Below are 56289 nucleotides of genomic sequence, written 5' to 3'. Positions count from 1 at the left end.
CCAATATCGGTGCCGGCACCATCACCTGCAACTACGACGGCGCCAACAAGTACCAGACGACGATTGGTGAGGACGTGTTCATCGGCTCCAATAACTCGCTGATTGCCCCCGTCACCATCGCTGATGGTTCGAACACCGCGGCGGGCTCAACCATCAACCAGAATGTGGATAAGTCCCAACTGGCGGTAGCTCGTGCTCGCCAGCGCAACATCGACGGTTGGAAGCGCCCGGTAAAAATCAAGAAAAGCTGAGTTATCTACAATCTCATCAGCGCTGAATAACCGATGTGAGAGCGGGCTTGCTCGCGATGGCGGTGTGTCAGTCACCTTGTGCGTGTCTGATACACCGCCATCGCGAGCAAGCCCGCTCTTACATTTGGTTGGTGGTGGCTGGAAAATTCAGCACGCTGTGCTTGACGATTCTGCTCCAATAGGTTTTGATTGCCTCCGTTATCTTTCGAAACGAAACTTATCATCAGCATGTCGAAACGAAACACTCCCCAACGACGCCACAATATTCTGACCATGCTCAACGAGCAGGGCGAAGTGAGCGTGGACGAATTGGCCAAGCGTTTCGAAACCTCGGAAGTGACAATTCGCAAGGATCTGGCTGCCCTTGAAAGCAATGGTTTGCTGTTGCGGCGCTACGGCGGCGCAATCACCATGCCCCAGGAACTGGTGGGTGATCCCGCCCAACCGATTTCGGCCCACAAGCGAGCCATCGCCCGTGCGGCAGTCAAGCGCCTGCGCGAGCATGCGCGGATCATCATCGATAGTGGCAGCACCACCGCCGCCATGATCCCTGAGCTAGGTCATCAGCCTGGCCTGGTAGTAATGACGAACTCCTTGCATGTGGCCAGCGCCTTGAGCGAACTGGAACATGAACCGGTGTTGCTGATGACCGGCGGCACCTGGGACCCGCACTCTGACTCTTTCCAGGGCCAAGTGGCCGAGCAAGTGCTGCGTTCCTACGATTTTGATCAACTGTTCATCGGCGCCGATGGCATCGATTTGCAGCGCGGTACCACCACCTTCAATGAATTGCTGGGCCTGAGCCGAGTCATGGCCGAGGTCGCCCGCGAAGTGGTGGTCATGGTCGAGTCCGACAAGATTGGCCGCAAGATCCCCAACCTGGAACTGCCCTGGAGCAGCGTCCATACCCTTATTACCGATGATCGCCTGCCGCTTGAGGCCCGCGACCAGATTCAAGCCCGCGGCATCACGCTGATTTGCGCGGCAGTCATCTAGGAGAGAAACCATGTGTGGAATTGTAGGCGCAGTCGCTGAACGGAACATCACTGCCATCTTGCTCGAGGGCCTCAAGCGCCTTGAATACCGTGGCTACGACAGCGCCGGTGTGGCGGTCTTCACCAACGCTGGCAAGCTTGAGCGCATGCGCCGCCCGGGCAAGGTCAGCGAATTGGAACAGGCGCTGGCCGGTGAGCCTTTGGCCGGTCGCCTGGGTATCGCCCATACCCGCTGGGCGACCCACGGCGCTCCTTGCGAACGCAATGCCCACCCACATTTCTCCGGCGACCTGGCCGTGGTTCACAACGGCATCATCGAAAACCACGAAGTGCTGCGCGAACAACTCAAGGGCCTGGGCTACGTCTTTACTTCGGACACCGATACCGAAGTCATCGCCCACCTGCTGAACCACAAGCTCAAGGATCACAGCGACCTGACCACCGCTCTCAAGGCCACCGTCAAGCAATTGCATGGTGCCTATGGGCTGGCAGTCGTCAGCGCCACTCAGCCGGATCGCGTCGTCGCGGCCCGCAGTGGCAGTCCGTTGGTGATCGGCCTGGGCCTGGGCGAGAACTTCCTGGCTTCCGACCAACTGGCCCTGCGCCAGGTCACTGATCGCTTCATGTACCTGGAAGAAGGCGACATCGCTGACATTCGTCGTGAAAGTGTGGCGATCTGGGACGTCAACGGCCAGTCGGTCGAGCGCGAAATCGTGCAATACCGTGATGGCGCTGAAGCGGCTGACAAAGGTGAGTTCCGCCACTTCATGCTCAAGGAAATCCATGAGCAACCGTCGGTGGTGCAACGCACCCTTGAAGGTCGTTTGAGCCAGAATCAGGTACTGGTCAACGCCTTCGGCCCGCAAGCCGCCGAATTGTTCGCCAAAGTGCGCAATGTACAGATCGTGGCCTGTGGTACCAGCTACCACGCCGGCATGGTTGCGCGTTACTGGCTGGAAGAACTAGCTGGCATTCCATGCCAGGTCGAAGTTGCCAGCGAGTTCCGCTACCGCAAGGTGGTGGTGCAGCCCGATACCCTGTTCGTCACCATCTCGCAGTCCGGCGAAACGGCCGACACCCTGGCCGCCCTGCGCAATGCCAAAGAGCTGGGCTACCTGGCCAGCCTGGCGATCTGCAACGTCAGCATCAGCTCGCTGGTGCGTGAATCCGACCTGACCCTGCTGACCCAGGCCGGCCGCGAAATCGGTGTTGCCTCCACCAAAGCCTTCACCACCCAATTGGTTGGCCTGCTGTTGTTGACCCTGTCCCTGGGCCAGGTACGCGGCACGTTGGCTGAAGGCATCGAAGCGACGCTGGTAGAAGAGTTGCGCCGCCTGCCGACTCGCCTGGGCGAAGCGCTGGCTATGGACAGCACCGTGGAAAAAGTCGCCGAGCTGTTCGCCGACAAGAATCACACACTGTTCCTAGGCCGTGGCGCGCAGTACCCGGTGGCGATGGAAGGCTCCCTGAAGCTCAAGGAGATTTCCTACATACATGCCGAAGCCTATCCGGCCGGAGAGCTGAAACACGGCCCGTTGGCCCTGGTAGACGATGACATGCCGGTGGTCACCGTCGCGCCGAACAACGAGTTGCTGGAGAAGCTCAAATCCAACCTGCAGGAAGTGCGCGCCCGTGGCGGCCAACTGATCGTATTTGCTGATGAAAAGGCGGGCATGACCAACGGTGAAGGCACCCATGTCATCAACATGCCGCATATCCACGACATCCTGTCGCCGATCCTCTACACCATCCCGCTGCAACTGCTGTCGTACTACGTGGCTGTGCTCAAGGGCACTGACGTTGACCAGCCGCGTAACCTGGCCAAGTCGGTGACGGTTGAGTAACGCTTAGCCAAAGCGAAAAGGGCAGCCCCCACAAGAGTTTTGCTTAACTGACCGGCATTAGTCCGGGTGGCTGCCCTTTTGCACTTCAGGTCCACCAATAGCGCACCAGATGAAAGAAAATAGGTGCGGCAAAACATACCGAATCCAGCCGATCGAGCATCCCGCCATGCCCTTCGATCATATGCCCCCAGTCCTTCACGCCCCGATCACGCTTGATCGCCGACATCACAATCCCGCCAGCAAAGCCCAACAGGTTGATCAATAGCGCAATCAAGAACGACTGCCAGGGATTGAACGGTGTTATCCACCACAACGCTGCCCCGATCAGTGATGACAGCACAATCCCACCGACAAAGCCTTCGACGGTTTTTGAGGGTGACAGGTTGGGAGCGATCTTGTGTTTGCCGAACAGCTTGCCGCACACGTACTGCAACACGTCCGAGAGTTGCACCACGATCACCAGATAAGCGATCAGCAGCAGGTTGCGTCCCTCATAACCGACGATATCCAGGGTCAACAATGCCGGGACAAAGGACACGCAAAACACGGCGATCATCAAGCCCCATTGCACTTTGGAGGCTCGCTCCAGAAAGTGCGTGCTGTCGCCGCCCAGCGACGCCAGGATCGGCAGCAGCAGAAACACGTACACCGGGATAAAGATCGAGAACAGCCCATACCAATCGAAGTAGATCAGCACGTATTGCAGCGGCAGAGCCAGGTAAAACGCAGCCACCAGCGCTGGATAATCACTGCGCCGGGTGGGTGTGAGGGTGAGGAATTCGCGTAGCGCGTAGAACGACACCGCATAGAACAGCAAGATCACCGCCCCGGTACCCAGCCAGAAAGCGATGCCGATGACGACCACCATCACCCACCATGCATTGATGCGGGCGTTGAGATTGTCGATGACCGTGTTGGAGGTACCACGGGTACGCAGCTTGAGAACCAGGCCGATCAGTGAGGCAAGAACCAGGATCATGCCGATCCCGCCGAATAACATCAGGGTTTGGCTATCCATCTCAGATGTGCTCCGGGGCAAGGGCGAGCAGGGCGTCGCGGCTGCGGGCAAGGAACAACGCTTTGTCTTCGTTTTCTTCTAATTGCAGCGGTGCGCCGAAACTGGTGGTGCATAACAACGGTAGTGGCAGCACTCGGCCCTTGGGCATGACCCGGTTGAGGTTGGCTATCCACACGGGGATCAACTGAGCCTGTGGGTAACTTTTTGCCAAGTGGTAGAGACCACTTTTGAAGGGCAGCAAGCCATCCTCCAGATTGCGCGTGCCTTCGGGAAAAATGATCAGTGAGTCGCCGTTTTCCAGAGCTTCAAGCATCGGTTGCAACGGGTTATCCACAGGGTCCTTGCGCTCGCGATCGATCAGCACACCGTTGAACACGCGGTTAATGATGTAGCGACGCAGCGCGCTTTTGTTCCAGTAGTCGGTGCCGGCCACCGGGCGCGTGGTTTTACGCAGGTTCGGCGGCAGCGATGCCCATAACAAAACAAAGTCGCCGTGGCTGCTGTGATTGGCGAAATAGATGCGTTGCACCGGCTCTGGCGCGCAGCCGAGCCACAAGCTGCGGGCCCCGGTGACGGTGCGGGCCATGGAGGTAATCAGGGTCGCGACCACTGGTTCAAACATAGGAATTCCTTATCCGGCGAAAGGCAACCAAGGGCTGGCCAGGATTACGGCCAATGTCAGTAATACTTGTGCGCCCAGCAGATAGGCTTGTTTGCGCAACAGTTTCAGTGCGCCGCGCCGACGCTCGGTCCAGGGGCGGCTGGCGCGGTTGGGTGATTGCAGGCCCAGGGTCTGTAGCGTCTGGTCAAGTTCGCTGGTGCGCTCCATCTGATGGGCCATCAGGGTGAACAGATCGGCGTCGAACCCGACCCGCAGTGCCCAATACTTCTGCAACAGCCCGAGGATAATCATCCACAGGCTGAGTAGCAGGCAGATCAGCGTGATGCTGCTTATCAACAGCTGCAGCAGGCCAAATAGCACTCCGAGCAGGGTCAGGCCTGTGGATAACTGGTCCAGCGAACGGCCTCGGCGCAGCAGGCTGGCGACGATTTGGAGTTCCATGTCAGCGGGCATAGGGCAAATCTCCCAAGGCTTCACGGTGGGCGGGGTGCAGGACTACAGTCGGTCGTGCTGTACGAATAATAGCTACAGCCTCATCGACCGTGGCGGCACGCCCGGTATTAAGCAGCCATGCCGCCACGGCGGTGGCACTGCGCGAATAACCAAGGGCGCAACACACCAGCACTGGCCCGTGTTCGTGCAAGCGTTCGATGGCGTTGGCCGCTTCCAGGCACTGCGCTGGGGTCGGGGCGATGAGATCCAGTACTGGCACGCAGCGGTAGGCGCGACCCTGCGGGTCCACGGACAATTCGGCGCACAGGTCCACCACGGCCTTGAACGATCCCAGTTCGCTGCCCGTGGGTATACGGCCCAGCCAAACGTTATCCACAACCCGTACTGGCTGTGGATGATTACGTGTCCACAGGCGTGAGTTGAGCCAGGCCGCTCCCAGATAAGGGGCATACAACCAGCGTGAAGCCGGGTTGAGGCGGCCATCTTCACGTTTTTGAAAACCTGCGATACCCAGCAGCCAGTAGTTGATCGCCACCAGCAGAACGGCAACAGCGGGCCACGACAGCCACAGCCAAGCGCCTCCGAGAAGCAGTGCCATGGTCGCCAGGGCCAGGGCGCCCAGGGCATAGCGCAACCCCAGCCCCCGGCGCTTCGGGTCTTGTGTCCAATGTGCGTTGAACAGCGGGTTCGGATGATTCAATGGCCACAACCACACGCACAGCCAACCCGCCAAGGCACCTGTGGGTACGTCGATAAAGTGATGTTGATAAGTGGTCAGCACCGAAACACCGATCAAGGCGAACCAGCCATGCACCAGCCAACGCCACAGACCTTGGGTATGCCGCTGGTACATGATCCACAGCACCACCAGCAGGGCGATGTGCAGCGAGGGTGCCTGGTTGAACGGCTTGTCGAAGCCGGCCAGCACCGCAAACATCCAGCCGAATACACCGTCCATTTCCGGCCGTTCAAAGGTGAACCGCAATGGCCAGATCAGGAAGCAACTGACTGCGACTATTTGAGCGGTGAGCAGGCGCAGGGCATGTTGTTTCAGTTCGTGGCGGCTGTTGGGCAGCAACAGTGAAAAGCCGTACAGCAGGTCAATCGACCAGTAGGGCACGATGGTCCAGGCCCAGAACGGGATATGGCTTTCCCAGCCGAACACCAGTGTGCCGACGTCGTCGCGCTGGCTGGTTACCCAAGTGGCAAAGCCATAGGTGCTGAAAAACAACGGTGCCAGTAGCAACAGCCACAGCACCGCCGGTTTCAAAAGACCGGGTTCGCGCATGGTCAGATCTTCTGCGCCAGGGACACACTGAAAATCCCCCATTCATCCACACGCTGGGTGATTTTGCGAAAGCCCGCTGCCTCTACCAATTGATCCATTTCCGCCTGGCTGCGCCGACGCATTACCCAGGCCTGGCCCTGGCGATGACTGGTGAGTGCGCGTGCGATCAGCTCCAGTTGCGGGTGCCACGGCTGACCGGTGTAGACCAGATAGCCGCCGGGCTCCACGGCTTCGGCCAGGCCCGCCAGCGAACCGCCGACCATGGCGTTGTCGGCAAACAGCTCATACAAACCGGAGACTACGGCCAACGTCGGCTTGGGCTCCAGCGCCGCCAGATCAGCTTGATCGAAGGCATCACCTTTGACGAACCGGGCAATATCGCCCAGGCCTTTTTCACGAATCAGCGCGCCACCGTCGCGCACGTTGATGTCGCTGTAGTCACGCAGCAGGATTGACTCCGGCAAGGGTGAAACGTCCTGCAAGGCTTCGAGAATGTACCGACCATGCCCGGCGGCGATGTCGACGATGCGCACTTCGCGGCCAGCGTCGCGCAGCTTGGCCATGGTCAGGCGCAGAAGCTCTTCGACATGTACCTTGCGCTGGCGGATGCCGCGCCAACCGATGGAATTGAGGTAGTTGCTGTCGATCATCCGCCCCAGTGCGCCCTTGCCGGTGGGTTTATTGCGGTAGACGTAATCCAGGGTGCTGCCGGAATCGAAGCCGGTGTCAAAACCCAGCTTCACGCCCTCTGAGAGTTGGCTGCCCAAGCCCATGCTTGCGCGGGTCATGCGCCAGTACAGGTCACGCAGGGAATTGCGCGGCAGGGGCGCGGCGAGGGATTCGGATTCGGCGCAGGTCAGGCCGATTTTGTCAGCGTCCAGCAGATTGGCACGGTCCAGTGGATACGCGAAGTTCTGCAGGATAAAACGTCGTGCGCTGCTCAAGGCCACGGCGCGGTCACGTTCACCGAGGGTGTCGTGAAAAAAGCCGGGAAGTATGTGCAGCTCCTTTTTCAGGCTGCCGAGGCGCTCGAAGAACTGTTGCTGGGGCTTGCGGTGTACCACGAAGTCCGAGCCCGAAATCAGCAGTTGCGTCGGCACCTGAATTGCCTGGGCGTCGGCGACCACGCGGTCGGCTGCTTCATACAGGCCCAGCAGTACGTTCACCGAGATCGCCTTGGTGATCAGCGGGTCTCTGTCGTAGGACGCCACGCGCTCGGGGTCATGGCTGAGGAACTTGGCCTTGACGTAGCTGTTGACGAAAAAGTTGCCGCGAAACTTGCGCAGCAGCGCCAGGCCAGCCCGTGCGAAGGGCACGTAGAGCTTGACCTTGAAGGCTGGGGAAGCGAGTACCAATGCACGGATTTTTGGTGCGTAGTCATGCACCCAGGTCGCAGCAATCACGGCGCCGACACTTTGCGCGATGACCGCAAGGTTTTCTTCCTCGATGGCGTAGGTCACGCCGATATGGTCGCAGAAAGTCTGCACGTCCCGTGCGCTGGTGGCGAAGCTGGGGCTGTCACCGCGTTCGCCGGGGGATTGGCCATGGCCGCGAGCATCCCAGGCGAAGAAGTCGAATTGCGGCAGGTCCAGCTCATCCACCAGATGGGCGATACGTCCGGAATGCTCGTGCCCGCGATGGAACAGCAGGATCGCCTGGCGCGGCCCGGTACCTGCGGGAGCGGTGGCGGGCCAGCGACGGTAGAAAAGCGGCACCCCGTCGTGGGTGCTGAAGATGTGCTCTTGCTGTTCGCGCATCGCAAATTCCTTATGCAATCGGTGGGAGTTCTTGTGCTTCCTTGAGGCCCTGGCGGACACGATTGACCAGGGTATAGGCGAGCAAGGCGGCTACCAGCCACATCACGCCATCGACCCAGCCGGCGCCGAGCCAGCCTAGCGCTACGCCGGTGGCCAGCACTCCGAGAGCAAACGCCCGGTCACTTTTGCCCATGGGACCGTCATAACGACGCGATGCGCCGATCATTGGCCCGAGTACGCCGGCATATTCGCTGAACACCGCGAGCAGGGCCACCAGCAATACTGGCACCAGGCTCGCGTCCGGGATCAGCGCAAACGGCAAGATCAGCGCGCTGTCGGCGATGACGTCACAGAGTTCATTGAGGTAAGCCCCGAGGCGCGATTGCTGGCCGAATTCCCGGGCGAGCATGCCGTCGATGGCGTTGAGGCCCATGCGCAGGATCATCCACACGGGGATCAGTGCGAACAGCCAGGTGTGTTGGGCAAAACTTGCAATCAGTAGGCCCACCAGCACGGAGATGACACCGGCCAGCACGGTTATCTGGTTGGCGGTGGTGCCGTTGTCGTACAGGCGTTGGACCAGAGGCCGCAGCAGATTCTGGAAACGTGGTTTGAGCTGATAGATCGAAATCATGAGGGTGACGCTTCCTTGTCGGTTAACCCGTAAATAACCTTTCGGAGTGTGCCGACTTATCGTGGCGCGCACTAGTGATGGCTCGTGTTTATGCGGTCGTCAGCAAATGCGGAAAACAAAAATTTCACGCAATGTGTTATATGGTAACGAATTGTTTCCTGGTGGGCGCGTGAATGCGAGTGGATCTGGACGCTGAAAGCGCGGCCATCGAAGGGCTGCCGCGTTTTCAGCAAGGGCTGTTTCATGCCCGGCGTTTGCGACAGGCAGGTATCAGCCTGACGGTATTGGCCATCAGTGGTTGGGTGCTGGCGCTGTTCGTGGCGTTGTTTGCGCCGTTGTCGATCTGGCCGGTGATGCTGATCAATTGCGCGTCGGCATTGCTCGTGTTGGTGGCCGGATTGCAATCGGCCTGGTGGGTGGCGGACTGGCGTGCCCAGGCGCTGGAACAACCCGCGGTATCACCGACAGCATTGCCGGTGCCTGCCGTCGACGCGAGCCTCCTTGACCGCTTGTTGCAACGCCTGGGCAGTCGCTCGGCCGGCCTGCTGGCACACATCGGCGCACCTGCGTTGTGGTTGGCCGGTTGGTCATTGCTGGCATTGGTCAGCATCGGGCAATTCTGGAACCTGGCGCTGCCCGCTGCGGCCATCGGGCAAGCAGGCAGCGTGGGCGCCGCGCTGGCATTGATCCTGGCCTTCGGCTTGCTGGTCATGGAGCGGCGCCTGGCCCAGGCAAGCACGGCGCAATGGCCGGAAGCCGAACCCTTGGCGCAATTGAGCCGGGTCGCAATCATCTGCCTGGTGGTCAGTGGGATTTGTCTGTTATTTGCCGGCGAAACGTCAGTCTGGCCGTTGCGCCTTGCGGTGCTGATCGGGTTGCTGCCGGCCCTGGTGGCCGTGGAGTTTCTGCTCCGCGCGGTGCTCTCGCTGTTCAGCCCCGATCAGCCACGCCTGGAGCCGCGACTAGTCGCCCATAGCTTTATCGCCGGTCTACTGCGCTGGCCACCACAGCCTTTACTGGCGTTGCAGCATGAACTGCATAACCGCTTTGGCATCGACCTACGGCAGATCTGGGCCTTTACCTACATGCGCCGGGCATTTTTGCCGGTGCTGGTGACGGTGCTGGCGCTGGGTTGGTTGCTGACGGGGGTCCATGAAGTCGCCCTGCAAGGCCGGGGGATTTATGAGCGCTTCGGCAAGCCGGTGGAGGTCTTCGGCCCTGGCCTGCACGTAGGCCTGCCTTGGCCATTGGGCCGTGTATTGAGTGTAGAAAACGGCGTGGTGCATGAACTGGCGACCAGTGTCGGCGAAAACCCGGTGATTGACCTTGCGCCTGCCGAAGGCCCGGCGCCGCTGATCGCCAATCGTCTGTGGGACGCCAGCCATGTGAATGACAAATCCCAAGTGATTGCCAGCAGCAGCGGCGATAAGCAGAGCCTGCAGATCGTCAATATGGATGTGCGTTTCGTGTATCGCATCGGCCTGACCGATCAGGCGGCGCTGGCGGCCACGTATAACAGTGCTGACATACCGACACTGATCCGCAGCACTGCCAGCCGCATCCTTGTGCATGAGTTCGCTTCGCGGACCCTTGATGAGCTGTTGGGGGAACAACGCACGGGGCTGGCCGATGAAGTGGGAAGGGCGGTGCAAGCCGATCTGCGGAAGCTCGACAGCGGCGTGGAAATTCTCGCCACGGTGGTCGAAGCGATTCATCCGCCGGCCGGCGCAGCCAACGCATACCACGGTGTACAGGCGGCGCAGATCGGGGCGCAGGCGCTGATCTCCCGCGAGCGCGGTGCGGCCAGCGAGCAGAGCAACCTGGCGCAGCTCAATGCCAGTGTGGCCGGCGACCAGGCCCGGGCCACGGCCTATGAAGTCAAGGCGGGCGCGCAAGCGGCCGACCTGCGCTTTACCGCCGAACAAAAGGCCTATGGCATTGCCGGCCAGGCCTTTGTGCTGGAGCAATACCTGAGCCAACTGAGCCAGGGCCTGTCCCAGGCCAAGCTACTTATTCTCGATCATCGCCTGGGTGCCAACAGTGCACCGACGATTGATTTGCGTTCCTTTACCTTGCCGGCCGACCCTTCGCTGCCGCGTAAAGCCGTTCAATAAGGAGTTTGTCTGTTGAGCGCTCATTCTCACGATCATGCAGGCCACCACCATCATCACCATCATGGCGATGAACACGCGACGGGCCCTTTCCCTTGGCGGCGCATGGCTTGGGCCATGTTGCTGGTGCTGTTCGCCGTGGCTGCTGCAAGCCTGGTGCAGGTGCGCTCCGGTGAAGCCACGGTGATTACTCGTTTCGGCAACCCGTCGCGGGTGTTGCTGGAGCCGGGGCTGGGCTGGCGCTGGCCGCAACCGTTCGAGGCCGCGATCCCCGTGGACCTGCGCCTGCGCACCACCTCCAGCGGGTTGCAGGACGTGGGCACGCGGGACGGTTTGCGGATTATCGTCCAGGCCTACGTGGCGTGGCAGGTGCAGGGCGATGCCGACAATGTGCAGCGCTTCATGCGTGCGGTGCAGAACCAGCCGGACGAAGCGGCGCGGCAGATTCGCACGTTTGTCGGCTCGGCCCTGGAAACCACCGCTGCCAGTTTCGACCTGGCCAACCTGGTCAATACCGACGCCAGCCAGGTTCGCATTGGCGACTTCGAAGCGCAGTTGCGCCAACAGATCGATCAACAGTTACTCACCACTTATGGGGTGCGCGTGGTGCAAGTGGGGATTGAACGGCTGACCCTGCCGTCGGTGACCCTGGCGGCCACCGTCGATCGCATGCGCGCCGAGCGCGAGACCATTGCCACTGAACGCACCGCCGTGGGCAAGCGTGAAGCGGCGCAGATTCGCTCTGCCGCCGAGCGCGATGCGCGGATCGTGCAGGCTGACGCCACGGTGAAAGCCGCCGACATCGAAGCGCAATCCCGGGTAGAAGCCGCGCAGATCTACGGGCGCGCCTACGCCGGCAACCCGCAGTTGTATAACCTACTGCGCTCCCTCGACACGTTGGGCACCATCGTAAGCCCCGGCACCAAAATCATCCTGCGTACCGACGCCGCACCGTTCCGTGCCCTGGTGGACGGGCCCAAGGACCTGCAGCCATGAGTCAGCGTGGAACCCCCGACAGCCCGTGGATCCAGGCCGGGCGCCTGACGTTCCTGGCGCTGTACGCGGTGACGATCCTGGCGGCGCTGGCTTGGGCTTTTTCCAATGTGCGCCAGATCGACCCGCAAAATCGTGCCGTGGTCCTGCACTTCGGCGCCCTGGATCGGATTCAGAATGCAGGCTTGCTGTTGGCGTGGCCGCAGCCGTTCGAGCAGGTGGTGTTGTTGCCGGCCGCGGATCGGGTGATTGAACGGCGTGTGGAAAACCTGTTGCGCTCGGATGCTGCTATCCAGGCCGACCGCGTGGCCAGTTTTGCCAGGCCCGTCAGCGATACGCTGGCCGGCTCCGGTTACCTGCTGACCGGTGATGCCGGCGTGGTGCAACTGGACGTACGGGTTTTCTATAAAGTCAGTGAGCCCTATGCCTTTGTGTTGCAGGGTGATCATGTGCTGCCGGCACTGGATCGCCTGGTGACGCGCAGCGCCCTGGCCCTGACGGCGGCGAGGGACCTGGACACGATTCTGGTGGCGCGCCCCGAGCTGATGGCCACGGATAACCAGGCCGCCGAGCGGCGCGAGCGCCTGCGTGGCGATCTGGTACAGGGTATTAACCAACGCCTTGTAGAGCTGGCCTCCACAGGCCTGGGATTGGGCATCGAAGTGACCCGGGTCGATGTGCAATCGAGTCTGCCGAGCCCGGCGGTCAGCGCGTTCAATGCGGTGCTGACCGCCAGCCAGCAAGCCGAAAAGGCTGTGGCCAATGCCCGCACCGAAGCCGAGAAGTTGACTCAGACCGCTACCCAGGATGCCGATCGAGTCGTGCAAGTGGCGCACGCCCAGGCCAGCGAGCGCCTGGCCCAGGCTCAGGCGCAAACCGCGACCGTCGCCAGCCTGGCCCAGGTCAAAGACCCGGGCCTGTTGCTGCGCCTGTATCGCGAACGCTTGCCGAAAATCCTCGCGCAGGCCGGTTCCGTGACCACGGTTGACCCTAAAGACGATTCACGCCTGATCATTCAGGGAGCCGAACAATGACTGTGCATGCCGCGCCGATGCTGTCATCGGCCGAACAACGCAGCGCCGCCCGACAACTGACTCTGGCAATGCTGGCTCTCGGCCTGCTCGGCCTGGGCCTGGCCTGGCGCTGGCTGGCACCAGGCCAGGCGGGCGTCAGTCAACTGCTGTTGGGGTTCGCTTCGCTGCTGGTTGCCGTGCCCGTCATGCGCTCGGCGTGGTACAGCCTGCGTTATCCCAGCCTGCATGGGATTACTGACCAGTTGATCGCCCTGGCCATGCTGGGCGCCTGGGCCACCGGTGATCTGCTGACCGCAGCGTTGCTGCCGATCATCATGATCTTCGGCCATGTGCTGGAGGAGCGCAGTGTCATTGGCTCTCAGGAAGCCATCCATGCCCTCGGCAAACTGACGCGCAGCCACGCGCGACGGGTGCAGGCTGACGGCAGCATTCTCGAAGTGGACAACGGTACGTTGAAGACTGGCGATATCGTCGAAGTACGTGCCGGTGATCGGGTGCCGGCCGATGGTGTAGTGCTGTCGGGCCAGGCAAGCCTGGATACCGCGCCGATCACCGGCGAGTCGGTACCGCTGGAGGCCAGCGTCGGCGTGCAGGTGTTTGGTGGCGCGATCAATCTTGATGGCTTGCTGCGCCTGGAGGTGACCCGCACCGGCAACGAATCCACCCTGGGCAAGGTCATTGCACTGATGCAGAACGCCGAGCGCGCCAAGCCGCCGATCACTCGGCTGCTGGAGCGGTATGCCGGCAGTTACCTGGTGCTGGTGTTGCTGCTGGCGGCGGTCACCTGGTTCATCACCAACGACGCCCAGGCGATGCTCGCGGTGCTGGTGGCAGCGTGTCCGTGTGCGCTGGTGTTGTCGGCGCCGGCGACGGCAATTGCCGGTATTGCCGTCGCGGCGCGTCACGGGATTCTGATTCGCAGCTCGGCCTTCCTTGAAGAACTGGCCGACCTGACATCGCTGGTGGTGGACAAGACCGGCACCCTGACTTTCGGTACCTTGCGTTTGCAGTCCATCGAGACGTCGATGGCGGATCGGCAGATGCTGCTCACCCTTGCCGCAAGCCTGGGCGCCGCCAGTAGCCACCCGGTCAGCCGCGCAATAGCGGGGTTGGTGACACAGCAACAGTTGCAGCCGCTGTCGGATATCCGCGAACGCCAGGGGCTCGGTGTGGTGGCTCAGACCGGGCAGGGCGAAGCGGCCTTGGGGCGACCTGAACTGTTTACCCAATTAGGTATTGTGACCTGCGCGGTCCCCACCCATGACGGCCCGATTGCAGGGCTGTCTCTCGACGGACAGTTTCTGGCCTGGCTGCTGCTGGCCGACAGCGTCAAACCAGAGGCGCGCCAGGCCATGAAGGAGTTGCGCGAATTAGGCCTGGGTCGGCAATTGCTGCTGACCGGCGACCGTCAAAGTGTCGCCAACAGCCTGGCCATACAGGTGGGCATCAGCGACGTCCAGGCCCAGGCTCTGCCGCAAGACAAGCTCGACCGAGTGCTTGGCGAGATCGGCAGCGGCTTCCGCCCGATGGTGGTCGGCGACGGAATCAACGACTCTCTGGCGCTCAAGGCCGGTGTCGTCGGCGTGGCCATGGGCGCGGGCGGCGCAGATATCGCCCTGGCCTCGGCGGATGTCGTGCTGATCGGCAGCGACCTGCGGCGTCTGGGGACCTGTGTGCGCTTGAGCCGGCAGTGCCGCAGGACGTTGCAACAAAACGTGATCATCGGCCTGGGCTGGACGTTGGCGATTGTGGTGTTCGCTGCTTTTGGCTGGTTGGGTGCGGCGGGAGCGATGATTGCGGCAGTGCTGCATAACCTCAGTACCTTGCTGGTGCTGGGTAATGCCGGGCGTTTGCTGAGGTTTCAGGAGCCTCTGTTGAAACTCGACGAGTAATTTGCGATGACGTTGTAACGCTTACCGGGCGCCTCACTCTAGTGCTGTGTCGGGACTGGACAAACCGTTCAGCCGGCATCCTATTGATCTATGAGGACTACAACAATGAACATCAAAAACGCCGTTTCCGGAGCCGCCCTGGCCATTGCTGCCGCCACGATGTTTGCAGGTGTCGCGACTCAGGCACAGGCAGCCGATGAAGCGAAAGTGCATTGCTACGGCGTGACGTCCTGCAAAGGCATGAACGATTGCAAGACCGCCGAAAACGCCTGCAAAGGCCAGGCGGTCTGCAAGGGCCATGGCTTCAAGGCAATGACCAAGGCTGCATGCGATGCAGCTGGCGGTAAAGTCGGCGAGTAACGACGAAGACGTGATCTCGCAGCGGTGTGCACGCCGCTGCGGACACTGGCCCTGGAGTCTGTCATGTCTGCATCGGTTCCTTGCCTGGGCTACGGCCTGGGATTACGCAGCACTTATTATCAAGAGATTCTCGAACAGTCGCCGGCCGTGGACTGGTTCGAAATAGTCTCCGAGAACTACCTGGTGCAAGGCGGCAAAGCCTTGTACTACCTGGACGCCATCGCCGAGCGTTACCCGTTGGTGATGCATGGCGTGTCACTGTCTATAGGTGGCCCCCATGCGCTGGACCAGGACTACCTCAAACAACTCAAGCAACTGGCCGACCGGGTCAATCCGGCGTGGGTATCGGATCACCTGTGCTGGAGCCGTGGCAATGCACACCAGTTGCATGACCTGCTGCCATTGCCTTACACCGAAGAAAGCCTTTATCACGTTGCCGCTCGCGTGTTGCAGGTGCAAGAGGTGCTGCAACGGCCATTGGTACTGGAAAACGTCTCCAGCTATGTGCGCTCCAGGGCTGATCAATTTACCGAGTGGGAATTTCTCAACGCCTTGAGCCATCTCAGCGGTTGCGAGCTGCTGCTGGACGTTAACAATGTGTATGTCAGCTCGCGAAACCATGGCTTTGATGCCTGGACGTTTATTCGCAACCTGGCGCCGCGCAGTATTCGCCAACTGCATCTGGCTGGGCATATGGATTATGGCGATTACGTGATCGACACCCATGATCACCCGGTGTGCGATCCGGTGTGGACGCTCTATCAACAGACACTGGAACACCTTGGCCCAGTGTCGACGCTGCTGGAACGCGATGACCATTTCCCGCCGTTTTCCGAGCTGCTCGCAGAGCTGCAAAAGGCGCGTGAGCTGGGCGCCATGGCCTTGGCGCGGAGGTCGTTATGCGCCTGATCGATTGGCAGTTGGCGTTCGAACAGCACTTGATGGCAGAAGACAGCGGCGTAAACCAGGATCTGCGCACGAGCTTGATCGGTGGCCCAAGCCTGGACGTCGACGCCGGGCTTGCGATTTATCACAACGCCTACAGGGCCCGCTTGCTGGAGGTGATGCAAGGGGATTTCCCGGCGGTGTGGCATTGGCTGGGAGACGAAGAATTTATCGCGCTGGTGCAGGCGTATGTGCGCGTTTATCCCTCCGGGCATTTCAGCTTGCGCTGGTTGGGGCAGCGTTTTGCAGGCTTTATCGCTGAGCATCTGATCGCGCAGCAGAGTGCGCCATTGGTGGAGCTTGCACGGCTTGAATGGGCTTTTACGCTTGCGTTTGATGCGCCGCCAGGCCAACCGCTGACACTTGCTGACATGGCAGCGCTAGCGCCTGAGGCGTGGCCGGGGCTTCAGGTGCAATGGGTGCCTTCGGTGCAATCATTGTGTTGCCGTTTCAACAGCCTGGCCATTTGGCGTTCGGTCAAGGATCAGACAGATTTTCCCGGCAGCCAGCTGTTGGCGTTGGCGCAAGCTTGCCTGGTCTGGCGTGATCAGCAGGTGTGTCGCTACCGCAGCCTGGAACCTGCAGAGGCTTACGCGCTGGCTGGCATGGTCGATAGCGCGTGGACTTTTTCAGAACTGTGCGCCGAATTGGCAGTCACTTATCAAGAGGGTGCATCGCTGCAAGCTGCTACGTGGTTGAAACAATGGGTTCAGGACGGTTTGCTGCAACGCCGGGCGTCTTAGACATCGGCGATTAAATCGATAGCCTGCTACTTTTCTTTGGATGGTCTACCCTCATTTTCAGACGTCTGAAACAAAGGGGGACTACACATGCTTGCGCAACTTCCACCGGCCTTACAGAATCTTCAGCTTCCGCTGCGTTTGCGACTCTGGGACGGCCATGAATTCAACCTGGGCCCGGAGCCCAGCGTCACGATCGTGGTCAAGGATCCGGTGATGGTGGCGCAACTGACCCACCCCACACTCAATTCACTGGGCGAAGCCTTCGTCGAGGGCAAGTTGGAGTTGGAAGGATCCATCGCCGAAGTCATCCGGCTGTGTGATGAACTGAGCCATGCGCTGGTCGATGATGACCAGGATACTTCGCCGGTTCGATCGGTCCATGACAAGGCCACGGACGCAGCGGCCATTTCCTATCACTACGATCTGTCGAACGAGTTTTACCAACTGTGGCTGGACCGCGACATGGCTTATTCCTGCGGTTATTTCGAAACCGGCAGTGAATCCCTCGATCAGGCCCAACAAGATAAATTCCGTCACTTGTGCCGCAAATTGCGACTGCAGCCCGGGGAGTATCTGTTGGACGTCGGTTGCGGCTGGGGCGGGTTGGCGCGTTATGCCGCACGGGAGTTTGGCGTCAAGGTGTTCGGTATCACCCTGAGCCAGGAACAACTGGAGCTGGCCAAGGCGCGGGTAATCGAGGATGGCCTTGAGGATCAGGTGGAACTGCAACTGCTCGACTACCGCGACCTGCCGCAGGACGGGCGGTTCGACAAGGTCGTCAGCGTCGGCATGTTTGAACACGTCGGCCACGCTAACCTGGCGCAGTACTGCCAGACGTTGTTCGGTGCGGTGCGCGAAGGCGGCCTGGTGCTCAACCACGGGATTACCGCCAAACACACCGATGGCCGTCCGGTGGGGCGCGGCGCCGGTGAGTTTATCGAGCGCTATGTGTTCCCCAACGGTGAGTTGCCGCACCTGGTGATGATCAGCGCCGAAATCAGCGAAGTGGGCCTGGAAGTGGTCGATGTGGAAAGCCTGCGCCTGCATTACGCGCGCACCCTGGACCATTGGAGCGAGCGCCTGGAAGACAACCTGGAAGCGGCGAAAAAAATGGTACCGGAGCAAGCGTTGCGCATCTGGCGCGTTTACCTGGCGGGCTGTGCGTATGCGTTTGCCAGGGGCTGGATCAATTTGCATCAGATCCTGGCGGTCAAACCCCATGCTGATGGCAGCCATGAATTGCCCTGGACACGGGAAGACCTGTACCGCTGAAGGCTTGTGTGGGAGCAGGCTTGCTCCCACATTTTGGGGCGGCGCAACTTATAGGATCGGTGAAATCAAACGCGCCACGCGCATGCCCAGTTGTTGCAGGCGGCGGGTCTGGTGGCTTTCTTCCTGGCTGGTTTCGTGAGCCTGGGCGAAGTCATCCAGCAACATATGCTCCACTTCGCTGGCGAAGGCCTGGTCTACCGTCAGCAGCATCACTTCAAAATTCAGCCGGAATGAGCGGTTGTCCAGATTCGCACTGCCGATGGCGCTGATTTCGCTGTCCACCAGCACTACCTTCTGATGCAAAAAGCCGGGTATATAACGAAACACCCGCACGCCTGCGCGCACCGCTTCGATCGCATACAGGCTGGACGCGGCATAGACAATGCGGTGGTCAGCTCGCGAAGGCAGCAGCAGGCGTACATCCACCCCACGCAACACGGCGAGCCTCAATGCGGCGAATACGGCTTCATCCGGAACGAAGTAGGGGCTGGTGATCCACACGCGCTCGGTCGCTGCGTGAATGGCTTCGACGAAAAACAGCGAGCAGGTTTCGTACGCGTCAGCCGGGCCACTGGCCAGCAACTGGCAGAGCACACCGTCATCGGCATAGGTGTCGGGCAAGATCAACGGCGGCAGTTCCCGTGCTGCCCAGAACCAGTCTTCTGCGAACGACTCTTGCAAGCAGGCCACCACCGGGCCGCTGACTTGCACGTGGGTGTCGCGCCACGGTGCCAGTGGCGGTTTCTTGCCCATGTATTCGTCGCCCACATTGTGCCCGCCCACAAACCCGGTAACGCCGTCCACCACGACAATCTTGCGGTGATTGCGAAAGTTGACCTGAAAGCGGTTGAGCCATCCGCTGCGGGTGGCAAAGGCCTTGATCTGCACCCCGGATTCACGCAGGGATTGCACATAGCGATGGGGCAGGGAGTGGCTGCCGACGCGGTCATACAGGACGTAAATGGCTACACCCTGGGCGGCTTTTTCCTTGAGCAAATCTGCCAGTTGGCGCCCGAGCTGGTCGTCATGGATGATAAAAAACTGCATCAGCACAGCTGTCTTTGCCGAGCGGACCGCCTCGAAGATCGCGCTGAACGTGGCGTCGCCATTTACCAGCAAGCGCACCTGATTGTTCGCCAGGCACGGCATGCGCCCCAGCTTGGGCATGGCGCGCAGCGACGCGTAGGCACGAGAGTTGCGGGCGGTCAGGGCTTCTTCGACCCAGGGCCGCCAGTTCAATTCGGTAATTGCCTTGTGCATTTCCTGATTGGCCTGGCGACGGGCCTGGATATAGGCGTCGAACGTGCTGCGACCAAAGATCAGGTAGGGAATCAACGTCAGGTAAGGCATGAACATCAACGACAGTGCCCAGGCAATCGAGCCTTGAGCGGTCCTGACGGTCAGCACCGCATGGATGGCGGCAAGGGAACCGAGAAAATGCAGGGTTGCGATCAGGTAGCCAAGCAGGTGCGGGCCAAAAAAATCCATGGACGACGTTACTCCTGACAATCCAATGCCTAACAGACCATGTTCGGCGACGAATGTCGCTATTTTATTCGCCGTGCAACACTGGCAGCTTTACGGCGTCTAACGCCGACAATTACCCAGGAGTTACCCGATGAATGCTCGTCTGCTTGGTTTGGCCATGGTTGTTGGTCTGGCGCTGCCTGTGGCGGCACAGGCGCAGATGTTGGCGCCGGGGTTGTGGGAGTTGACTACCAGCAACATGAAAGTCGATAACCAGAACTTGCCGGACCTGTCGCTGATTCTCGGGCAATTGAAACAACAGATGACCCCGGAACAGCGCGCGATGCTGGAAAAGCAAGGCATCACCATGGCCGGCAAAGGTGTCCAGGTCTGCCTGACACCGGCCCAGGTGGCGTCTGATTCGATCCCCTTGACCGACCCGCAATCGGGTTGCAAACAGGAAGTGACGGATAAGACCGGCAACCAGTGGAAGTTCCGCTTCAGTTGCCCGAAAGCCCAGGGCACCGGGGTGGCGACCTTCCAGAGTCAGAAGGTCTTCACCACAACGGTCAACGGTACCTTCAATGCCACGGGCGTCCAGCAGAACGGCAGCCTGGATACGCATGCCCAATGGCTGGGCAGCGATTGCGGAGCCGTCAAGCCAAGAGCCTGATAGCAGTTGCCCTACACAGGAACATCGTAGATCAACGCTGAAAGTGCAGAGGCAGGCCTTGGCAACTGTCCTGCACTTGCCCCTCATGCCAAGCCAAACAGCCGGAAACCAGCGTCGTACTGACGCTATGGCGAAAGCTGCGCTCGACGAACGGTGTCCAGCCGCAACGGCCGAGGATCGGCTGGCTGCTCACCGGCTTGCCGTGGGGCTCGGGTTTGATCAGCACCAGATCGGCCCAATAACCTTCGCGCAGATAACCACGGTCGCGGATGGCGAACAGGTCTGCAACCCGGTGGCTGGTCTTGGCAACCAGGGTTGTCAGGGGCAGCAAGCCGTCGGCCACCAATTCCAGCAGCGCCGGCAGCGCGTGTTGTACCAACGGCAGACCGGAAGGCGCCTGGCGATAGGGCAGCTGTTTTTGGGCCCAGGTGTGGGGTGCATGGTCAGTGCCGATCACATCCAGGACGTTACTCAGCAAAGCCTGGCGTAGCGCGTCACGATCAGCGCGGGTCTTGATCGCCGGATTGCATTTGATCTGGTGGCCCAGGCGCGCGTAATCGCGATCATCGAACAGCAAGTGATGCAGGCAGACTTCAGCGGTGATGCGTTTTTGCGCCAGAGGTTTGTCCTCCAACAGCGCCAGTTCCCGAGCGCTGGTCAGGTGCAACACATGCAGGCGTGTGCCATGACGGCGGGCGAGTTCTACTGCCAGCGATGAAGATCGATAGCAGGCTTCGGCATCCCGGATCAGCGGGTGTGCGACGGCGGGGATGGCTTCGCCGAAGCGGTTGCTGAACCGTTGTTCGTTGGCCTGGATGCTCGGTGTGTGCTCACAGTGGGCCAGCAGGATGGTTGGCACTTGCGCGAACAGACGTTCCAGGACCCGGGGGTCGTCCACCAGCATATTGCCGGTGGATGCACCCATGAAGACTTTGACCCCGGCCACTTTCCGCGGGTCGAGCGCTGCGACGATGTCGAGGTTATCGTTGCTCACACCGAAGTGGAAACCATAGTTGGCTGCCGAGTACCGAGCGGCCCGGGCCTTTTTGTCGGCCAGGGCCTCAAGGGTCAATGTCGCTGGCTGGGTATTGGGCATATCCATGAAACTGGTGATTCCGCCGGCCACCGCTGCGCGGGATTCGCTGTAGAGGCTTCCTTTGTCCGGCGCACCGGGTTCCCGGAAATGCACTTGGTCGTCGATCATCCCTGGCAGCAACCACTGGCCTTGGGCGTCGATCTCGATGGGGGCGTTTTGCCCCTCTATGCTGGGGGCGATTTTTTCGATGCGGCCGTTGGCGACCAGCAGGTCGGCGTCGAATTCCTGACCTTCATTGACCAGGCGGGCGTTGCGAATAAGCAGGCTATTCATGCTCAGAACTCGTTTTGCAGGGCTTTGTAGCCGCGCACCAGGTCGACGTTGGTGCGGGCCACATCTTCGGAAAACTCCGAGGCGCTGACGCTCACAGGCGGATAGAGCGACAGGTCGGTGTTGGGACCAATGCGTGTGGTCGAAGGTACGTAGAATGCCGCGGGCAGGTCGCGGCCATCCACGACCGAGTTGTGTCGCACCACGCAGCCATCGCCCACCACGCAATTGAACAGCACGCTGTTGAAACCGATAAAGACGCGATCGCCGACAGTACATGGACCGTGGACGATGGAGCGGTGGGCGATGGAGGTGAACTCACCGATAGTCACCGCCGCACCGGATTTTGAATGAATCACCACGCCGTCCTGAATATTGGAATTGGCGCCGATGGTGATGGGATCCATGTCGCCATTGGCGTCGACCTCGTCGGCGCGGATTACGGCGTAGGGGCCGACAAACACGTTCTCGCCAATGACGACTTTGCCGCAAATGATCGCGGTTTTATCGACATAGGCCGACTCGGCAATCACTGGCAGATCGCCGGAAGGGTTCTTGCGGATCATGCGGCGGGCTCCTTGAGGGGGGCGGTGATGATATGAATCTGGTCGTTTTCGATGGCGTTGTAGAAGCAGCTCGGGCGCCCGGTATGGCAGGCCGGACCCTGCTGGTCGACGATCAACAACACGGCATCGCCGTCGCAATCGAGGCGGGCTTCTATCAACCGTTGCCGGTGACCGGAGCTTTCGCCCTTGCGCCAGAGCTGTTTGCGCGAGCGTGACCAGTAGCAGACTTGCCGGGTAGCCAGGGTCTCGTCGAGGGCCTGGCGATTCATCCAGGCCAGCATCAAGACCTCACCGCTACCGTGCTGCTGAGCGATGGCCGCTATCAGGCCTGCGCTGTTCCACGCCAGGGCATCGAGTATCGGATCGAGGGGAAAACAGGCGCCCAGGGCGGCCGCTTCCAGATCGAGCATCGTCAGCGTCATGGCTGGCTCAAGGCGTCGTACAAGGTGTTGAGGTTGTACTCGAACAACCCAGTGAAGGTGCTTGCCGGACCTTCGGCTGACAGGGCATCCGAATACAAAGTGCCGCCGATCCGCGCGCCGCTTTCGTGCGCAATCTGCTTGAGCAGGCGTGAATCCTTGATGTTCTCGATAAATACCGCTTTGACTTTGTCCTTGCGGATCTGCGTGATCAGCGCAGCCACTTCGGCGGCCGACGGTTCGCGCTCGGTGGACAGGCCTTGCGGCGCAATGAAGTCGATACCGTAGGCCTGGCCCAGATAACCGAAAGCATCATGGGACGTGACAATACGGTGGTTGCCGGGCGGCAGTGAGCTGAATTTGGCATTGGCCTCGGCCAGCAAGCGGTAGATCTGTTTCAGGTAGGTCTCGCTGTTGCGCAGGTAATCGGCCTGGTTGGCGGGGTCGGCGGCCACCAGTGCCTTGGTGATGTTGTTTACGTAGATTTCGGCATTCGCCAGGTTGTGCCAGGCGTGCGGGTCGGGAATGGTATCGCCGTCTTCTTCCAGGGTTCGGGCAATGACGCCTTTGCTGGCGGTGACGAGCGTGCCCCGGGTTTCGGTGCTGGTGACCAGACGCTCCAGCCACGGCTCGAAACCGAGGCCGTTCTTGATGATGAGACGCGCCTTGAGCAGTGACTTGGCATCGTCAGGAGATGGTTCATAGGTATGTGCATCAGCGTCCGGCCCGACCATATTGCTGATCTGGATATGGTCGCCGCCGACCTGTTGGGTAATGTCGGCCAGGATGCTGAAGCTGGTCACCACTTGCAGCTTATCGGCGGCCTGGGCCGGCATGAACGATAGCGGCAGTAACACACTGAACAGCACTAGGAAAGTGCGCATCGGGAAACACCTCATTGGGATGTAAGCAAGGGTGGGCGGCGCAGCAAGCCATGCACCGGGCCGAGAACTACAGACAGCAGATACCCACTGCCAGCCACCAGCACGATCGCCGGGCCGCTGGGCAGCGAGTAGTAGAACGACAACAACAAACCCAGCCATACCGACAGGCATCCCATCACCGCCGATATGGCGATCAATGCAGGCAGGCGCCGGCTCCAGAAGCGGGACGCGGCTGCTGGCAGCATCATCAGGCCGACCACCATCAACGCTCCGATGGCCTGGAAACCGATGACTAGATTCAATACAACCAGGGTCAGGAACAAACCGTGTGCCAGGGGGCCGAGCCGGCTGACGGTTTGCAGGAAGAGTGGGTCGAGGGTGTCCAGCAGCAGCGGTTTGTAGATCAATGCCATGGCCAACAGGCTGACACCGCAAACCCAAAGCATTCCCGTCAGAGTCGGCCCGTCTACTGCCAGCGCCGAGCCGAACAACAGATGCAGCAGGTCCAGGCGTTTGCCGGCCATGCCCAGGATGAGCACGCCGAGTGCCAGGGAAATCGGATAGATCGCGGCCAGGCTGGCATCTTCACGCAGGCCGGTCCGGCGGGTGATCCAGGCGGCGAGGCCGGCCATGCTCAGGCCGGCGCCGAGGCCGCCAAGGGTCAACGCCGGCAGGCTCAGGCCAGCAAACCAGAAGCCCAGCGCAGCGCCGGGCAGAATGCCATGCGCTACGGCATCGCCGATCAGGCTCATGCGTCGCAGGATCAAGAACACCCCCAGCGGCGCAGTGCTGCAGGCCAGCACCAGGCCACCCAGCAGGGCGCGGCGCATGAAGACAAAATCGTGGAAGGGCATCCAGAGGTGGGCCGCAAACTGCATCATGCGACCCGCATCTGAGGTTGCTGGAGGATCAACTCTTTACTGGGCGCCAGCACGCAGCCGCTGCTTTTTATCTGCAATACCTGGGGCAGATGTTGGCGCACGGCGGCCAAGTCATGGCAGACCACGACCAGGGTTCGCCCCTCGGCATGCCAGGTGTGGATGTGTTTCCACAACAGGTCTTGACCCCCTTCATCAAGGGCGGCGTGGGGTTCGTCCAGCAGCAATACCGGCGCCTCGGTCAGGCTGAGACGAGCGAGCAGGGCACGTTGCAATTCGCCCCCGGACAGCGCCATCAAGGGCCGTTGCTCCAGGCCGTCCAGGCACCAGGCTTGCAATGCTGCGTGCAGGCGCTGGCGGCGCTGCTGAGGTGAATGTTGGCTACTCCAGAATCCTGCGGCCACCAACTCTTGCAGGGTGATGGGAAACTGGCGATCCAGAAATTGCTGTTGCGGCAGGAACGACAGGCCGCCGCGCCGCGAAACCTCCAGCGTGACGGTTCCGGCCAAGGGCTTTTGCAACCCGGCGATAACTTTCAACAGGCTGCTTTTACCCGAGCCGTTGGCGCCGATAACACCGGTGAGACTGCCTTTGCCCAACTCAATATCGACAGCAGGTGTCAGCGGTTGGCCTGGGGCACCCCAGCGCAACTGCGTGCAACTGATCATAGGGCTGCTCTCGTCCAGCGGCTTTCGGCCACGGCATCATGTGCGTGCAGGCTTTCGGCATGGATGACTTTAAGGTGAAAGGCGCTGACCGCATCTGAACGTTTCAGTGCGAAATTCAAACGGCGAGCGGCGTCTTCACAAAACATCAGGTTCTGACCGTTGGCCAGGGCGAAGGCCTGTTCGTCGGCACGTTTTACGGCGGTTTGCACGGCTGTGCCGAGGGCAGCTTCGGCATCGTTGATCAAGTCTGCCAGCGGCAGCGTGGGCTGCCGGTTGTTCAGATGAATATGTAGCTGGGCGCTGCTGCGCTGGCTATGCGGCGTGGCCACGATGCCTTTTGCACTGCCGAGCCACGTCAGGACATCGGCGTGGTGCAACGGGGTGTTGGCAAAATCCTCGACAAATTGCTGCTGAATCAACTGTCGAGCGAGGGCAGCGGAGCAAGGGCAGGTGGAGGAGTAAAGTACGTCGATTTTTAGTTCCACGTGGAACATCTGGTTTTCCAGGCGGGCTTCGATACTGATCGGGTAGCTCTTCCAACCGGATAAAGGGCTCACCAGTGCGGGACGCTTAAGCAGCAGATCGGCGTGGATCCGCAAGTAGGCGTTGCTCGACAAGCCTGTGTGGCTATCAAGGAAGCGCTGCAATACCCGCCGCAGAAGAGCGGGACGCAAATCGTCCTGCTCAAGCATTTCCAGCGCCAGGTACAAGCGCGACATGTGAATACCTCGCGCCTCGCCATCGTCTAGAGACACGCCTGCATCGATCTTTGCGTTCAGGTGCTGGCCGTCGATCAGGATGGGCAGTGCAATGCCGCACATGCCCACCCAGTCGAGCGGCAAGGCTTGGCGTGAAGCCTGCGCGGCGATATCTGGCAGAGTCAGCGCGTTCATGAGCGGGTCCATCGTTGAAAATAGAAGTACATGTTATATTATAACAATTCAATCGACGATTATTTTCTGCGGTGTATTCCATGCACAGACGCCAACTTCTCAACCTGTTGCTGGCCAGCGCGGTGTTCACGTTACCTTTCGGGGCTTGTGCAACACAGATTCGCAATGCTCGCTTGTGGCGTTCCGAGGACAAACTGCGGCTGGTGTTGGATCTCAGCGGGCCGGTGAGTTACAAAACCTTCTCCCTGAGCGCGCCCGAGCGATTGATCATCGATTTGAACGGCGCGGTTCTGAGCGGTGATCTCGGCCAACTGGCGCTGGCCAACAGCGGCATTACCTCCATTCGTACTGGCCACCTGGGCAAGAGCGACACACGGATCGTGCTGGATCTTGCCGCGCCGATGCAGCTCAACAGCTTTCTTTTGCCGCCCCAGGAACGGCAAGGACATCGATTGGTACTGGATCTGACCAGCGTCGCACAGGCGCCGGTGTCGATCGCCAAGCCAAGCGCGCCGGTGGACCGGGCGCATCCCCGGCGCGACATCATTGTTGTGGTCGATCCCGGCCACGGCGGCAAAGACCCGGGCGCTGTCGGGGCCAAGGGTGAGCGAGAAAAGGACGTGGTGCTGTCTATCGCGCAACTGCTGGCCAAGCGGTTGAAGCGCGAGAAAGGCTTTGATGTGAAATTGGTACGCAATGCTGATTTCTTCGTGCCGTTGCGCAAGCGTGTGGAGATTGCCCGCAAGCACAGCGCCGACATGTTTATTTCAATACACGCCGATGCAGCGCCCAGGCTGACTGCCTCCGGCGCCTCGGTGTATGCCTTGTCCGAAGGCGGTGCGACCTCGGCGACTGCGCGTTTCATGGCGCAACGGGAAAACGGCGCTGACTTGCTCGGCGCCACCAGCTTGCTGAGTCTCGCGGATAAAGACCCGATGCTCGCTGGAGTAATTCTCGATATGTCGATGAACGCTACCATCGCTGCCAGCCTGCAACTGGGCAACACCGTTCTCGGTAGCCTGGCGGGCATTACCACATTGCATCAAAAACGCGTGGAGCAGGCTGGATTCGCCGTGCTCAAGTCACCGGACGTGCCGTCAATCCTGGTGGAAACCGGGTTCATCTCCAACGCCCGCGACAGCCAGCGGCTCGTCACTGCCCGCCATCAGAAGGCAGTAGCGGATGGATTGTTTGAAGGCTTGCAGCGCTACTTTCAGAACAATCCGCCGATCAACAGCTACATGGCCTGGGTCCAGGAACAGAAGAAAGCCCAGGCCTAACAGCCGGAGAGACGGTTGCAAGTGAACTTGGCCCTGGCGCCTGCGGAGCTTGAAAACCGGTTGATCGTGGTCCAACCCACCCGCCGCGTATAGCCGACCCACGCTTCACCATCGCTGGCCAGCCCGGTGAAGAATGTCAGTTGCCCGTAGCGGCTGTTGGTCTGGGCCCAGTAGCGTTTGCCCACCACTTCGAACCCCCGCAAATACGTGATGTTGCCAAGCGTTGCGACGCTGTAGGCATTGCCCTGGGCATCAACACAAGCCAGCAGGTTGGCGCTGCGCGTGCAGTTGGCCAACGGACTGGGCATTTGGGCGCTGGCCTGGGTCGCAGCTATCAGCAACAGGCAGCACAACAGGTATTTCATGGGGTTTTCCGCAGTATTGAAGGGCCTCAGCATTGCGCCCTTCGTCGTGACGAGCAAGAGGAAGTTGGCTTGTTTGCACTGTTATACTATAACATCAAAGTACAGCCGAACCGTGAACCTGCCCCGATGACCGAACAAGACCTCCTCGCCCAATCGCCCGCCGATTACATGAATGAAGCCCAGCAAGGTTTTTTCCGCGAGCTGTTGCTAGCCCAACGCTACGACCTGCAAGCGCGAATCGAAACCCAATTCATGGTGCTGCGCGAACAAGAACCCAGCAGCGACCCGGCCGATGTTGGCAGCGCCGAAGAACAGCGTCAGTGGCAACTGCGCTTGCTGGAGCGGGAAAAAAAGCTCCTGGACAAAATCGACGAAGCCCTGGAGCACCTGGCGCGCGGTGAATACGGCTGGTGCCGCGAGACCGGCGAAGCCATCGGCCTCAATCGTCTGCTGCTGCGGCCCACCGCCACGCTGTGCATCGAAGCCAAAGAACGTGAAGAGCTGCGCGAACGCCACCAACGGGCGATTTGACCGGCCAACCTGATGAGGAAAACCTGATGACCGAGCGTCTCCCCGTTACCGTGCTGTCCGGATTTCTCGGCGCCGGTAAAAGCACACTGCTCAACTACGTCCTGCGTAACCGCGACAACCTGCGGGTGGCGGTGATCGTCAACGACATGAGCGAAATCAACATCGATGGCGGTGAAGTCCAGCGGGACGTCACCCTCAATCGCTCGGAAGAAAAACTGGTGGAGATGAGCAACGGCTGCATTTGCTGCACCTTGCGCGAAGACTTGCTCGTTGAAGTCGGAAAACTCGCCAGGGACGGTCGGTTCGATTACCTGTTGATCGAGTCCACCGGTATCTCCGAACCGCTGCCGGTGGCTGAAACCTTCACCTTTCGCGATGAAGATGGCCAGAGCCTGGCGGACATCGCGCGCCTGGACACCATGGTCACCGTTGTCGACGGCATGAACTTCCTGCTCGACTACCAGGCTGCTGAAAGCCTGGCCTCCAGAGGCGAAACCCTCGGTGAAGACGACGAACGCTCCATTACGGATTTGCTGATCGAACAGATCGAGTTTGCCGACGTGATCCTGATCAGCAAGATTGATCTGATCAGCAGCCGCGAGCGCGAGGAACTGGTGGCTATCCTGGAGCGCCTCAATTCCCAGGCACGCATTATCCCGATGGTGATGGGCGAAGTGCCGTTGGCTGAAATCCTCAACACCGGGCGCTTCGACTTTGACCGCGCGGCCCAGGCGCCGGGCTGGTTGCAGGAATTGCGCGGCGAACATGTGCCGGAAACCGAAGAGTACGGCATCGCGTCCACGGCCTATCGGGCCCGTCGCCCGTTCCACCCCCAGCGCTTCTTCGACTTTATCGATCGCCCCTGGACCAACGGCAAACTGCTGCGCTCCAAAGGTTTCTTCTGGCTGGCCAGCAAGCATCAGGACGCTGGCAGTTGGTCCCAGGCAGGTGGCCTGATGCGCCATGGCTTCGCCGGGCGCTGGTGGCGCTTCGTGCCAAAGAGCCAGTGGCCGCAAGACGAGGAAAACGTTGCAGCGATCATGAAGAATTGGACGCCGTCCACCGGCGACTGCCGCCAGGAATTGGTGTTTATCGGGCAGAACATCGATTTCACCCAACTGACGGCACAACTCGATGCATGCCTGCTGAATGATGATGAAATGGCCGAGGGCGTCGAAGGCTGGCGCTTGCTGGCCGACCCTTTTGGCCCTTGGTATGAGGAGGTCGCCGCCTGATGTTGGCTCCCGTCATTCAACTACGCCCAGTCATTCGCCAGACCCGGGGCGACACGCCGCTGGCACTCGCCGAGATTCTGGATAACGGGGTGAACCTGGCACTGTGGCAGCGCCAGTTACCGCTGCACATCGCCGAATTTGGCGCCTTGCTGGCGTCGCTGGACGAGCCTTTGGCCGAGTCGCTGGTGCTGGAGTTGGACGCGGAAGATGCTGAGCCGAATCTGCAAGGGTTGGCTGGCGGCTTCCGGGATCTTGAGGGGTATGAAGGATTCGTCGCCGATGTGTCGTGGCTGGTCAGCGCTTTTGCGTGCCTGCTCGGCGCCAGGCGCATTGGCTTGCGGCTCAGGCTGCTGGATAAAGCCATGTGCCCGCGGTTTCACGTCGACCATGTGCCTGTGCGGCTGATTACGACCTATGCCGGTATCGGCAGCCAATGGTTGCGAGAGGGGGTAATGGACCGGCGCAGGTTGAGCCAGGCAGACGCTGAGCCCGTAGAGCATATCGAGCAAATCCACTGTGGTGAGGTCGCTTTGCTCAAGGGTGAGAAGTGGCACGGCAATGAAGGCTTTGGCTTGATTCACCGCTCGCCAGCGCTGGCGGCCAATGAACGACGGCTGATTCTGACGCTGGATTGGTTGGCATAACCGCGTAGGATCAAGCCTCTCTACACGGTCCGAATATATTCCTTATGCTGCAGAACATTCCCACCCACGTGATTGCCGGGCCATTGGGCGCCGGCAAGACCAGCCTGATCCAGCATTTGCTCGCCCAACGCCCGGCCAACGAGCGTTGGGCGGTGTTGATCAATGAGTTCGGGCAGATTGGCCTGGATGCTGCGCTGCTGACCCGCGATGACGACGGTATTGCCCTGGGTGAGGTGGCAGGAGGTTGCCTGTGTTGTGTGAATGGCGCTCCCTTTCAGGTAGGACTGGGGCGATTGTTGCGTAAGGCCAAGCCGGACCGATTGTTTATCGAACCTTCAGGCCTGGGGCACCCGGCACAATTGCTCCAGCAATTGCGCCATGCACCCTGGCAAGGCGTGCTGGCGGTGCAGCCGTGTGTGCTGGTACTGGATGCCCAGGCGCTGGCGGCGGGCAGGTCGTTGCCTGTTGCTCAGCGTGAGGCCCTGGCCAGTGCAGGCATGCTGGTGTTGAACAAGGCAGAAGGGCTGGACGCCACGCAGCGCAACACTATTGAAGAGCAATTACCCGCGTGCCCACGCTACTGGACGTGCCGCGGGCACTTGCCCTTGGCGCAGCTTCCAGGGGTGAGCGTTTTGCCGGGGGCAGCTGTGGATAACTTCGACGTGCCTGCAGGGCCGATCTCGATGCCGGCCATCTGGAGCGATCCGTTGCTGCCGATCTGTCTGCATCAGGCGCAGCAAGGCAGTTGGAGCATTGGTTGGCGTTGGCATCCAAGCCAACAGTTCGATCCGAACAGGTTGCAGCAATGCCTGGCATCCCTGGATTGGCGACGCGCAAAATTGGTTATCCACAGCGTGGATGGCTGGATCTCAGCTAATGCTGTGGATAACGCGGCGCTCAATTGGCAACTCAGCGAATGGCGCCGGGACTCGCGTATCGAGCTGATTTTCGACCAGGCACAGGATGTTGCCGTGTTGCAGAACGCCTTGGCTGAGTGCCGTCAATGACGACTTTTGTTGTGTTCCTGGCGCCATTGGCTTAATTCAATCACTTCCGCGCTGGGTGGCGGTGTCTTGATCTCGAACGGGTAGGGTGCCAGTTCAATCTGCGCACTGTGGGCGCCGAACTGGGTGATGGTGCCAGGGTGACGGGCTTCGCCGGTCACGGTGAATTCAAAGTTGTAGATCCGCGCCAGCCGCCGCCGACCATTGGCATCTTTCACAAAACCGATACGCTTCAGGGCCACTGCGCCGTCGAGCAGTTCGATGTCGAGCTTGGCGCAATGCTGCTTGACCCGTTCCAGCGCACGCTCGCGCAGGCCGTGGTTGTGCCACACCCAGGCAGCGGCCGCTGCGAGCAGCATCAACACAAAGATATTTCCCAGGGTCAGCATTCGATGAGCTCCAACAAAGTATGCGCAGCTTAACTGCGACGCTGGTCTGTCGTACAGGCTGCGTTTAGTCGCATACTGCGCGGCCAGAAATCAACGGTTCTACGGAAGTCCCCTGCATGAAACGTACACCTCATCTGCTTGCGATCCAGTCTCATGTGGTCTTCGGCCATGCCGGAAACAGCGCCGCCGTGTTCCCCATGCAGCGGATCGGGGTGAATGTCTGGCCACTGAATACAGTGCAGTTCTCCAACCACACCCAGTATGGCCAATGGACGGGCGATGTGTTGGCGCCGCAGCAAATTCCAGCGCTGGTCGAAGGTATCGCGGCGATTGGTGAGTTGGGCAACTGTGACGCGGTGTTGTCGGGGTACCTGGGCAGTGCGGCCCAGGGGCGGGCGATTCTTACGGGAGTGGCGCGCATCAAGGCGGTCAACCCGAAGGCGCTGTACCTTTGCGATCCGGTAATGGGTCATCCGGAAAAAGGCTGCATCGTGCCGCAGGACGTCAGTGATTTCCTGTTGGACGAAGCCGCGGCCATGGCCGACTTTTTATGCCCTAACCAACTGGAGCTGAACAGCTTCAGCGGGCGTAAACCGCAATCGCTGCTCGATTGCCTGGGAATGGCGCGGGCCTTGCTGGCACGCGGGCCCAAAGCGGTGCTGGTCAAGCACCTGGACTACCCAGGCAAGCCGGCGGAAGGGTTCGAGATGTTGTTGGTGACCGTCGAAGGCAGTTGGCATCTGCGTCGGCCGTTGCTGGCATTTCCTCGTCAACCGGTAGGTGTGGGTGACCTCACATCGGGCCTGTTTCTGGCGCGAGTGCTTCTGGGAGACAGCCTGCTGGCCGCCTTCGAGTTTACTGCGGCGGCCGTGCATGAAGTGCTGCTGGAAACCCAGGCCTGCGCCAGCTACGAGTTGGAACTGGTGCGGGCCCAGGATCGGATCGCCCATCCGCGCGTGCGGTTCGAAGCCAGCGCGATAGGCCTTTAAGGCGCGTCGGCCTTGATTTCCCGGTAGCGTTTTTCCAGTTCCTGGCGAATCTGCCGACGTTGTTGCGCTTGTACGAACCGGCGTCGATCTTCGCTGTTCTGCGGCTGCAGTGGTGGAACAGCGGCTGGTTTGCGGTCGTCGTCTACGGCGACCATGGTGAAGAAACAGCTATTGGTATGGCGCACGGAGCGCTCGCGGATGTTTTCGGTGACCACCTTGATCCCTACTTCCATCGATGTGTTGCCGGTGTAGTTGACCGACGCCAGGAACGTCACCAGCTCACCGACATGGATCGGCTCGCGGAAAATCACCTGATCTACCGACAACGTTACGACGTACCGGCCGGCGTAACGGCTTGCGCAGGCGTAGGCTACTTCGTCGAGGTACTTGAGCAGCGTGCCGCCATGGACATTGCCTGAGAAGTTGGCCATATCAGGGGTCATCAATACCGTCATCGACAGCTGGGCGTTTCCGGGTTCCATAGCACACTCACGGTTGTAGGCATTGGTTGGGAGGCACCTCTGCGGGTGCTGGAATCTTTGCAGTGTTAACCGGACGCTGAGACACGGCTGGTCGTCACGCGCGCAGCGATCTGTTTCTATATATTGCACCGGCTTTCTGCCGGAAGTCGCGGTGTTAACCTTCGAAAGCCCTTCTCAGGGCTTTTCTTACGATCAAGGCAGACTTTTCCTTCCGCTCTTTGCGATCGTCTTCGTGCGCGAATGGAAGTGGGAAAAGCCCCGGCACCTCAAGGAGCTCCTCGCCATGCACGCCATCAGTTTTATCCAGGACTTGGCCGTGATCATGCTGGTAGCAGGGGTCGTCACCATCCTGTTTCATCGCCTCAAGCAGCCGGTGGTCCTGGGCTACATCGTTGCCGGGTTCATCATCGGCCCATATACCCCGCCATTCGGCCTGATCCACGACGAAGAAACCATCAAGATCCTGGCCGAACTGGGGGTGATCTTCCTGATGTTCTGCCTGGGCCTGGAGTTCAGCCTGCGCAAGCTGTTCAAGGTCGGCGCCACCGCTTTTATCGCGGCCTTTCTGGAAATCATCCTGATGATCTGGATTGGCTACGAGATCGGTCAGTGGTTCGACTGGAATACCATGGACTCGCTGTTCCTCGGCGCGATCCTGGCGATTTCCTCCACCACCATCATCGTCAAGGCGCTCAACGACTTGAGGATGAAAGACCAACGTTTTGCGCAGCTGATCTTTGGCGTGCTGATTGTTGAAGACATCCTTGGCATAGGCATCATTGCGCTGCTGTCGAGCATCGCTGTCAGCGGCACCGTCAGCTCCGGTGAAGTGTTTTCCACGGTCGGTAAATTGTCGTTATTCATGATCGTTGCCCTCGTCATCGGCATCTTGCTGGTGCCTCGACTGCTGGCTTATGTGGCCAGGTTTGAAAGCAACGAGATGCTGCTGATCACCGTGTTGGGCTTGTGTTTCGGTTTCTGCCTGCTGGTGGTGAAGCTGGAGTACAGCATGGTCCTGGGAGCATTCCTGATCGGCGCGATCATGGCTGAGTCTCGGCAGTTGCTGAAAATCGAGCGCTTGATCGAACCGGTTCGCGATATGTTCAGTGCAATCTTCTTCGTTGCTATCGGCTTGATGCTCGACCCGCAAATCCTGTTGCAGTACGCCTGGCCGATTGCAGTGATTACCGTGGCGGTGGTGTTGGGCAAGATGCTGTCTTGCGGTCTGGGCGCGTTCATTGCCGGTAACGATGGTCGTACCTCGTTGCGAGTGGGGATGGGGCTGTCACAAATTGGCGAGTTTTCGTTCATCATCGCGGCCCTGGGGATGACGCTGCAGGTCACCAGCGATTTTCTTTACCCGGTGGCGGTGGCCGTTTCGGTGATCACCACGCTGTTAACGCCCTATCTGATTCGCGGCGCGGATCCGCTGTCATTGAAGATTGCGGCGGTGGTGCCGCAACGTGTGAGTCGGGTGTTCGGCATGTATGGCGAATGGCTGCGCAGCATTCAGCCGCAGGGCGAAGGGGCGATGCTGGCGTCCATTATCCGCAAGATTATCCTGCAGGTGGGGGTGAATCTGGCGCTGGTGATCGCGATTTTCTTTGCCGGCAGCTTTTTCGCGGCGCGCATTGGCGGTTATCTGGAAGGCTGGATCAGTGATCCGGGTTGGCAGAAAGCGTTGATCTGGGGCGGGGCGCTGCTGCTGTCGCTGCCATTCCTTATCGCCGCGTACCGCAAGCTCAAGGCGTTGTCGATGCTGTTGGCGGAGATGAGCGTGAAGCCGGAAATGGCAGGGCGCCACACCCAGCGTGTGCGACGAGTGATCGCTGAACTGATCCCGATCCTCTCGCTGCTGGTGATCTTCCTGTTGTTGGCTGCCTTGTCGGCCAGTATCTTGCCGACCAACAAGCTGCTGGTGTTGATTGCAGTGGTCGCCGCCACCGTGTCTGCAGTGCTCTGGCGCTGGTTCATCCGCGTGCATACGCGAATGCAGGTGGCCTTGCTGGAAACCCTGGATAACCACAAGGACACGCCGCAGCATTGACCGCTGGTTGTCGGTGATGAGCGCAGATACCGTCTTGAAACTCGCCGAACAAGGGCAAGCCGCTATCGCGTAACACCTGTCGAGCCTTGGCGAGGCTGTGTCTGCGGTGTGTCAGACAGATTCTCGCCAAGGTTCTACAGCTGCTACGGACTGGCTTTGTTCGCTATAGAGACTCAGCTTTCCAGCCAGACGTCCCGCACCCAATGCCATACCGATTCCCAGGATTCTTCGGTCACCAGTTCCTCTTCGCCGGACCACAACACCACAGTGCCGTCTTCTTCAACGCAGTAGTAGTCGTCACCGTCCTGGCAAATCGGGATCAACTCGCGCGGTACGCCGATATCCCAGGCGGTCGCGGCGACTTCCGGCAGGTAGGTGTGAGAGCCGGGGTCGGTAATGGTCACTGGCTCCAGGCTGCCGTAGACCACATCACTGACGGTCAGCAGGAATTCCTTGAAGACAAACGGGATGTTGATGAACAGCTGTTCTTCGACTTCCACCAGTTGATCTTCGTCAGGCAGTTCCAGAGGAACCGGTACAGGTTCGTTGGCTTCACGCAATTGTTCGATAACTTCTTCCACGGCCGGGATCCTCTTGCTAGATGGCGCGGTTTATAGGGGCGTTTTATACAGTAGCTCGCTATAAGTGCAACCGTGAAATAGAAAACCCCGGACAAGTCCGGGGTTTTTTTTAGCAACTGCTCGACGCGCGTGGGGATCAGCCGTTCTGGCGGATACCGGCCACCAGCCAAGGCTGGTTGTCACCTTGCGGGCGTTCCATGTTCCAGCTTTCGCTGAACACTTCGCCCTGGTCGAAACGCGAGGTCTTCGACACGCCGCTGAATGTCAGGGTGGCGATGGTTTTGTCGGCACGGTCATCCACGCCTTCCAACTGTACGCGCAGATCGTCGATGTAGGTCGACTGGAACGCATCGCCCAGGTCAGCACGTTCGCGCTTGAGGAACTCCAGCAGTTGCGGGGTCACGAATTCGGCGATCTTGTCCATTTCATTGGCGTCCCAGTGTTGCTGCAGGGACTGGAAGTGGTTGCGGGCCGCTTCAACGAAACGCTCTTCGTTGAACCAGGCCGGTGCGTTGATCACCGGGCGCGCTGCAGCCGGGGCCGCCGAACCACCGAAGATCGAGCCCATGGCAGGCTTGTTCTCGAACGCTTCACGCTGCATTGGCGCGCCGGCTGGAGCCAGGTGCTCCTGCTGCTTGCGGCGACGGGCGGCGATAAAGCGGAAGATCACAAAGGCGATGACCGCCATGATCAGGATGTCGAAGATCTGCATGCCCTGGAAGCCGCCGCCCATGAACATGGACGCCAGCAGGCCGCCGGCAGCGATACCGGCCAGAGGGCCCAGCCAGCGCGAAGCACCGCCGGCCTTGGCAGCAGCGCCTGCGGCACCGGCCGCACCTGCGGTGGCGGCTGCACCGCCGGCACCGGCGGATGGCGCCATTTGGCTGGTTTGGTGGCTCGGCGCGGCGCCGGAGCTTTTACCGCCGCCAAAGCGTTTTGCGTTGGCGTCGAGGCTCATCGTCAGGCCGATGCACAACGCCATGGCGATGCTAAGAAAACGTTTCATAAAGGGAATTCCCATTTGTGGATTGCACGCGCGCCATGTTGCACAGGTGTAGTGACAGTGGCTAGCGACATAATGTTTCGGGCTTTTGCGTAAGACCCTATCCGAATGTTCTGTAGGACTATTTACAGATATTGGCCCGCCCCTTGTGAAAACAAGGGTAGGCCATCATCTGGGGCAATGTTTCAGATCGGTTCCAGCTTGGCGTAGCCCACCATCAGCCACTTGCTGCCTTCGGCGAAGTTCACCTGCACGCGGGCCTGGGCCCCGGCGCCTTCGAAGTTGAGGATCACGCCCTCACCGAAGATGGCATGCTTGACCTGCTGCCCCAGGCTGAATTGCGTCTCGGGAATTTCCGAGCCGGCGAACAGGCTGCTGTTGCTTTTCTGCTGGTTGCCGCCAAACGGACGGCTGACACTGTTGGAAAGCCGCACTTCCTGAATCAGTCCTTTCGGCACTTCCCGTACGAAGCGTGAGACCTTGTTGTAGGTCTCGCTGCCATATAACCGACGGGTTTCGGCGTACGTCATCACCAGGTTCTGCATGGCGCGGGTGATGCCGACGTAGGCCAGGCGCCGCTCTTCCTCAAGCCGGCCCGGTTCTTCCAGGCTCATCTTGTGTGGGAACAGGCCTTCTTCCATGCCCACCAGGAACACATAAGGGAATTCCAGGCCCTTGGCACTGTGCAGCGTCATCAGTTGCACGCTGTCTTCGTGCTCGTCGGCCTGGGTATCGCCGGCTTCCAGGGACGCATGGCCAAGGAACGCTGCCAGTGGTGACAGGTCGGCGTCTTCTTCACTGTTTTCGAAGGCGCGGGCGGCGCTGACCAGTTCCTCAAGGTTTTCTACCCGGGCCTGGCCTTTCTCGCCTTTTTCCGCTTCGTGATAAGCGATCAGTCCGGATTGCTCGATCACCGTCTGGGTCATCAGGTGCAGTGGCATTTCCAGGCATTTGGCGGCGAGGTTCTCGATCAGCTCGACAAATCCGCCCAAGGCGCCAGCGGCGCGTCCGGTCAGGCCTTTGTTGGCGATCAGCAGGCGCATCGCTTCCCACATCGATACATCGCTGTGGCGCGCATGTTCGCGGATCGCCTCGACGGTTTTCTCGCCGATGCCGCGCGCGGGCACGTTGATCACCCGCTCCAGCGCCGCATCGTTGCCACGACCTTCCAGCAAGCGCAGGTACGCCATGGCATTTTTGATTTCGGCACGTTCAAAGAATCGCTGGCCGCCATAGATGCGATACGGAATGCGCTCGCGCAGCAACGCCTCTTCCAGCACCCGCGATTGGGCGTTGGAGCGGTACAGAATGGCGATATCACTGCGCGACAGCCCGGTTTTCAGGGCGCTTTCGATGGTTTCCACTACGTAGCGCGCTTCATCGTGTTCGTTGAAAGCGGCATAAAGGTTGATCGACTCACCTTCACCGCCGTCGGTCCACAATTCTTTGCCCAGGCGTCCGGTGTTATTGGCGATCAAGGCGTTGGCGGCCTTGAGAATCCCGGCGGTGGAGCGATAGTTTTGCTCCAGTCGAATGGTCTCGGCGTCCGGGAAATCATCGGAGTACTGGTAGATGTTCTCGATCTTCGCACCGCGCCAGCCGTAGATCGACTGGTCGTCGTCACCCACCACCATCAGGCTATCGCCGCCCTTGGCCAACAGACGCAGCCAGGCGTACTGCACGGCGTTGGTGTCCTGGAATTCGTCCACCAGGATATGCCGGAAGCGTTTCTGGTAGTGCGCCAGCAGGCCTGGGTTGTCACGCCACAGGTCGAGGGCGCGCAACAGCAGTTCGGAGAAGTCGATGACGCCGGCGCGCTGGCAGGCGACTTCATAGGCTTCATAAATGCTGCGCATGGTGGCCAGGAACAGATCGCCACTGGCCTGGATATGTTGCGGGCGCAGGCCTTCGTCTTTCTGGCCGTTGATGAACCACTGTGCCTGACGCACCGGCCAGCGCTGTTCATCCAGGCCCAGTTCGCGGATTACCCGCTTGACCAGACGTTGCTGGTCATCGCTGTCGAGAATCTGGAAAGTCTGGCTCAGGCCTGCTTCCTGCCAGTGGGCCCGCAGCAAGCGATGTGCCAGGCCGTGGAAGGTGCCAACCCACATGCCGGCCGGGCTGATGCCCATCAACTGCTCGATGCGGTGGCGCATCTCGGCAGCGGCCTTGTTGGTGAACGTCACCGACAGGATGGAATGCGGGGACGCGTTTTCAACCTGGATCAACCAGGCGATACGGTGCACCAGCACTCGGGTTTTACCGGAACCAGCGCCGGCCAGGACCAACTGACGGCCAACGGGGGCCGCTACGGCCTGGCGTTGGGCATCGTTGAGGGAGTTCAGCAAAAGAGAGAGATCATCGCGCATCGGCGCATTCTAGGGTGCCGGGTGAAGGGGGGCAAATCCCAATGCCGGGTGGTCGTTGGAAAAACGCCGGAACAGCGTCCGGGCGGGCCACTGATCGTTGCCCCGCGATGACTGGCCAGTCATCGCGCGCAGCCCACGGCCTGTCTTGCTTGACCCTTCTGGCACAGGGGTTTGCGCCGGTTTATCCCGATAATTTTATGAGCTGTGGCAGTTTGGTCTGGCGGTTCGCTTGTGTATGCTCCGTCGACGTTGGGGCTCACCATTATAAGAACATTGCCTATGACTTTTAGCACTGACCCGCCAAGCCCTTCGGTGGCGCCTGCGCGGGTTATCCACAAACAGTACGCCATGGTATCGGCAGTCGCGCGCACATGCCTGCTGTACCAGGGCTCATCGCGCCCCTCTTTATTGATGCTGATTAACGGTTGGGCCTACGCATGCTCGCTTGACAGGTCAGCCGTTTGAGCCGGCGTGGATTGCTGCGCCGTTTCCAGAAGCAGGCGTTGATCGAGCATTTGCAGCAGGCCCGCCGGCACAGCGAGCAGTTGAACCAGAAGCTGATCCGTGAGGTCGAGCAGCGGCGCCAGGTTGAGCAGCAATTGCGCGAAGCCCAGGTCGAACTGCAAAGCTGTGTTGATCAGCGGGGCAAGGCGCTGGAGCAGCAGCGCCTGGCCTCGACAGTGTTCGAGGCTGCCAGTGAGGGCATTGTGATTCTTGATCCGGATTATGTGCTGATTGCTATCAACCAGGCCTTCAGCCGCGTCACCGGTTTTGATATCGACGACATGCTGGGGCGCAATGTCGTCGAATTGCCGTGTAGTCGCGATGCCCGGCGTCACTTCCCGCTGATTCGCCAGGCCTTGCTGCGTCACGGTACCTGGCAGGGCGAGCTGGTTGAGGCACGCAAGAATGGCGAGTTGTACCCGCAATGGCTGCAATTGAATGTAGTGCGTGATATGCGCGGAAAGGTCAGCCATATAGTGGGATTTTTCGCTGATCTGTCGGCTCGTCGTGAATCCGAAGAGCGAATGCGCTATCTCACGCATTACGATGAGTTGACCGGCCTGGCCAACCGTTCGCTGTTTCGCGAGCGCCTGCACGAGGCCCACCAGCGTGTGCGACAGGGCGGTCGTAGCCTGGCGTTGCTGCACATTAACCTGGACCGCTTCAAACTGCTGAATGACAGCCTCGGTCATGAGGTCGCGGACCAGTTGCTGCAAAAGATCGCCCGACGCTTGACCAACGCCCTGCCGGAAGCCGACACCATCGCGCGACTGTCCGGTGATGAGTTCGCGGTGCTGTTTGACGCATACGGCAACCTGTCCAGCCTGGCTCGAGTTGCGACACGCCTGCTTTCCAAGCTGCGTGTCCCGGTGACGGTGGAGGGGCATGAGTTGGTGGTGAGCGCCTCGATGGGCGTCAGTCTGTTGCCGGACAATGCGCGGGAAATTTCTGCGTTGGTGAGTCAAGCGAACATCGCCATGCAGCATGCCAAGCACTTGGGCGGTAACAACTTCCAGTTCTATACCGAGAGCCTGCAAGCCAGCACGCTTGAGCGTCTGCAGTTGGAAAACCAACTGCGCAAGGCGATTGATGAACAACAATTAAGCGTGTTCTACCAACCCAAGTTGTGCCTGGCCACGGGCAAGATGAATGCCGCCGAGGCGCTGGTGCGCTGGGACCACCCGCAATGGGGCAGTGTGCCGCCTGGCGAGTTCATTGGCCTGGCGGAAGAAACCGGGTTGATTATGCCGCTGGGCGAGTTTGTCCTGCGCCAAGCCTGTTGGCAGGCGTGCGAGTGGCAGCGACAAGGCTTGGAGCCGATCCGGGTGTCGGTCAACCTTTCGGTGCATCAGTTGCGCCAAGGCAAGCTGGTGAGCCTGGTGCGCCAGGTGTTGGAGGAAACCGGGCTGGCCCCGCAATACCTGGAGCTGGAACTGACCGAGAGCCAATTGCTCGACAGTGTCGAGCACATCATCACCACGTTCCAGCAACTGCGGGACCTGGGGGTAAAGCTGGCGATTGATGACTTTGGCACCGGCTACTCTTCTCTGAGTTATCTCAAGCGTATCCCCGTGGACTACGTGAAGATTGACCAGACCTTTATCCGGGGCCTGGGCGTGGGCCGCGAAGACCTGGCGATTACCCGTGCCATCATTGCCATGGCCCATGGGCTGGCGCTCAAGGTCGTGGCCGAGGGCGTGGAGGATCAGCAGCAACTGGATTTCCTGCGGGCCGAGCAGTGTGACGAGGTGCAGGGGTACTTGATCAGTCGGCCCATGGACGCCGAAGGATTCGCGGACCTGTTACGCAAAAATGCGGATTTTTCTTAGCAGGGCCGAGGCCGACTTCGGGGCTACATGGGGTCTGCCCGTTGATTCAGTGGGTCACGCAGGGATTTAGTGATGCATTGGGCGGGCAAACCAACAATTCTTGTAGTATAACTACAAGCTTGCTACATCCCTGGCGTCTGCCAATAACAAGAGTCCTGTCCTTTGAATCTGTTGCAACATATCGCCCAGTCGCGCCACCTGTTACGCAAATCGGAACTCAAGGTTGCCGATCACGTGCTGCTTGACCCTGCGGCCGTGATGCACAGTTCCATGGCAGACCTGGCCCACAGCGTGGGTATCAGTGAGCCGACCATCGTGCGCTTCTGTCGCGCCATCGGTTGCTCGGGCTTCCAGGACTTGAAACTGAAACTGGCCCAGAGCCTGGCGGCCGGCGCCAGTTTCGGGCAGTTCGCCATTCATGAAGACGATTCCGTCGCCGATTACAGCCTGAAAATTTTCGACACCACCCTGCACACCTTGATGGAAGTGCGGGAAAAGCTCGATCCGGTGGAATTGCAGAAAGCCGTGACAGCCATGTCCCAGGCCCAGCGCGTGGAGTTCTACGGCTTTGGAGCCTCCGGCGCAGTGGCGGCGGATGCCCAGCACAAATTCTTTCGCCTGCTGCTGACCGCCGCGGCCTACAGCGACCCGCATATGCAGGCGATGTCGGCGGTGACGTTGAAGCCGACAGACGTGGCGATTTGTATCTCCCAGTCCGGTCGCTCCAAGGACTTGCTGATCACCGCCAACCTGGTGCGTGAGAGTGGCGCCTCGCTGATTACCCTATGCCCGAGCCAGACGCCCTTGGCAGAGCTGTCGACTGTCAACCTGGCAATCGATGTCCATGAAGACACCGAGATCTATACCCCGCTGACTTCGCGTATTGCCCACCTGGTGGTGATCGACGTGTTGGCGATGGGGGTGGCGATGGCGCGCGGGCCGAGCTTGGTCAATCACCTCAAGAGCGTCAAGCGCAGCCTGCGTAGCCTGCGTCTGTCACCCAAGTCCGTCAAAGCCCTCGACGACTAAGCGCCGCAGCCAAAAAATGTGGGAGCGGGCCCGTTCCCACAGTTCCAATAGGCGTCATACGGCAAGATTCATCAGTCTGTAATTCCCGCGCCACCAAACCGTCATTCCCTGCGCCCATCCTGTACTCCCCGTACTCGCATTGGGAGAATCGAAATGGCCCGGCAATACGAAGACAGCACCAGCACCGTCAAGACCCGTCGTCAGCAGGAAGACCAGCGCCGCATGGCGTTCCGTCGTGCAATTGAAGACCGCTGCGAACAGCGCCAGTTGCTCCAAAGCCTCAGTGACTATCCGGAACTGCACTGGCAGGCGCCCTTGGCAGCCCGGCGAAGCGTTCAGCCAGCACGCTGATCTGCACCCGCTCGCTGCGGATAAAACCCAGGAATGCATGGGCCACCGGTGACAGGCGCTTGGCCTTGGCCTGCACCAGGCACCAACTGCGGTACAGCGGCAGCTCTTCCACCGGCAGCTCCTTGAGCCCGCCGGTGGCCAGTTCCAGGTTCAAGGCGTGGCGCGTCAGCAAGGCCACGCCAAGCCCTGCGACCACACACTCGCGCTGCGCCTCGGCTGACGCCACTTCCACGGTTTGGTTGAAGTGCACGCGTTTCTCCTTGAAGTACTCCTCGCAGGCCAGCCGCGTCCCGGAGCCGGGCTCGCGCAGCAGTAGTGTGTAAGGCTCAAGGTCTTGCAGGCGCAGCGGCCCTTGGTGGCTCAGCGGGTGATCGGGAGGCGCCACGGCGACAATCGGATTGTTGAGGAACGGCAGGAATTCCAGGCCCATGTCCTGCGGCACCATGGACATGATCACCAGGTCGTCACGGTTGTCGGACAGCCGGCGGATTACCTGGGCACGGTTGACCACCGTCAGATGCAGTTGCACTTCCGGATGCTGGCGTTTGAAGGCGGCAAACAAGTGTGGCACGAAATATTTGGCGCTGGATTCCACCGCCAGTTTCAGCTGCCCCTGCAACGAACCCTGCATATCCGAGAGCTGCATATCCAGGTTTTCCAGGCGACCAAAGATATCTCGGCTGGCCTTTTGCAGTGCCTCAGCGGCCTCCGTCATGTAGAGTTTTTTGCCGACGTAATCGAACAATGGTTGGCCGATCAGCTCTTCCAATTGTCGAATCTGCAGGCTGACAGCCGGTTGTGTAAGCGACATTTCCTCGGCTGCACGGCTATAAGAGCGCAAGTCACAGACTTCATTGAAGATTTGCAACTGACGCAATGTCATACGCATCAATGACTTACGCATTATCCAAGCACTCCCGCCGACCATCGTGACATCAACTATAAGTCTTTACTTATACACGACCCAATAATTATTGATTTTTGTTAATCCTCCGCGAGGCATAGTGTGTGTCACGCGACTGACATGAAACATTTGGTCACGCGCCGACCCGCTCCGCAGGGGCGGAGAACGCAGCAATCGGCTCAAGGGAATTTCCAAGTGATAAAAAAGATCCTGATCGCCAACCGTGGTGAGATTGCCGTACGAATCGTGCGTGCTTGCGCCGAGATGGGCATTCGCTCGGTCGCGGTCTATTCCGACGCCGACCGTCACGCGTTGCACGTCAAGCGTGCCGATGAAGCCCACAGCATTGGTGCCGAGCCCCTGGCCGGTTACCTGAACCCGCGCAAGCTGGTGAACCTGGCCGTGGAAACCGGTTGTGACGCGCTGCACCCCGGCTACGGCTTCCTGTCGGAAAACGCTGAACTGGCTGACATCTGCGCCGAGCGTGGGATCAAATTCATTGGTCCGTCGGCTGAGGTCATTCGCCGCATGGGCGACAAGACCGAAGCGCGCCGCAGCATGATCAAGGCCGGCGTGCCGGTGACTCCCGGCACCGAAGGCAACGTTGCGGACATCGCTGAGGCGCTGGCCGAAGGCGACCGCATCGGTTACCCGGTGATGCTCAAGGCCACCTCCGGTGGCGGTGGACGCGGTATCCGTCGCTGCAACAGTCGCGAAGAACTCGAACAAGCCTTCCCCCGTGTTATTTCCGAAGCCACCAAGGCCTTCGGTTCGGCGGAAGTGTTCCTGGAAAAATGCATCGTCAATCCCAAGCACATCGAGGCGCAGATCCTGGGGGACAGCTTCGGCAATGTGGTGCATCTGTTCGAGCGCGACTGCTCGATCCAGCGTCGCAACCAGAAGCTCATCGAAATTGCCCCAAGTCCGCAGTTGACACCCGAACAGCGCGCCTACATCGGCGACCTGTCGGTGCGCGCCGCCAAGGCCGTGGGCTACGAAAACGCCGGTACCGTGGAGTTCCTGCTCGCCGAGGGCGAGGTGTACTTCATGGAGATGAACACCCGGGTGCAGGTCGAGCACACCATCACCGAAGAAATCACCGGCATCGACATTGTCCGTGAACAGATTCGTATCGCCTCCGGCCTGCCGTTGTCGGTCAAGCAGGAAGACATCCAGCACCGTGGGTTCGCGTTGCAGTTTCGCATCAACGCCGAAGACCCGAAGAACAACTTCCTGCCCAGCTTCGGCAAGATCACCCGTTATTACGCCCCCGGCGGCCCCGGCGTGCGTACCGACACGGCGATCTACACCGGCTACACCATCCCACCGTTCTACGACTCCATGTGCCTGAAGCTGGTGGTGTGGGCGTTGACCTGGGAAGAAGCCATGGACCGCGGCCTGCGCGCCCTGGACGATATGCGCCTGCAAGGCGTGAAGACCACCGCCGCCTACTACCAGGAAATCCTGCGTAATCCGGAATTCCGTAGTGGCCAGTTCAATACCAGTTTCGTGGAAAGCCATCCTGAGCTGACCAACTACTCGATCAAGCGCAAACCCGAAGAGCTGGCCCTGGCCATCGCCGCCGCCATCGCCGCACATGCGGGTTTATGAATAAAACAGCTGCAAGTTGTAAGCGGCAAGCGGCAAGTAAAAGCAGATTGGCTTTTTCTTGCAGCTTGTAGCTTGAAACTTGTCGCTATGAGGAGATACCAATGACTAAAAAGATCTTCGTCACCGACACCATCCTGCGCGACGCCCACCAATCGTTGCTGGCGACCCGCATGCGCACCGACGACATGCTGCCGATCTGCGACAAGCTCGACAAAGTCGGCTACTGGTCCCTGGAAGTCTGGGGCGGCGCGACTTTCGATGCCTGCGTGCGCTTCCTCAAGGAAGACCCGTGGGAGCGCCTGCGCAAACTGCGTGCCGCGTTGCCTAACACGCGCCTGCAAATGCTCCTGCGCGGCCAGAACCTGTTGGGCTACCGCCATTACAGCGATGACGTGGTCAAGGCTTTCGTGGCCAAGGCTGCCGTCAACGGTATCGACGTGTTCCGTATCTTCGATGCGATGAACGACGTGCGTAACCTGCGGGTGGCGATCGAAGCGGTGAAAGCTGCCGGCAAACACGCCCAGGGCACGATTGCCTACACCACCAGCCCGGTGCACACCATCGAGGCGTTCGTGGCCCAGGCCAAGCAGTTGGAGTCCATGGGCTGCGACTCGATCGCGATCAAGGACATGGCCGGCCTGCTGACCCCTTACGCCACGGGCGAACTGGTCAAGGCGCTGAAAGCCGAGCAGACCCTGCCGATCTTTATCCATTCCCACGACACCGCCGGCCTGGCCGCGATGTGTCAACTCAAGGCGATCGAAAACGGTGCCGATCACATCGACACCGCGATCTCCAGCTTCGCCTGGGGCACCAGCCATCCGGGCACCGAATCGATGGTCGCGGCGCTTAAAGGCAGTGAATTCGACACCGGCCTCGACTTGGAACTGTTGCAGGAGATTGGTCTGTACTTCTATGCCGTACGCAAGAAGTACCACCAGTTCGAAAGCGAATTCACGGCTGTCGATACCCGTGTGCAAGTCAACCAGGTACCGGGCGGGATGATTTCCAACCTGGCCAACCAGCTCAAGGAGCAGGGCGCACTGAATCGCATGAGCGAAGTGCTGGCAGAAATTCCACGTGTGCGCGAAGACCTGGGTTTCCCGCCGCTGGTAACCCCCACTTCGCAGATCGTCGGCACCCAGGCGTTTTTCAACGTGCTGGCCGGCGAGCGCTACAAGACCATCACCAACGAAGTGAAGCTTTACCTGCAAGGCGGTTACGGCAAGGCGCCGGGTACCGTTAACGAAAAGTTGCGCCGCCAGGCCATCGGCAGCGAAGAGGTGATCGACGTACGCCCGGCCGATCTGCTCAAGCCGGAAATGACCAAGCTGCGTGGCGAGATCGGCACCTTGGCCAAGTCCGAAGAGGATGTGCTGACCTATGCAATGTTCCCGGACATCGGCCGTAAGTTCCTCGAAGAGCGCGACGCCGGCACCCTGGCTCCGGAAGTGCTGCTGCCGATCCCAGAAGCAGGCGGCGTAGCCCGTGCCGGCGGTGAAGGCGTGCCGACCGAGTTCGTCATCGACGTGCACGGCGAAAGCTACCGCGTCGACATCACCGGTGTTGGCGTCAAGGCTGAAGGCAAGCGCCACTTCTACCTGTCTATCGACGGCATGCCGGAAGAAGTGGTGTTTGAACCGCTCAACGAATTTGTCGGCGGCGGCAGCAGCAAACGCAAGCAGGCCAGCGAGCCGGGGCATGTCAGCACGGCGATGCCGGGCAACATTGTCGATGTACTGGTCAAGGAAGGCGACGTGGTCAAGGCCGGCCAGGCCGTGTTGATCACCGAGGCAATGAAAATGGAGACCGAAGTCCAGGCGGCCATCGCCGGCAAGGTTACCGCCGTTCACGTGGCCAAGGGCGACCGGGTCAACCCTGGCGAAATCCTGATCGAAATCGAAGGCTGATACACAGCCTTCGAGACTACCGCTTAATCCTCGGGGGGCATGTGCCCCCTTTTTTTTCGCCTGGGAAATGACTGGGTTGCGCAGCCGGTTTACGGTTTGCGGCTAAAGGTCACGTAAACCGCGGTTGGGGTATAGCTCAAGGTTGGCGTCAAGTTCTTCAAGTTGTCGGTGATCTTGCCGAACCGGCCGTGTACCGCGCCCGCGTTCAAAATGGGGTAGGGATAGTTTTCCAATAGCGCGTTTTCATTGGCCACGTTGAGCGTGAGTGTGGCGTCACCGAGTGTTGCGGTGCCACCGACCTTGAGTGTTTCCCGATCGCCCGTTGCGTTGAACCGCTGGACCAGGGAAGCCCCGTCGGCCAAGCGCAGAGTGTCCCGCACATGAGTGGGGGCGCCGCTGGCCAAGTCGAGCTGCAAGGTGCCTTCGACGTTCAGCGCATTCACGGATCCACCGCTGTAGGTTGCACCTTTTTCGATGTTCAAGGATCCGCCCACGTGGCTTCTGTTGATCAGCGTTGCGCCGGTGTGTACCCGGCCATCGCGGTTGTCGTCTATCGCGCCGCGCAGTGTCCAGACGCCTGTTTGTACCGCCAGGCGCTGGGTATTGCGGCTGCCATCGAAGATTCCGCCTTTGGGATCATCAAGGCTGACTTCATTGAGCCCGCCGCCGCCGTCGACGTGTCCCAGAAAGCGGCTGGCGTTTTTGACAACCAGATGATCGTTACCTTCGCCCATGTCCAGGGCGATGCCGTTGGCGCCCGAGATCAGGCCGTTATTTGTAATGTGGTCATTGAAGTTGCCGATCAGCTTTACGCCATAGCCGTCGTGACCGCTGATTATTCCGTCGTTCATCAAGCGGGTCTGGCCATGGGCAGGGCCCAGGTCGCCGTTGTCTACCAGAATTCCATGATGAGCCCCGCGGATACGTCCGTTCTGGTCGTTGTATATCTCGCCCCCGCCCATCGCGATGCCTTCACTGGAGTTGGGAGTACCGCCCTTGTCCTTGCCATTGGCGCCAGTGCCTTCGATGGTGCCGTAGTTGTAGACGTGGGCAATCCTGTCGATATCCAATCCATCGCCGTCGCCATCGTTCTGCCGTGGGCGCCAGGTATCGGCACCCGTGATGGTGCCGCGGTTGACGACAATCGCATCGCCCTTGGATTTCAAGCCGGCACCTTTGTTGCCGGTCAGGGCTCCGTAATTGAGCAAAGTGCCTTGATCAGCAACTTTGATACCGTTGCTGCCGGCAGTGATAGTGCCGCGGTTGATGACCGTGCCTCCAGCTCCGTCAAGGGTTATTGCGTTATAGGACTCCTTGAATCCGTTGGAAGCGCCAGTGATCACCCGACCGAAATTGATAAACCTGGCCCCTTTACCCAGCTCTACGGCATTTGCGGCTTGTGTTTCCAAGGTTTGGCCTGGGCGGTTGACTGTGAAGGGCGCGGGGTTTGCAGGGGATGGCGGACGAGTTGCTGGCAGATAAGCGGTAATGTGCGACATATGGATCCGGCCTCGGGTGTGATAAAGGCCGGAATCTAATAGAGGTCGTCGACTGCGAATGTCAGCTCCCGGGGCGGGTTGTTGTAAGAGCCCTCGGTATTGCGCGAAGTTTAAAAACTCATCTGCCACTGCCCCATCAAGCCGTGACCACGACTGCTGGTGCTGACCTCGCCGGTATACGCGACGCCCAACGTATGGTTTGCCGACAGTGCCAGGTCAAGGCCCGTGCGCCATGCCAGGCTGTTGCGGTCCAGGGACGTGCCGAGGATAGTGAAATCACTGTTGAGCCCACCCTCGTCGTACAGGCGCGAGGACTGGCGCACCGCGCTGCCGACATCACCGTAGAGGCGCTTCCAGGATGTGCTCAAATGCGGCGTCAGGCTCATCTGGTCGTCCAGTGTGTATCGGGTGGCCAGGCGAATGCCGAAGGTGCTACTGAGGTTCTGCTGGGTCTGGTCGTCGACGTTGAGCGCGGTCAGGCCGCCTTTTTCCTTGAAACGGTCACGGTGGTAGCGTTGAAACCCGATGCCTGCGAAAGGCTCGATACTGATGTTGCCCTCACCCATTTGGTAGCCCAACTCAGCGAAAGCGTTTTGGCTTTGGGCGGTGTATTGCCCTGTGAGTTGCTCTTTGAAATCGAGGAAGTCGATATCGACGCTGCGCTTGTTCTGACCCTCGTGGCTGCTGTAGACCGCGCCCAGTCGCAAAGCCAGCGGGCCATCCTGGCGGATGGCGTAGCCACCCAGATGCCAGCTGTCGAGGCTGGACTTGAAGCGCTTGGCGCCGAAATCGCTGACGGATTTTCCACCCATCACGCCTAGGCGCCAGGCATGATCGACGGCCCAGTCGGCACCGATTACCAGGCCTTGGTTTTTCTGCTGCAGACCGGCGCTGCCATGCTCACCACTGAGGGTACCGGTATTGCCGTAGCCTTGGACCCAGAGACGACTGTCGTTGTCGCCGGGTGCGTACGCCGGCAGGTCGCGCATCGCCGATAGCAGGCTTTGCGTCAACCATCCGGTAGTCTTTTGGGTGGCGCTGGCCAGGTTGGCATTCTGGCTACCTGCCAATTGTTCGAGGGCCAATCCGACTTTGCCAGGTTCCTGACTACTCAGGTAATCGAGGACGTTGCCCAGTTCGTATTCTTCCCAGGGCGTCAGTTGTCCGGATGCCAGTAGCGTTTGGACGGTCGTGTCCAGGAGGCGGGCGACACTCAGGCCGTTGCGGCTGGTGGCATGGTTGGCGAAATAGAAGGCCTCAGGGACCGGCAAGGCAGGATCATGTGCCGGAATCGGGGCATCGACATACTGCCTTTGCCCCTCCAGCGGCGTTTCGCTGAGCCATTCGCTGTTTGGCTCCATATCGGCCAACGCCTGCGCGTATTGAGTTGCGGTACTGCCCAGTGCCAACGTGATGGCCAGCGCGAGTTGTTTCTTGATGAGTGACATGTAGACCCAACCTCTTGATATAGGAGGCCGGGAATTTAGCGGGGCAGAGGAGCGATAACTGTCAGGCCAAGTGCCCCTCGTTCGCGGGAGATGTCTCTAGTCTGCTGCGATTAAAAACTCATCGTCTGCTGCGCGATAAAGCCATGATCACGGCTGTTACACCCTATTTCGCCGCTGTATTGATCTCACCCCCGCCGTACGTACCCCTTGCCGTAATGCCGTTCCATGCGCGCCTGGATCAGTTCCAGTCCGAGGGACAGGATCCAGTAAATGATCGCGGCCGTCGTGAGCATCTCGATGTAGCGGTAGCTCGAGCGACCATAGGATTGCGCCAGGAACATCACTTCCCATACACCCATTACCGAGATCAGCGACGAGTCCTTGAGCATTGAGATGAATTGGTTGGTGGCGGGCGGAATGATGGTGCGCATGGCCTGGGGCAGAGTGACGTGCCAGAAGATCGCACTGTCACGCATGCCCAGGGCCAATGCGGCTTCCCTTTGTCCATGGGGGACGCCAAGGATGCCGGCGCGGAAGATTTCGCTCAGGTAAGCGCCGTAATTCAGGGACAGGGCAATGACGCCGGCGGTGATGGCGCCGGGTACCAGGCCCAATTGCGGCAGGCCGAGGTAGATCAGCAGGATCTGGATCAGCAGCGGCGTGCCGCGAAAGAACGAGGCGTAGAAACTGGCAATGCCAAAGGCCACGGCGCTCTTGGACAAGCGTCCCAGCGCGGTAACAAAGCCCAGCACCGATGACGCCGCAATCGAGCACACACACAGGAACAGCGTCAGCGCCGCGCCTTGCAGAAAACCGTTGGGCGCCAGATGCAGGCCCACCAGGTTGGGCAGCTTGTCGAGAATGATCGAGAGCTTCAGGTCAAAGCTCAGGAAGAAACTGGCGAACAAGGCGAATAGCGCTGCCCAGGTCAGATACAGACGCGTGCGAAAGCCCAGCAGCCGCTGCAGCGGTGTCTTGATCAAGGACGGCTTGGAAGAGGGAGGCGGGAACGCAGTCATTGGCTGATATCGGCGCCGATCCATTTCTGCGAGAGCGTGCTCAAGGTGCCGTCCTGCTTGAGCTGGGCAAAGACCTCACGCACCTTGCTGCTCCATTGGGCGTCGTCTTTTTCGATGGCCACCGAATTGGGTTCCGAGTACAGCGGTGCGCCGACAAGTTTGAAGCGCTTGTCTTGAGTCAGGCGTGGCTGGGCGGTCACCAGATTGGTGAGAATCGCGTCCAGACGCACGCCAGCGCCCAGGCCCAGGTCCTGGAAGGCTACGTTGTCGGTGTCATAAGGTGCGATCTGGACATTTTCGAATGGGTACTGAAGTTGTGTGTCTTCGGCCCCTTCGATCACCAGGTTTTTGTTCAGGTAGCTTTCGTAGCTGGAGGCGCTCATGAGGCCGACCTTCTTGTCACTCAGGTCTTTGGCGTTGTGGATACGGTCATCCTCGGCGTTGACCACGATCACGGCCGGCGAGGCGTAATACTCCACCGGGAAATCAAATACCTCGGCGCGGGCCTTGCTCGGGGTCATGGAGCAGATGCAGATATCGTAACGACCGTTCCAGCGGCCCGCTGCGATCACGTCCCAGGACGGGGTCTCCAGGCGCAGTTTCACGCCGAGCCTTTGCGCTACCGCCTTGGCCACATCCACGTCGAAGCCGTCGAGTTGGTTCTGCTCATTGAGAAACGAGAACGGTGGGTAGCTTTCCATCAGCACACCTACCAGTTCTTTCTTTTGCTCGATGCGATCCAGGGTGGCACCGCCAAAGGCTTGGTTAGAGGCGGCCAGAATCGTCAGGCCCAGGGCCAGTAGCGGTTTAAGTTTCACAATCGACACCTGAAAAAAGAGGTTGTTATTAACCGAGTGGTACGCATTAAATAGTTATAAGAACAGCTCTCATAGTGAGTTATTTTCATAAGCTTATGAGTAAAAAGCATATGGGCGAAGTAAGTACAGTAATTCTCGACGGCGGCATGGGCCGTGAACTGCAACGCCGTGGCGCGCCGTTCCGGCAGCCGGAGTGGTCGGCATTGGCCTTGAGCGAAGCTCCGCAGGCGGTAGAGGCGGTGCATGCGGCTTATATCGAAAGCGGCGCCAATGTGATTACCAGCAACAGCTACGCGGTGGTGCCGTTTCATATCGGCGAAGCGCGGTTTGCAATTGAAGGCCAGGCCTTGGCAGCGCTGGCGGGTGAGTTGGCGCGGCGCGCGGTGGATGCCTCAGGCAAAGCCGTGCGCGTGGCCGGTTCGCTGCCGCCATTGTTCGGTTCTTACCGTCCCGACCTGTTTGAAGCGCAGCGCGTGTCGCAGTTGCTGACGCCGCTGGTGCAGGGGCTGGCCCCGCACGTTGACCTCTGGCTGGCGGAAACCCAAAGCTCGATTGTCGAAGCACGCGCCATCCGTGCGGGGCTGCCGGAAGACGGCAAGCCGTTCTGGCTGTCGTTTACCTTGAAAGATGAAGACACCGACGAAGTGCCGCGCCTGCGTTCCGGCGAGCCTGTGGCAGACGCAGCCGAGGCGGCGGCGCAGTTGGGTGTGCAGGTGCTGCTGTTCAACTGCAGCCAGCCGGAAGTCATCGGCGCGGCGATTGACGCTGCACGCCAGACTTTCGAGCGCCTGGGGGTGACGATTCAAATCGGTGCCTACGCCAACGCCTTCCCACCGCAGCCCAAGGAAGCCACGGCCAATGATGGCCTGGACCCGCTGCGCGAAGACCTCGATCCACCCGGCTACCTGCACTGGGCGGCGGATTGGCAGGCACGTGGTGCCAGTCATTTGGGGGGTTGCTGCGGAATCGGGCCGGAGCATATTGCGGTGTTGGCGCAAAAACTGGGTAGCTGACCCGCTCCCGAGGACACCCTGGATCAAAGGTGGGCGGGCTTGTGTGGGAGCAAGCCTGCTCCCACATTTTGCCCTGCGTTAATGGTCAGAATTCGGTACGGCACTGCGCCAGGCTTTTCAGCTGGCCCGAACCTGCCTGGTTTTCCTCGGACAACCACGCCGTAAACCCCGCGCCCACTGTCGGCCACTCCGAGTCGAGAATCGAATACCACGCGGTATCGCGGTTCTGGCCCTTGACCACCATGTGCTGGCGAAACACCCCTTCAAAACTGAACCCCAGCCGCTCGGCGGCGTATTTGGAGCGGGCATTGGCGTTGTTGCATTTCCATTCCAGGCGGCGGTATCCCTGCTCGAACGCATACTTGGCCAGCAGGTAAACCGCTTCGGTGCTTTTCGGTGAGCGTTGCATTGGCGCGCCGAAGGTGACGTGGCCGATTTCGATCCGGCCCTGGGCTGGAACAATCGACATCAGGCTGAGAATGCCCTGCACCTCGCCGTTTTCGCGATCGATGACACTGAAAAAATACGGATCGCTGTTGGCTGCATGGTTATTGAGCCACCCATCGAAGGCGGCGCGCTCGGAAAACGGGCCATAGGGCAAATAATCCCACAGCTTGGGGTCGGCACCGGGGCCTTCGAGGGCTTGCCACAAGCCGTCGCCGTGGCGGGCCGGGTCGAGTTTTTCCAGGCGGATAAAACGCCCGTCGATCTGTTGAACGTCAGGCGCTGGTGCGCCTTTCCAGTCTGCCAGTGATGTCGACATGGGGTGCTCCTTAAAGGCCTTTGCGAAACTGGATAAACCCAGGGCGTTCGGCGATGCGTTCGTAGAGTTGAATGGCAGTGGCGTTGCTCTCATGGGTCAGCCAGTGGACCTTGCAGCAACCGTCGGCCTTGGCCGTGGCGTAGACAAATTCGATCAACCGGCGACCGACTCCGCTGCCACGCTGGCCGGGGTCCACAAACAAGTCTTGCAGGTAGCACGAGCTCTCGATACTCCAGTTGGAGCGGTGATAGATGAAGTTGACCATGCCCACCGCTGTGTCGTCCTGCCAGGCCAGGGCAGAGTGGGTTGGTTCGTTGGCGTCGAGCATGCGCTGCCAAGTGCTGATGCTGACCGCATCGGGCAACTCGGTGTTGTAAAAGCGCAGGTACGCCTGCCACAGCGGCAACCACGCGGCGTGATCGGCAGCGGTTACCGGGCGGATATCGATTGGGTTCATGCAGGCTCCTGGGGAATGAATCGTGCGAGGGTCTGGTCACGCACGTCGGGGCTGGCAGCCAGCCCGTCGCGCACCCCGGCTATGTCGGCTGCGCTGCGGTTCTGGCTGAGTTTACGTTTGCCTTGCAGGCGCTCGATTGGCAGGGCAAAGCCGACGATGGCCTTGAGCATGCCGTCGATATAGTCGGCGGGGGCATCGCTGACGCTCCACGGTTGCGCGCGGCCGGCTTCGTGGCGCTGGGTCAGGGCACTGACCAGCTCAAGCAGGCGCGTCGCATCGCTGAACACCTGGGCTTTGCCGTAAGCGTGGACCGCCAGGTAATTCCAGGTAGGCACTACTTTGCCGTGTTCAGCCTTGGCCGGGTAAAAGGCGGGGCTGATATATGCCTCGGCGCCGGCAAAAATCACCAGCGCCTCGGCGCCGTCTTGCAGATCCTGCCACTGGCGATTGGCCTTGGCCATATGTCCGTAGAGCGTGCCGTTCGGGCCTTCATCAGGATTGAGCAGCAGCGGCAGATGGCTGGCCAGCAGACCTTGTTTACCAAAGGTCACCAGTTGAGCCAGGCGCGTGTGCTGGATCAGTTGCTGGATTTCGGGCAAGTCGTCGAGAACAAAGGCGCGGGGCGTGTACATGATTATTTTCCTTGGCGAATGCTTGCATCCTAGGCAGGGTAATGGTTCGTTGTAAGAGCCATCTTTGGCAAATTTTATGGGTCCAATTTACGGAGTGTTTGCCATGCCGTCAGAGCTGCCACTGTCGTTCAACCCTGCCGGGATCGACCTGGATCGACGCCTGGGGCTGACACGCCAGTTGTATCAGGCCTTGCGTCAACGGGTGCTGGATGGGCGCCTGGCCAGTGGCACGCGGTTGCCGGCCAGCCGGGACCTGGCGGCGGCGCTGTCGATTTCCCGTAACAGCGTGGTCAGGGCCTACGATCAACTCTGCGCCGAAGGCTTCATCGAAGGTCGGGTCGGCGACGGCACCTATGTGGCGAAATTGCCGACAACCGCTGGCATCGCAAAAAAACTATCCACAAAACTGTCCACAGGGTTTTCAACAGGCTTATCCCCAACCTTATCCACAAAACCGCTGGATATGCCTGGGGATCCATCCAGAAAAGTTATCCACAGCGCGGTTTTTACCCGGTTGGAAAGTAACCATTTGCCGTTGCCTCCCACTGGCCCGCCACGGGCGTTTCGGGTGGGTGTACCGGCCTTCGATCTGTTCCCGTTCGACGTCTGGGCCAAGCTGAATGCGGCTTTCTGGCGCAAGCCGGACCTGCAGCAACTGTGTTATGGCAACCCGGCAGGCGATGAGCGGCTGCGGAGCCTGATTGCGGCCTACTTGCGCAGCTCTCGAGGCATGCAATGCACAGCTGGACAAATAGTGATCACCAGCGGCGCGCAACAGGGAATAAGCCTTTGTGCACAGCTGCTGGTGGCACCAGGGGACATGGTGGCGATTGAAAACCCGGGCTACCGGGCAGCCGGGCATGCGTTCGCGATTGCCGGCGCAAAACTCCACGGCGTGGTGGTAGACAGTGATGGCATCGACTGCACGGCCCTCAACGCACTCGATGATTGCCGCCTGGTCTATGTCACGCCGTCGCATCAATACCCGACAGGCGTGGTCATGAGCCTGGCCCGACGCCTGGAATTGCTGGCCTGGGCCGAGCGTCGCGACGGCTGGATCATCGAGGATGACTACGACGGCGAGTACCGCTACAGCGGCGCACCCCTGGCTCCTCTGGCTGCGCTGGACCGCAGTGGACGGGTGTTGTACGTCGGCACATTTGGCAAGGTGGCCTTTCCCGCGTTGCGCCTGGGTTACCTGGTGTTGCCGCCGGGATGCGTGGAAGGGTTTACCCGACGCCGTGCTGTGGATGTCCGGCATTCAGAAGTCAGCACCCAGGCGGTGATGGCTGAATTCATGGCCGCGGGGCATTTCCAGCGCCACATCCGGCGCATGCGGCGCGCCGCGTTGAGTCGGCGCAATGCCTTGCTGGCTGGATGGCCTGCTTACATACCCGGTGTGGGCAGCCTGCCAAGTGTCGCTGCGGGGCTGCACCTCACGGTGCGAGTGGACAGCCTGGCCCGTGAGCAGGAACTGCTGGCCCAGGCGCGGGCGGTGGAAGTCGAGGTCACCGGCTTGAGCAGCTACTGGCTACCGGACTCCAGCACCCCGCCGGA

General features: G+C 60.1%; 53 protein-coding genes and 1 pseudogene (2 of these 54 only partly in view). 26 read left to right on the top strand and 28 right to left on the bottom strand.

Going from position 1 to position 56289, the window contains the following annotated elements; all coding sequences use genetic code 11:
• The 3 genes from glmU to glmS all read left to right on the top strand — a co-directional run.
• On the top strand, positions 1-251 hold the 3' end of the coding sequence (gene glmU, locus OQ460_RS24875; protein WP_410019898.1) for a bifunctional UDP-N-acetylglucosamine diphosphorylase/glucosamine-1-phosphate N-acetyltransferase GlmU. It extends 1117 nt beyond the left edge of the window; only the last 251 of its 1368 coding nucleotides appear in the window; the start codon falls outside the window, past its left edge; the stop codon is at positions 249-251.
• Positions 252-479: 228 nt separating this feature from the next.
• A complete protein-coding gene (locus OQ460_RS24870) occupies positions 480-1247 on the top strand; it encodes a DeoR/GlpR family DNA-binding transcription regulator (RefSeq protein ID WP_410019897.1) in 768 nt (255 codons plus the stop codon).
• 10 nt (positions 1248-1257) lie between these two features.
• Positions 1258-3090 carry a glutamine--fructose-6-phosphate transaminase (isomerizing) gene (glmS, locus tag OQ460_RS24865; RefSeq protein ID WP_410019896.1) on the top strand — a complete coding sequence of 611 codons (1833 nt, stop codon included), beginning with the start codon at positions 1258-1260 and terminating at the stop codon, positions 3088-3090.
• An 85-nt stretch (positions 3091-3175) separates the two neighbouring features.
• Here the strand turns inward: glmS and OQ460_RS24860 are convergent, their stop codons facing one another.
• From OQ460_RS24860 to OQ460_RS24835, 6 genes are read right to left on the bottom strand one after another with little or no spacing between them, the layout of a single operon-like run.
• The gene (locus OQ460_RS24860; RefSeq protein ID WP_410019895.1) at positions 3176-4108 is read right to left on the bottom strand and encodes a phosphatidate cytidylyltransferase; all 933 of its coding nucleotides are present in this window, start codon (positions 4106-4108) and stop codon (positions 3176-3178) included.
• Between the two features lies 1 nt (position 4109).
• A complete protein-coding gene (locus OQ460_RS24855) occupies positions 4110-4730 on the bottom strand; it encodes a lysophospholipid acyltransferase family protein (RefSeq protein WP_410019894.1) in 621 nt (206 codons plus the stop codon).
• 9 nt (positions 4731-4739) lie between these two features.
• A complete protein-coding gene (locus OQ460_RS24850) occupies positions 4740-5183 on the bottom strand; it encodes a hypothetical protein (RefSeq protein WP_410019893.1) in 444 nt (147 codons plus the stop codon).
• A complete protein-coding gene (locus tag OQ460_RS24845; RefSeq protein WP_410019892.1) occupies positions 5173-6471 on the bottom strand; it encodes a phosphatase PAP2/dual specificity phosphatase family protein in 1299 nt (432 codons plus the stop codon). The genes OQ460_RS24850 and OQ460_RS24845 overlap by 11 nt, the downstream gene beginning before the upstream one ends.
• Before the next feature lie 2 nt (positions 6472-6473).
• A complete protein-coding gene (locus OQ460_RS24840) occupies positions 6474-8228 on the bottom strand; it encodes a bifunctional alpha/beta hydrolase/class I SAM-dependent methyltransferase (RefSeq protein ID WP_410019891.1) in 1755 nt (584 codons plus the stop codon).
• A 10-nt stretch (positions 8229-8238) separates the two neighbouring features.
• Positions 8239-8862 (bottom strand): CDP-alcohol phosphatidyltransferase family protein, encoded by a 624-nt coding sequence (locus OQ460_RS24835; protein ID WP_410019890.1) that lies wholly within the window; start codon positions 8860-8862, stop codon positions 8239-8241.
• 173 nt (positions 8863-9035) lie between these two features.
• Between OQ460_RS24835 and hflK (OQ460_RS24830) the strand changes: the two genes are divergently transcribed.
• From hflK (OQ460_RS24830) to cfaB, 8 genes are all read left to right on the top strand, one after another.
• On the top strand, positions 9036-10976 hold the full coding sequence (hflK, locus tag OQ460_RS24830) for a protease modulator HflK (protein WP_410019889.1): 1941 nt from the start codon (positions 9036-9038) through the stop codon (positions 10974-10976).
• Positions 10977-10988: 12 nt separating this feature from the next.
• On the top strand, positions 10989-11969 hold the full coding sequence (hflC, locus tag OQ460_RS24825) for a protease modulator HflC (RefSeq protein ID WP_410019888.1): 981 nt from the start codon (positions 10989-10991) through the stop codon (positions 11967-11969).
• Positions 11966-13000, top strand: a complete 1035-nt coding sequence (hflK, locus tag OQ460_RS24820; RefSeq protein WP_410019887.1) for a protease modulator HflK — start codon at positions 11966-11968, stop codon at positions 12998-13000. Before hflC ends, hflK (OQ460_RS24820) begins: the two co-directional genes overlap by 4 nt.
• On the top strand, positions 12997-14892 hold the full coding sequence (locus OQ460_RS24815; RefSeq protein WP_410019886.1) for a cation-translocating P-type ATPase: 1896 nt from the start codon (positions 12997-12999) through the stop codon (positions 14890-14892). Before hflK (OQ460_RS24820) ends, OQ460_RS24815 begins: the two co-directional genes overlap by 4 nt.
• 105 nt (positions 14893-14997) lie before the next feature.
• Entirely contained in the window at positions 14998-15252 is a 255-nt protein-coding gene (locus tag OQ460_RS24810) for a hypothetical protein (RefSeq protein WP_410019885.1), read from the top strand.
• A gap of 63 nt (positions 15253-15315) precedes the next feature.
• A complete protein-coding gene (locus OQ460_RS24805) occupies positions 15316-16161 on the top strand; it encodes a DUF692 domain-containing protein (RefSeq protein WP_410019884.1) in 846 nt (281 codons plus the stop codon).
• Positions 16152-16940 carry a putative DNA-binding domain-containing protein gene (locus tag OQ460_RS24800; protein WP_410019883.1) on the top strand — a complete coding sequence of 263 codons (789 nt, stop codon included), beginning with the start codon at positions 16152-16154 and terminating at the stop codon, positions 16938-16940. Before OQ460_RS24805 ends, OQ460_RS24800 begins: the two co-directional genes overlap by 10 nt.
• 87 nt (positions 16941-17027) lie before the next feature.
• On the top strand, positions 17028-18212 hold the full coding sequence (gene cfaB / locus OQ460_RS24795) for a C17 cyclopropane fatty acid synthase CfaB (protein ID WP_410019882.1): 1185 nt from the start codon (positions 17028-17030) through the stop codon (positions 18210-18212).
• Positions 18213-18260: 48 nt separating this feature from the next.
• Here cfaB and cls read toward each other — a convergent pair whose 3' ends face one another.
• The gene (gene cls / locus OQ460_RS24790; protein ID WP_410019881.1) at positions 18261-19700 is read right to left on the bottom strand and encodes a cardiolipin synthase; all 1440 of its coding nucleotides are present in this window, start codon (positions 19698-19700) and stop codon (positions 18261-18263) included.
• A gap of 130 nt (positions 19701-19830) precedes the next feature.
• Here cls and OQ460_RS24785 point away from each other — a divergent pair, with 130 nt between their 5' ends.
• Positions 19831-20352, top strand: coding sequence for a DUF3617 domain-containing protein (locus OQ460_RS24785; protein ID WP_410019880.1), 522 nt, complete (start codon positions 19831-19833; stop codon positions 20350-20352).
• A 31-nt stretch (positions 20353-20383) separates the two neighbouring features.
• Here OQ460_RS24785 and OQ460_RS24780 read toward each other — a convergent pair whose 3' ends face one another.
• The 7 genes from OQ460_RS24780 to folE2 are packed head-to-tail and all read right to left on the bottom strand — an operon-like array spanning position 20384 to position 26026.
• Positions 20384-21721 (bottom strand): dihydroorotase, encoded by a 1338-nt coding sequence (locus OQ460_RS24780; RefSeq protein WP_410019879.1) that lies wholly within the window; start codon positions 21719-21721, stop codon positions 20384-20386.
• Positions 21722-21723: 2 nt separating this feature from the next.
• A complete protein-coding gene (locus OQ460_RS24775; protein ID WP_410019878.1) occupies positions 21724-22284 on the bottom strand; it encodes a DapH/DapD/GlmU-related protein in 561 nt (186 codons plus the stop codon).
• Positions 22281-22706, bottom strand: a complete 426-nt coding sequence (gene hisI / locus OQ460_RS24770) for a phosphoribosyl-AMP cyclohydrolase (RefSeq protein ID WP_410019877.1) — start codon at positions 22704-22706, stop codon at positions 22281-22283. Before hisI ends, OQ460_RS24775 begins: the two co-directional genes overlap by 4 nt.
• Positions 22703-23587, bottom strand: coding sequence for a metal ABC transporter substrate-binding protein (locus tag OQ460_RS24765; RefSeq protein WP_410019876.1), 885 nt, complete (start codon positions 23585-23587; stop codon positions 22703-22705). Before OQ460_RS24765 ends, hisI begins: the two co-directional genes overlap by 4 nt.
• Before the next feature lie 11 nt (positions 23588-23598).
• A complete protein-coding gene (locus tag OQ460_RS24760; protein ID WP_410022100.1) occupies positions 23599-24465 on the bottom strand; it encodes a metal ABC transporter permease in 867 nt (288 codons plus the stop codon).
• Positions 24465-25133, bottom strand: a complete 669-nt coding sequence (locus OQ460_RS24755; protein WP_410019875.1) for a metal ABC transporter ATP-binding protein — start codon at positions 25131-25133, stop codon at positions 24465-24467. The genes OQ460_RS24760 and OQ460_RS24755 overlap by 1 nt, the downstream gene beginning before the upstream one ends.
• Complete coding sequence (gene folE2 / locus OQ460_RS24750) at positions 25130-26026, bottom strand: GTP cyclohydrolase FolE2 (RefSeq protein ID WP_410019874.1); 897 nt, start codon at positions 26024-26026, stop codon at positions 25130-25132. The genes OQ460_RS24755 and folE2 overlap by 4 nt, the downstream gene beginning before the upstream one ends.
• A gap of 80 nt (positions 26027-26106) precedes the next feature.
• Between folE2 and OQ460_RS24745 the strand changes: the two genes are divergently transcribed.
• The gene (locus OQ460_RS24745) at positions 26107-27306 is read left to right on the top strand and encodes an N-acetylmuramoyl-L-alanine amidase (protein WP_410019873.1); all 1200 of its coding nucleotides are present in this window, start codon (positions 26107-26109) and stop codon (positions 27304-27306) included.
• Here the strand turns inward: OQ460_RS24745 and OQ460_RS24740 are convergent.
• A complete protein-coding gene (locus OQ460_RS24740) occupies positions 27303-27671 on the bottom strand; it encodes a glutamine synthetase (protein ID WP_410019872.1) in 369 nt (122 codons plus the stop codon). The two genes, OQ460_RS24745 and OQ460_RS24740, sit on opposite strands and share 4 nt — an antisense overlap.
• Before the next feature lie 126 nt (positions 27672-27797).
• On the opposite strand from OQ460_RS24740, the gene dksA reads away from it, so the two are divergent.
• Genes dksA through OQ460_RS24720 form a run of 4 tightly spaced genes read left to right on the top strand, consistent with a single transcriptional unit; the run spans position 27798 to position 31088 of the window.
• Positions 27798-28202, top strand: a complete 405-nt coding sequence (gene dksA, locus OQ460_RS24735; protein WP_410022099.1) for an RNA polymerase-binding protein DksA — start codon at positions 27798-27800, stop codon at positions 28200-28202.
• A gap of 26 nt (positions 28203-28228) precedes the next feature.
• Positions 28229-29437 (top strand): zinc metallochaperone GTPase ZigA, encoded by a 1209-nt coding sequence (zigA, locus tag OQ460_RS24730; RefSeq protein ID WP_410019871.1) that lies wholly within the window; start codon positions 28229-28231, stop codon positions 29435-29437.
• Positions 29437-30081: a DUF1826 domain-containing protein gene (locus tag OQ460_RS24725; protein WP_410019870.1), complete on the top strand. Its 645-nt coding sequence runs from the start codon at positions 29437-29439 to the stop codon at positions 30079-30081. The genes zigA and OQ460_RS24725 overlap by 1 nt, the downstream gene beginning before the upstream one ends.
• Positions 30082-30125: 44 nt before the next feature.
• Positions 30126-31088, top strand: coding sequence for a CobW family GTP-binding protein (locus OQ460_RS24720; RefSeq protein ID WP_410019869.1), 963 nt, complete (start codon positions 30126-30128; stop codon positions 31086-31088).
• On the opposite strand, the gene OQ460_RS24715 is transcribed toward OQ460_RS24720, so the two are convergent.
• Positions 31082-31474, bottom strand: a complete 393-nt coding sequence (locus OQ460_RS24715; RefSeq protein WP_410019868.1) for a DUF3301 domain-containing protein — start codon at positions 31472-31474, stop codon at positions 31082-31084. The genes OQ460_RS24720 and OQ460_RS24715 overlap by 7 nt on opposite strands.
• Before the next feature lie 116 nt (positions 31475-31590).
• Here OQ460_RS24715 and pdxY point away from each other — a divergent pair, with 116 nt between their 5' ends.
• Positions 31591-32463: a pyridoxal kinase PdxY gene (pdxY, locus tag OQ460_RS24710; protein WP_410019867.1), complete on the top strand. Its 873-nt coding sequence runs from the start codon at positions 31591-31593 to the stop codon at positions 32461-32463.
• Here the strand turns inward: pdxY and OQ460_RS24705 are convergent.
• Positions 32460-32945, bottom strand: a complete 486-nt coding sequence (locus tag OQ460_RS24705) for an acyl-CoA thioesterase (RefSeq protein ID WP_410019866.1) — start codon at positions 32943-32945, stop codon at positions 32460-32462. The genes pdxY and OQ460_RS24705 overlap by 4 nt on opposite strands.
• A gap of 283 nt (positions 32946-33228) precedes the next feature.
• Between OQ460_RS24705 and OQ460_RS24700 the strand changes: the two genes are divergently transcribed.
• Positions 33229-34992 carry a cation:proton antiporter gene (locus tag OQ460_RS24700; RefSeq protein WP_410019865.1) on the top strand — a complete coding sequence of 588 codons (1764 nt, stop codon included), beginning with the start codon at positions 33229-33231 and terminating at the stop codon, positions 34990-34992.
• A gap of 173 nt (positions 34993-35165) precedes the next feature.
• On the opposite strand, the gene OQ460_RS24695 is transcribed toward OQ460_RS24700, so the two are convergent.
• The 3 genes from OQ460_RS24695 to uvrD form a co-directional block, all read right to left on the bottom strand.
• On the bottom strand, positions 35166-35573 hold the full coding sequence (locus OQ460_RS24695) for an SMI1/KNR4 family protein (RefSeq protein ID WP_410019864.1): 408 nt from the start codon (positions 35571-35573) through the stop codon (positions 35166-35168).
• 136 nt (positions 35574-35709) lie between these two features.
• On the bottom strand, positions 35710-36579 hold the full coding sequence (locus tag OQ460_RS24690; RefSeq protein ID WP_410019863.1) for a Tim44 domain-containing protein: 870 nt from the start codon (positions 36577-36579) through the stop codon (positions 35710-35712).
• Positions 36580-36761: 182 nt separating this feature from the next.
• A complete protein-coding gene (gene uvrD / locus OQ460_RS24685) occupies positions 36762-38945 on the bottom strand; it encodes a DNA helicase II (protein ID WP_410019862.1) in 2184 nt (727 codons plus the stop codon).
• 449 nt (positions 38946-39394) lie between these two features.
• Here uvrD and OQ460_RS24680 point away from each other — a divergent pair.
• The 3 genes and pseudogenes from OQ460_RS24680 to OQ460_RS24670 form a co-directional block, all read left to right on the top strand.
• A pseudogene (locus OQ460_RS24680) lies at positions 39395-41278 on the top strand (putative bifunctional diguanylate cyclase/phosphodiesterase); the annotation flags it as partial.
• A gap of 162 nt (positions 41279-41440) precedes the next feature.
• A complete protein-coding gene (gene hexR, locus OQ460_RS24675) occupies positions 41441-42307 on the top strand; it encodes a transcriptional regulator HexR (protein ID WP_003177007.1) in 867 nt (288 codons plus the stop codon).
• 153 nt (positions 42308-42460) lie between these two features.
• Positions 42461-42658 carry a PA3496 family putative envelope integrity protein gene (locus OQ460_RS24670; protein ID WP_410019861.1) on the top strand — a complete coding sequence of 66 codons (198 nt, stop codon included), beginning with the start codon at positions 42461-42463 and terminating at the stop codon, positions 42656-42658.
• On the opposite strand, the gene OQ460_RS24665 is transcribed toward OQ460_RS24670, so the two are convergent.
• The gene (locus OQ460_RS24665) at positions 42588-43562 is read right to left on the bottom strand and encodes a LysR family transcriptional regulator (protein ID WP_410019860.1); all 975 of its coding nucleotides are present in this window, start codon (positions 43560-43562) and stop codon (positions 42588-42590) included. The two genes, OQ460_RS24670 and OQ460_RS24665, sit on opposite strands and share 71 nt — an antisense overlap.
• 195 nt (positions 43563-43757) lie before the next feature.
• On the opposite strand from OQ460_RS24665, the gene OQ460_RS24660 reads away from it, so the two are divergent.
• Entirely contained in the window at positions 43758-45173 is a 1416-nt protein-coding gene (locus tag OQ460_RS24660) for an acetyl-CoA carboxylase biotin carboxylase subunit (RefSeq protein ID WP_410019859.1), read from the top strand.
• 101 nt (positions 45174-45274) lie between these two features.
• Positions 45275-47083 (top strand): sodium-extruding oxaloacetate decarboxylase subunit alpha, encoded by a 1809-nt coding sequence (gene oadA, locus OQ460_RS24655; RefSeq protein ID WP_410019858.1) that lies wholly within the window; start codon positions 45275-45277, stop codon positions 47081-47083.
• An 89-nt stretch (positions 47084-47172) separates the two neighbouring features.
• On the opposite strand, the gene OQ460_RS24650 is transcribed toward oadA, so the two are convergent.
• The 4 genes from OQ460_RS24650 to OQ460_RS24635 all read right to left on the bottom strand — a co-directional run bounded on the left by OQ460_RS24650 (position 47173) and on the right by OQ460_RS24635 (position 51867).
• Positions 47173-48492, bottom strand: a complete 1320-nt coding sequence (locus OQ460_RS24650; RefSeq protein WP_410019857.1) for a hypothetical protein — start codon at positions 48490-48492, stop codon at positions 47173-47175.
• 200 nt (positions 48493-48692) lie between these two features.
• Positions 48693-50030 carry an autotransporter outer membrane beta-barrel domain-containing protein gene (locus OQ460_RS24645; RefSeq protein WP_410019856.1) on the bottom strand — a complete coding sequence of 446 codons (1338 nt, stop codon included), beginning with the start codon at positions 50028-50030 and terminating at the stop codon, positions 48693-48695.
• Positions 50031-50215: 185 nt separating this feature from the next.
• Positions 50216-51049: an amino acid ABC transporter permease gene (locus tag OQ460_RS24640; protein ID WP_410019855.1), complete on the bottom strand. Its 834-nt coding sequence runs from the start codon at positions 51047-51049 to the stop codon at positions 50216-50218.
• The gene (locus OQ460_RS24635; RefSeq protein WP_410019854.1) at positions 51046-51867 is read right to left on the bottom strand and encodes an ABC transporter substrate-binding protein; all 822 of its coding nucleotides are present in this window, start codon (positions 51865-51867) and stop codon (positions 51046-51048) included. Before OQ460_RS24635 ends, OQ460_RS24640 begins: the two co-directional genes overlap by 4 nt.
• Positions 51868-51977: 110 nt before the next feature.
• Here OQ460_RS24635 and OQ460_RS24630 point away from each other — a divergent pair, with 110 nt between their 5' ends.
• On the top strand, positions 51978-52880 hold the full coding sequence (locus OQ460_RS24630) for a homocysteine S-methyltransferase family protein (protein ID WP_410019853.1): 903 nt from the start codon (positions 51978-51980) through the stop codon (positions 52878-52880).
• Positions 52881-52965: 85 nt separating this feature from the next.
• On the opposite strand, the gene OQ460_RS24625 is transcribed toward OQ460_RS24630, so the two are convergent.
• Genes OQ460_RS24625 through OQ460_RS24615 form a run of 3 tightly spaced genes read right to left on the bottom strand, consistent with a single transcriptional unit; the run spans position 52966 to position 54732 of the window.
• Positions 52966-53643, bottom strand: coding sequence for a GNAT family N-acetyltransferase (locus tag OQ460_RS24625; RefSeq protein ID WP_410019852.1), 678 nt, complete (start codon positions 53641-53643; stop codon positions 52966-52968).
• A 10-nt stretch (positions 53644-53653) separates the two neighbouring features.
• The gene (locus OQ460_RS24620) at positions 53654-54100 is read right to left on the bottom strand and encodes a GNAT family N-acetyltransferase (RefSeq protein WP_410019851.1); all 447 of its coding nucleotides are present in this window, start codon (positions 54098-54100) and stop codon (positions 53654-53656) included.
• Positions 54097-54732 (bottom strand): FMN-binding negative transcriptional regulator, encoded by a 636-nt coding sequence (locus OQ460_RS24615; protein ID WP_410019850.1) that lies wholly within the window; start codon positions 54730-54732, stop codon positions 54097-54099. Before OQ460_RS24615 ends, OQ460_RS24620 begins: the two co-directional genes overlap by 4 nt.
• A 103-nt stretch (positions 54733-54835) precedes the next feature.
• Here OQ460_RS24615 and OQ460_RS24610 point away from each other — a divergent pair, with 103 nt between their 5' ends.
• Positions 54836-56289, top strand: partial view of a PLP-dependent aminotransferase family protein gene (locus OQ460_RS24610; protein WP_410019849.1) — the 5' portion only. Its footprint extends 97 nt past the window's final position; the window shows 1454 of its 1551 coding nt (coding positions 1-1454); the start codon lies at positions 54836-54838; the stop codon falls past the right edge of the window.

It is taken from the genome of Pseudomonas imrae, from assembly GCF_046352735.2.
Lineage (GTDB): Bacteria > Pseudomonadota > Gammaproteobacteria > Pseudomonadales > Pseudomonadaceae > Aquipseudomonas > Aquipseudomonas imrae.
This window is presented reverse-complemented; position numbering and strand designations above follow the sequence as displayed.

Coding starts and splice junctions, on each gene's coding strand:
- OQ460_RS24630 (WP_410019853.1), top strand. CDS start 51,978: ATGGGCGAAGTAAGTACAGTAATTCTCGACGGCGGCATGGGCCGTGAA.
- hisI (WP_410019877.1), bottom strand. CDS start 22,706: ATGACGCTGACGATGCTCGATCTGGAAGCGGCCGCCCTGGGCGCCTGT.
- OQ460_RS24760 (WP_410022100.1), bottom strand. CDS start 24,465: ATGCAGTTTGCGGCCCACCTCTGGATGCCCTTCCACGATTTTGTCTTC.
- hflK (WP_410019889.1), top strand. CDS start 9,036: ATGCGAGTGGATCTGGACGCTGAAAGCGCGGCCATCGAAGGGCTGCCG.
- OQ460_RS24765 (WP_410019876.1), bottom strand. CDS start 23,587: ATGCGCACTTTCCTAGTGCTGTTCAGTGTGTTACTGCCGCTATCGTTC.
- OQ460_RS24620 (WP_410019851.1), bottom strand. CDS start 54,100: ATGAACCCAATCGATATCCGCCCGGTAACCGCTGCCGATCACGCCGCG.
- OQ460_RS24740 (WP_410019872.1), bottom strand. CDS start 27,671: ATGAAATACCTGTTGTGCTGCCTGTTGCTGATAGCTGCGACCCAGGCC.
- OQ460_RS24690 (WP_410019863.1), bottom strand. CDS start 36,579: ATGAAACGTTTTCTTAGCATCGCCATGGCGTTGTGCATCGGCCTGACG.
- folE2 (WP_410019874.1), bottom strand. CDS start 26,026: ATGAACGCGCTGACTCTGCCAGATATCGCCGCGCAGGCTTCACGCCAA.
- OQ460_RS24720 (WP_410019869.1), top strand. CDS start 30,126: ATGCTGCAGAACATTCCCACCCACGTGATTGCCGGGCCATTGGGCGCC.
- OQ460_RS24840 (WP_410019891.1), bottom strand. CDS start 8,228: ATGCGCGAACAGCAAGAGCACATCTTCAGCACCCACGACGGGGTGCCG.
- dksA (WP_410022099.1), top strand. CDS start 27,798: ATGACCGAACAAGACCTCCTCGCCCAATCGCCCGCCGATTACATGAAT.
- OQ460_RS24625 (WP_410019852.1), bottom strand. CDS start 53,643: ATGTCGACATCACTGGCAGACTGGAAAGGCGCACCAGCGCCTGACGTT.
- OQ460_RS24785 (WP_410019880.1), top strand. CDS start 19,831: ATGAATGCTCGTCTGCTTGGTTTGGCCATGGTTGTTGGTCTGGCGCTG.
- OQ460_RS24640 (WP_410019855.1), bottom strand. CDS start 51,049: ATGACTGCGTTCCCGCCTCCCTCTTCCAAGCCGTCCTTGATCAAGACA.
- OQ460_RS24705 (WP_410019866.1), bottom strand. CDS start 32,945: ATGGAACCCGGAAACGCCCAGCTGTCGATGACGGTATTGATGACCCCT.
- OQ460_RS24870 (WP_410019897.1), top strand. CDS start 480: ATGTCGAAACGAAACACTCCCCAACGACGCCACAATATTCTGACCATG.
- OQ460_RS24855 (WP_410019894.1), bottom strand. CDS start 4,730: ATGTTTGAACCAGTGGTCGCGACCCTGATTACCTCCATGGCCCGCACC.
- OQ460_RS24850 (WP_410019893.1), bottom strand. CDS start 5,183: ATGCCCGCTGACATGGAACTCCAAATCGTCGCCAGCCTGCTGCGCCGA.
- OQ460_RS24615 (WP_410019850.1), bottom strand. CDS start 54,732: ATGTACACGCCCCGCGCCTTTGTTCTCGACGACTTGCCCGAAATCCAG.
- zigA (WP_410019871.1), top strand. CDS start 28,229: ATGACCGAGCGTCTCCCCGTTACCGTGCTGTCCGGATTTCTCGGCGCC.
- OQ460_RS24670 (WP_410019861.1), top strand. CDS start 42,461: ATGGCCCGGCAATACGAAGACAGCACCAGCACCGTCAAGACCCGTCGT.
- OQ460_RS24815 (WP_410019886.1), top strand. CDS start 12,997: ATGACTGTGCATGCCGCGCCGATGCTGTCATCGGCCGAACAACGCAGC.
- oadA (WP_410019858.1), top strand. CDS start 45,275: ATGACTAAAAAGATCTTCGTCACCGACACCATCCTGCGCGACGCCCAC.
- OQ460_RS24835 (WP_410019890.1), bottom strand. CDS start 8,862: ATGATTTCGATCTATCAGCTCAAACCACGTTTCCAGAATCTGCTGCGG.
- OQ460_RS24810 (WP_410019885.1), top strand. CDS start 14,998: ATGAACATCAAAAACGCCGTTTCCGGAGCCGCCCTGGCCATTGCTGCC.
- cls (WP_410019881.1), bottom strand. CDS start 19,700: ATGGATTTTTTTGGCCCGCACCTGCTTGGCTACCTGATCGCAACCCTG.
- OQ460_RS24725 (WP_410019870.1), top strand. CDS start 29,437: ATGTTGGCTCCCGTCATTCAACTACGCCCAGTCATTCGCCAGACCCGG.
- OQ460_RS24780 (WP_410019879.1), bottom strand. CDS start 21,721: ATGAATAGCCTGCTTATTCGCAACGCCCGCCTGGTCAATGAAGGTCAG.
- cfaB (WP_410019882.1), top strand. CDS start 17,028: ATGCTTGCGCAACTTCCACCGGCCTTACAGAATCTTCAGCTTCCGCTG.
- glmS (WP_410019896.1), top strand. CDS start 1,258: ATGTGTGGAATTGTAGGCGCAGTCGCTGAACGGAACATCACTGCCATC.
- OQ460_RS24775 (WP_410019878.1), bottom strand. CDS start 22,284: ATGATCCGCAAGAACCCTTCCGGCGATCTGCCAGTGATTGCCGAGTCG.
- pdxY (WP_410019867.1), top strand. CDS start 31,591: ATGAAACGTACACCTCATCTGCTTGCGATCCAGTCTCATGTGGTCTTC.
- OQ460_RS24755 (WP_410019875.1), bottom strand. CDS start 25,133: ATGATCAGTTGCACGCAGTTGCGCTGGGGTGCCCCAGGCCAACCGCTG.
- OQ460_RS24860 (WP_410019895.1), bottom strand. CDS start 4,108: ATGGATAGCCAAACCCTGATGTTATTCGGCGGGATCGGCATGATCCTG.
- OQ460_RS24805 (WP_410019884.1), top strand. CDS start 15,316: ATGTCTGCATCGGTTCCTTGCCTGGGCTACGGCCTGGGATTACGCAGC.
- OQ460_RS24800 (WP_410019883.1), top strand. CDS start 16,152: ATGCGCCTGATCGATTGGCAGTTGGCGTTCGAACAGCACTTGATGGCA.
- OQ460_RS24715 (WP_410019868.1), bottom strand. CDS start 31,474: ATGCTGACCCTGGGAAATATCTTTGTGTTGATGCTGCTCGCAGCGGCC.
- OQ460_RS24700 (WP_410019865.1), top strand. CDS start 33,229: ATGCACGCCATCAGTTTTATCCAGGACTTGGCCGTGATCATGCTGGTA.
- hflK (WP_410019887.1), top strand. CDS start 11,966: ATGAGTCAGCGTGGAACCCCCGACAGCCCGTGGATCCAGGCCGGGCGC.
- OQ460_RS24745 (WP_410019873.1), top strand. CDS start 26,107: ATGCACAGACGCCAACTTCTCAACCTGTTGCTGGCCAGCGCGGTGTTC.
- OQ460_RS24845 (WP_410019892.1), bottom strand. CDS start 6,471: ATGCGCGAACCCGGTCTTTTGAAACCGGCGGTGCTGTGGCTGTTGCTA.
- uvrD (WP_410019862.1), bottom strand. CDS start 38,945: ATGCGCGATGATCTCTCTCTTTTGCTGAACTCCCTCAACGATGCCCAA.
- OQ460_RS24665 (WP_410019860.1), bottom strand. CDS start 43,562: ATGCGTAAGTCATTGATGCGTATGACATTGCGTCAGTTGCAAATCTTC.
- OQ460_RS24645 (WP_410019856.1), bottom strand. CDS start 50,030: ATGTCACTCATCAAGAAACAACTCGCGCTGGCCATCACGTTGGCACTG.